Origin of the sequence: Chryseobacterium sp. Leaf394, assembly GCF_001424105.1 — a bacterium.
In the GTDB taxonomy this organism is placed as follows: Bacteria; Bacteroidota; Bacteroidia; order Flavobacteriales; family Weeksellaceae; genus Chryseobacterium.
In genome coordinates, this window is record NZ_LMQH01000014.1 from 53,021 (window position 1) to 106,146 (window position 53,126).

The following is a 53,126-nucleotide window of genomic DNA, read 5'->3' on the forward strand; positions in this document are numbered from 1 at the left end:
GCAGCCTGCATCGGATTTACTTTTCCGTTGCTTGCACCTCTCGTTGCTCCCTGCTGATTTTGTTTGAAGAGCTGGAATTTTGAAGCTTCTGCTGAACTGTTATCACTGCTCCAGAAATTATTCTCAGTATCAATGTCTGCAGTTTCTCTCAAAGGATCCAGTTGAATGGATTTCAATTTTTTACTGAAATAATAGGTTCTGGAAACCTTCTGCTCATTCTGTCTCCAGATTTGAGCCGAAGCTTTGTCTTTTAATTTGGAACCGTCTTCAAAAGTGAATTCTAAAATCAATGGCATTACCAGTCCACCCTTGTTGGCGAAATCGATTTGGTAGGCGGTGATATTCTTCAGTCTTTCTTTATCAGATTTATCCAGCGCAGATGTACCTTCAGATTTAAATGTATATTCTTTGTCAGTATTTACTTTTTCCTGTCCACGGTCGTATCTGTAATAGAAATCCTGAAGGTCTTTATCTTTTTCAACTTCAAAAGTGATAGATTTATCTTCGCGGTTACGGATTTTTGAGATGTCATCATACTTATTCTGCACCGGTGCATCTGTTTTGTATTTTGTTTCCGAAGAAGTTCTTGGCGGAGTGTCAAAATCAGGTGTTGCAACAGTCACTTTTTCGATAGAAATGTCTACAGGATCTGTTCCGTAGAACCATCCTCTCCAGAACCAGTCGAGATCTTCGCCGCTAGCATCTTCCATTGTTCTGAAGAAATCTGCAGGCTCAGGATGTTTGAAAGCCCATCTTTTTGCATACGTTTTAAAAGCTTTGTCAAAAAGATCTCTTCCCATAATGGTTTCACGGAGAATATTCAGTCCTGTAGCCGGTTTTGCATAAGCATTCGGGCCAAACTGAATGATGTTTTCAGAGTTGCTCATGATAGGTTCCAGCTGGTCTTTCGGAAGCTTCATATAATCCACAATCGTCCACGCCGGACCTCTTCTTGAAGGGAATTTATTATCCCATTTTTCTTCGGTAAGATATTCTGTGAAAGTATTTAAACCTTCATCCATCCAGCTCCACTGTCTTTCGTCTGAATTGATGATCATCGGGAAAAAATTGTGCCCGACTTCATGAATAATTACACCAATCATTCCGTTTTTTATCGCTTCAGAGTAAGTTCCGTCTTTTTCTGTTCTTCCGTAATTGAAGCAGATCATCGGATATTCCATTCCGTTGGACGCCTCGATAGACTGTGCTACAGGATAGGGGTAGGGAATGGTAAATTCTGAATAGGTTTTGATCGTATGTGCAACGGCTTTGGTAGAAAATTTTCTGTACAATCCGTAAGCTTCCTTTGGATAAAAGCTCATTGCCATTACTTTGTTATTGTTTTCAGGAATCGTCACACGCATTCCGTCCCAGACAAATTTTCTGGATGAGGTCCATGCGAAATCTCTCACATCCTTAGCTTCAAAAACCCATGTTTTTCTCTGCTTAGAATGGTTTTTCTCTGCTTTCCTAGCTTCATCCAGAGTTGCAATTTCTACAGGCTCAGAAGCTGTTTCCGCCTTCTGATATCTTGAATACTGTGCTGCAGTAAGTACTTCGCTGTAGTTTTTACATTCTCCTGTTCCACCGATCAGGTGATCAGCAGGAACATTCATTTTCACTTTAAAATCTCCGAAAACCAATGCAAATTCTCCACGTCCTGTGAATTGATGATTTTGCCATCCCTGAAAGTCGCTGTAAACACACATTCTCGGATACCATTGTGTAATGGTATACAGATCATTTCCGTCTTCAGCGAAGTTTTCGTAACCGCCTCTGCCGCCCATTTGCATACGGTTCGGGATATTGTAATTCCAGTCTATTTTAAATATGAATTTTTCACCCTTCTTTAAAATTTTTGGCAAATCAATACGCATCATGGTTCTGTTAACCGTGTATTTTAAAGGATTTCCTGATGAGTCTGTTACTTTCTCCAAATTCACTCCGTAGCCGTTATCTTTTGCAGGAAGTTCAGTTGCTTTCAGTTGCTGGTCAGTAGTTGCTTTAGGTAAAGTTGAGGAAGACTGGTAATCCGCTTTTTTAACCGTCGACTGCTGGTTTTCATCGAGCTGAAGCCAGATGTAATCAAGATCATCCGGTGAATTATTGTAATAAGTTACTGTTTCAGAACCTTTCAGATTTCTTTTATCTTCATCCAGATACGCAGTGATGTCGTAATCTGCTCTGTTTTGCCAGTATCCGTGTCCCGGAGCTCCGGAGGCAGCTCTGTACATATTGGGAGTCGCCAGAATTCCGCCCAGCTGTTCAAATTTATTTCCATGATTGCTTCCCGGATTATTGAGGATATTCTGCCCCTGAGCAACAGAAAAGCTGAGAAGGACAAATGCGGTTATTTTGAATTTCATTATCAACAGTTTAAGAATTTGTAAATATAATGATAAGTAATTGTAAATTAAATAAAATCGGTCAGAAAGGAAGTCTTTCCAAAGTCATTTTCAGCGAAAGCGCAAAAACGCCTGATGAAATAAAGAGAATCCAGTCTTTCTTGTTGACTTTAAATAAGTTTAAAAGAATAAACATGATCACCAGAATTGCAGCGACGATCACGATTTGACCTAATTCCAGTCCAACATTGAAACCGAAAAGCGGTACTGCGATACTCTGACTCTTCGCAATCATCAAACGGGCAGTATTTGCAAATCCCAAACCGTGTATCAGACCGAAAAATAAGGCTAAATAATAATTGGTTTTGTTGCCTGACTGCTTTTTGTTTTTCATTAAAATATTCCCCAAAGCCGTCAGAACGATGGTTAATGGAATAAGAAATTCCACCCAATCAGATGGTAAACGTACAATATCCAAAATGCTGAGTGCCAAAGTAACGGAATGTCCGATGGTAAAGGCAGTGATAAGTACAAGAATTTTTTTCCAGTCGGAATAAGAATAGATGGCGATTAAAGCCAGTACAAACAGTTGATGATCAATTGCATCCAGAGAAATAATATGTTCCCAGCCCAGATTGAGATAGAATAAAAAATCCTGCATTTCAGTTTCGTTTTTTAGAAAAGCGATTATACGGAAATTATTTTAACTTTGTTCAGATTCTATTCCTTTTAACAGTTATCTGTGAATGTATTAATCTGTCCTAATTATTAGATAATTTAATGATGAAATCTTACATACTGATTTTTCTAACCCTAATTTTTTTTACAACTTCTTTTACAGAAAAACACCCTTATCACGTAGGTTCTGTAGAAATAAATCACAATAAAACTTCAAAGACATTCGAAATTACAGGAAGGTTTTTTATGGATGATCTGGAGAATGCTTTGGGCAAAAAATATGGAAAGCCTTTTCATTTTAATGATCCTAAATATAAAGCTCAACTGAATGAAGCCGTGAAAAACTACAGTGCTGAGTATTTTAAACTGAAATCTGACGGAAAGTTTTTAAAAGTAAATTTTGTTGGCTACGAAGAAGATCACGAATCTGTTAATGTTTATCTGGAAACAGAATCTGTCAGTCAGCCAAAAAAAGTGGAAGCTGCTGTAAGCTTTTTATACAATTACTTTGATGATCAGCTCAACATTGTGCATCTCATCGTCAACGGAAACAGAAAGAGCGAAAAACTGAGTTACCCGAACCGGTATACGTACGGAAATTTCTGACGTATCGTACAACATAAAAAAAGCGGCGCAACCTTACAAGTTGCGCCGTTTATTTTTAGGGATAAACCTCTTTGAATTTCTCTATCAGATGATCAAGATTGTGACGCTGTACGTACACCGTTTTTACCTCCTCATATCTTGGAGATCTGTAAAAAACTTCATGGAAATCCATGCTGCCGTTTCCTACTTTTACAATTTTTTCTACATCAATGTTTAATTTCTTTAGCTCTTCTTTTAAGACTTGAAATTCGTCTTGGATATTGTTCATCTTTATATTTTGTATTAAGTTGAAAATTTGTCAGTTATTTTGGCTTGTGCCCCTGTTAAATTCAATATATTGTTAAATTTTTAATAAATATAGCAATTTATTTTCGTTTAACCATAGGGTTTGCCTCAAAATTTTAGTTTTAACAGAATTACAAAAACTATACCTAAATGAATAGGTATTAATGAAAAGTGAATTTAATATGAACGGAATGTTAACAAATGTCGGTTTAATCGTATTTTACATAAATGATTCTAAGTGAATCATTTAGCAGAAATTGATGATGGCAAAGCAGAAGAATGTTAATTTTTTGGTGAATTTTATTTTAACTTCTATCAATATAGTGCATCAAAGCTGGAAATTAATAACATGAATTTATCTAAAACAGTCATTTTAATCACGTTTTCTGCATTATCAACATCGGTTTTCGCACAGGAAAGAGAGCCGGTCATCCTTGAAGTCAAAAAAAAGACAGACCGTGAGGCTGGATCAGATAAAAAAGAAAACGTAAAATATTTTCGCCAGTTCGGTCTGATGTCACGCAATCACGATGATTTTAAAGCGAAATACGGAGTGACAATTTTTTACGAAAACTGCGTTGCTACTCCGCTGCTTTCTGACAGAGCAAAGAAGCACAATCTTGAGGTTGCGCAATATCTTACGCAAAAATATGGTGAAATCTGGAAGGAAGATTTAGGATTTTTACCTTACGGATTATAGTTTTTCGTCAACTTCCAGCTCATGTCTCAGCTGAGCTTTGTACAAAGTAGAGTAATAGCCGTTTTTGTCGAGGAGTTCAAGATGTGTTCCTTCTTCAACGATTTTACCCTGATCCATCACAATAATTTTATCGGCCTTTTCTATGGTTGAAAGTCTGTGTGCAATAATAATAGATGTTCTGTTTTTGGTAATTTTTTCCGTCGCTCTCTGAATCAGTTTTTCACTTTCATGATCGATGGATGATGTGGCTTCATCTAAAATTAAAATTTTCGGATCTGATAAATACGCTCGTAAGAAAGATAAGAGCTGACGTTGTCCTAATGAAATTGACGAACCCCTTTCGCTCACCACATATTCGTAGCCGCCAGGAAGACTTTCTATGAAGTCATCCACTTCAATCTCTTTTGCTCCGGCTTTTATTTTTTCTAAAGTGACGGTTTCATCTCCAAAAGCAAGATTCTCGAAAATACTTCCGTGGAAGAGAAAAACATCCTGCAGAACAACACCGATGTGACTTCTCAGATTGTAGAGCTCGTAATCTTTCAGTTCAACATCATCAATGAAAATTTCACCTGAATTAATGTCATATAATCTTGTAATCAGACTGATAATCGTGGATTTGCCTGCGCCTGTTGCTCCGACAATCGCTACAGTTTCTCCTGGATTTACCTTAAAATCAATTCCTTTTAAAACTTCCTGTTTGTCATCGTATGCAAAACGTACATCTTTAAATTCAATTTTTCCTTCAAAATGATCTTTGGAAACTTTACCGTCATTCGGCATCGCATAATCTTCATCCATAATTCCCAAAACCCTTTCAGCACCTACAATTCCCCGCTGTATATTGTTGAAACGGTCTGCAATCTGTCTCAAAGGACGGATCAACATTGAAATAAACTGGATGAATGCGATTACTACACCCGCACTGATGGTGATGTAGCCTCCGTAAAAAAGCACGAAACCAATAAAAAGTGAAGAAATCAATTCCACCACAGGGAAAAAGAGGGAGAATATGAAAACTGTTCTCAGTAAAGCACTTTTCAGGGTTATATTAATATCATCAAACTTTTTAAACTCAGCCTGCTGTCTGTTGAAAACCTGAATGATAGGCATTCCCGCAAGTCTTTCCTGAACAAATGAGTTTTGAGTTGAAGTCCATGATCTTTCATCCCCAAAAGCTTTTTTCAGTTTTTTCTGGAAAAATCTCGTGATCACCACCATTAAAGGTAAAATTGCAAGAGAAATGTAACTCAGATGCACATCCACCTGAAACATCATAAAGAGGACGAAAATAATTCTCAGAACATCACCGAAAACCATCAGAAAACCATCTGTATACACTGTGGCAATCGTTTCAACATCACCAACGGCGCGTGTTACCAGCTGACCAATCGGAGTTTTATCAAAGAAAGCTGTTCTGAAATAAATCAGTTTATTGTAAAGCCTTTCACGGATATCTCTGATGACATTTTGAGAAATATAATTGGAAAAATAAACGAGAAAGAAATTTAAAATTGTTTCGGCAAAAACCAATCCCACCAATCCATAGATGTGCTTCATCATCAAAGCTTTATCTTTCAATTTCGTGATGTCATTATCCACGATCTGCATCGTAAGATAAGGTCTGTAAGTAGAAACAATGGAAAGTATGATGGAAATAATCAGGGTAAAAATAAACCAGGTGCGGAACTTCATACCAATGAAGAAAAGCCTTTTTACAATTGCCCAGGTATCTTGTTTTTTCATTTATAGAATTGACGTAAAGAATTGTTTTGAAAAATTCTCTGCAAATTTACGGCTTTAAAATTTTACAGTCTTTATCCAATCATTATTATTCAATAGAATATTTCTAATTGTAAAGTAGGAGAAAAAACAGTTCGACACTTTAACTTCTTTAAAAAAGGCAGCAAATTTTTAAAAAAACCTCACCACAACATCTTTAAGTCCAGCAAAATTCTAAACCACTCAATCACTCAAACTCATATCCAACATCAACCAGATACAACCCGTGCGCCGGTGCAGAAGTTCCTGCAGAATTTCGGTTTTTGTTTTCGATAACTTTCCGTACATCTGCAGGCTGTATTTTTCCTGCACCGACTTCAATCATTGTTCCTACAATGGCTCTGACCATATTTCTGAGAAAACGGTTGGCAGAAACAGTGAATTTCAGTTCCGTTCCGTTCTGTTCCCATTCCGCTTTGTACATTTTGCAGAGATTGGTTTTGTTGTCGGTGTGGAGTTTCGCAAAACTTGTAAAATCTTCGTATTCAAACAGAATTTTACAGGCTTCATTCATTTTATTTACATCAATATTTCTTCTCCAGAGTTGCCACGCAGAATCCTGCGTAAAAGGATTTTTCTCCAGAGAAATATAATATTCATAGGTTCTGAAAGTTGCATCAAAACGGGCATGGAAATCATCTTTAACTTTAAAAATTCTCTTAACTGAAATATCTGCAGGCAAAAAACTGTTGAGTTTGTGTGAAAGCTGATCGCTTAAAATCTGTTCAGTTTCAAAATGAGCAAACATCTTTTTTGCGTGGACACCTGTGTCGGTGCGGCCGGCTCCGGTTGTTTTAATTTCTTCCCTCAAAATAGTGGAAAGTGCTTTTTCCAGTTCTTCCTGCACGGAAATTTCATTGGGCTGAATCTGGTAGCCAAAATAATTTTTACCGTTGTATGAAAATTCTATAAAATATCTCAAGGCAATTTTAAATTTAATTTTAAAACAAATTCAAGCTAAAGTGAAGATTTAATCTAAATAATCTGCGTTTATCTTCCTGCTGAAACGTTCCTGCAAAAATACTCTAATTTGATGATAAAATTTTACAGAATATTTTGAAAACTGACTAAAAACATCCTTTGAAAAGGTTTTAAATTCTTATTTTTGCCAACGTATGAAAAGATGGTATCTCTATCCTTTTTCTTTGGGTTATAAGGCGGTAACCGGTTTGCGGAACACCTTCTATGATCTGGGGATTTTAAAATCCACGAAATTCCGTACGCCGGTGATCAACGTCGGCAATCTTGCTGTGGGCGGAAGCGGAAAATCTCCGATGGTGATGTATCTTGCCAAAAGTCTTTCCAAACAGTACCGAACAGGTGTGCTGTCAAGAGGTTACGGGAGAATGACTAAAGGATATGGCATTACAAATTATGAGAGCAATTACAAAACGGTAGGCGACGAGGCGATGCAGCTTTTTGAAAGGTTCAAAAACAGATTCGTTATTGCTGTTTCGGAAGAACGGGTTCCCGGCGCACAGAAAGTGATTGAAGATATGGATCTTGATGTTTTGATTCTTGATGATGCGCTTCAGCACAGAGCAATCAAGGCCGGATTTAATATTCTGATGACTGATTTTAATGATCCTTACTTTAAAGATCATCTTCTTCCTGCAGGGGATTTGAGAGAATCGAGAGCCGGAGCAAAACGTGCAGATATCATCATGGTAAGCAAATGTCCGGATGAACTTACCGAGGAAACCAAGCAGTATTACATCTCAAGAATAAGACCTGAGCGCGGACAGAAGGTGTTTTTCTCCTCAATCGGTTACGATGAAAATGTTTACGGACGTGAAAAAATGCTTCCCGACAACAATTTGAATTACTATGATATTCTTCTGATCACAGGAATTGCCAATCCGAAACCATTGCTGAATCATCTGGCTAAATTTTCCCAGCGTGTGAAGCATTTGAAATTCAGAGATCATCACAATTTCACAGATGCCGACATTAAAAATATTGTCGCTGAATATAAAAAACTGGGCGAGTACAAACTGATTTTAACGACAGAAAAAGACTATGTTCGACTTAAAACTTTTGATTATTTGAGAGATTTGGTTTATTACTGGCCAATTAATGTTGTCATCGATAAAAAAGAAGAGTTCAATCAGGAAATAATGAATTTTGTCAATAAAAAATAAAACTAATCCGCAGCAACCGTTGCGGATTTTATTTTTGCTAAATAGAAATCTTCAATCTTTCAAATTATGTTAAATCATCCATTTTCATTATTTAAATTATTTTTCAATGTTTAGATTTGTAAAAAAAAATTAAGATGAAGCAGTTACTGTCTTTTATAATGTTGAGTATTTTCACTTTGGGATGTTCTCAGAAAGCGCCGGACACTTTTAAAACGAAATTTTCTAAAGAGGCTTTAAATCAGAAACTGGAAGATGAAGATGGTAGAAGCATCACAATTCAGGAAATTTTAAATCAGCATAAAGGGAAGGTTTTGGTGATAGATTTTTGGGCAGGATGGTGCAGAGACTGTCTGAAAGCAATGCCAAAAGCAAAGGAACTTGAAGAAAGCAATCCCAATATTGATTTTGTATTTTTCTCACTCGAGAGATCAAAAGAAGGATTTGATAAGAGTCTCGAAAAACATGCAATGAAAGACAAAGAAAACTACTGGTTTTCCACAGGCTGGAAAAATAATTTCAACAATTACATCGAGCTGAACTGGATTCCGAGATACATGGTCATTGATCAGAAATCTGCAATTGCAAAATACTATTCTATTTCTCCTGAAGATCCGGAAATTCAGAAAACAATTGATATGCTTTCAAAATAAAGTTGAGGCTGAGGCAAAGGTTATTAGTGATATTTAGTCATCTCTGTTAGAGATGATTTTTTTTGTAGAATTATTTAAAGTATTCGGTATGATATATCTTTGGGCGCCTTTTTCCGCACGTAATTTATCCTGAGCCTGCCGAAGGGTTCCCGCTTTTTTGTGCCTCTGCTTTCCCCTCGCTTACAAAAAGAGCTCCACTCAGATCGGGGCGCGTGCAATTCGCCGTTATAAAAATGAAATCAGAATTCAAATAATTGTCAGTAATTTTGCAGTGATGAGCTTTCCCAACCGCAAAATTATTCATGTCGATATGGATGCATTTTATGCTTCCGTGGAGCAGCATGACAATCCTGCACTGAGAGGTCAGCCGGTTGCTGTGGGTGGCGGTCATCGCGGTGTCGTTTCAGCGGCGAGTTATGAAGCCAGAAAATATGGCGTTCGTTCTGCAATGCCCAGTAAAACTGCGAAAGAAAAATGTCCGCATTTAATCTTTGTTCCGCCACGATTTGCACGCTACAAAGAAATTTCGAAAAAAATCCGTGAGATCTTTTATGAGTACACCGATTTGGTTGAACCGCTTTCTCTGGATGAAGCCTATCTCGATGTCACAGAAAACAAAAAAGAAATAGAATCTGCCAATCAGATTGCAAAAGAGATTCGTCAGAAAATATTTGAACAGACAGGTTTAACTGCTTCCGCAGGAATTTCTATCAATAAATTTTTAGCCAAAGTCGCTTCAGATATCAATAAACCCAACGGACAAAAAACCATTCATCCCGATAAAGTTGAAAAATTTCTCGAAGAATTGCCTGTAGAAAAATTTTATGGTGTAGGAAAAGTTACTGCCAATAAAATGTACAGTCTGGCGATTTATAAAGGGAAAGATTTGAAGAAAAGATCGCTTGAAGACTTAACGAGACTTTTCGGTAAATCCGGTAAGTACTACTACGACGTCGTTCGGGGAATTCATCATTCCGAAGTGAAGCCGCACAGAATTCAGAAGAGTGTTGCAGTGGAGCGCACATTCCTTGAAGACCTTTTTGATCAGCAGCAGATTGACGAAAAACTGCAGAATCTGAGCGAAGAACTGCACAGCAGACTGCAGAAAAACAATATTATGGGAAGATCTCTGACTTTAAAAATCAAGTACAAAGATTTCTCATTATTTACAAGAAGTTTTACGAAGGAAGAATATTATTCATCTCCTGAAGAATATTTTACCACCGGAAAAAAGCTTTGGGAACTGCGTCCGTACGATAAAGCGGTACGATTATTGGGTTTGTCTGTGTCACAACTTAACACCGAAGAAAAAAAGCAGATTTCTGTTCAGCTTAAAATCCCGTTTGAGGAATTTCAAGATGGAATAAACTAGTTCTTTTTCGAAGTGTTGGAAAATCTTATTGACTCAGGAGATCGAAGCGTTAAGAAATCAATAAAAAATTCCGTTAAAAAATTTCCACTGTCTGAGTGGCGGCAAATATTTTCTTTAAAAGAGATAACTTGTCTTTCCGCCCGAGTTTTGGAAATTTTAGGAAGTTTTTAATGATTTTAGCTGAGAGATCCAGTCTTGAATTTTTGGTTCTTTTGCTTCAAGGCAAAAGAACAATTTTTAAAACCATAATTAACAAACTATTTATTGATCAAAATCAACTTCAGATGACAAACCCTACAATGATTCAATACTTCCATTGGTATTCCGAAGGTAACGGAAAGCTGTGGAATGAAGCCCATAAAAACGCAGAATATCTTTCAGAATTAGGAATTACTTCAGTCTGGTTTCCTCCGGCATACAAAAGTACCAACGGTGGAAATTCCGTTGGCTACGATGCTTACGACCTTTTCGATTTAGGAGAATTTGACCAGAAAAATTCCATTCCCACAAAATACGGAACCAAAGATGAATATATTAAAGCCATTAAAGCTTTAAAAGAAAAAAATATTCAGGTGATTGTCGATATTGTTTTAGGACACAAAGCCGGTGGTGATGAGCTGGAAAAATTCAAAGTGGTAAAAGTGGATGAAAATAACCGTGAAAAGGTAATTTCGTCTGAAATCGATATTGAATCCTACACCAAATTTACCTTTCCCGGACGCGGAAAAAAATACTCAGATTTTGAGTGGAACTTCACCTGTTTCAGTGGTGTGGATTATGCAGAAGGTAAGGATTCCCACATCTACAAAATAAAATCAGAATACGGCGACGACTGGGAAGAGATGATCGACGATGAGAAAGGCAATTACGATTACCTGATGTACAACGATGTAGAACACCGAAATCCTCACGTACGTGAAGAACTCAACAAATGGGCAAATTGGTATTTTGAGCAGACCGATTTTGACGGCGTAAGACTGGATGCCTTAAAGCATATTTCTTTTGACTTTTATAAAGAATGGCTGACGATGCTCCGCTCCAATTCCGGAAAAAATATCTTCGCTGTCGGTGAATATTGGGCGCCGGGACAACTCAATTTGTTACAGCGATATATTGAAGCAACTGAAGGCTGCATGAGTCTTTTCGACAGTTCGCTTCACAACAATTTTCATACAGCTTCTCAGGAAGGTGATTCCTATGACTTAAGACAGATTTTTGAGCATACACTTACGCAGGCTGATCCTTTACACTCAGTGAGTTTAGTTGATAATCACGATACTCAGCCGCTTCAGGATCTGGAAGCACCGGTCGAAGAGTGGTTCAAACCTTTGGCTTATGCATTGATTCTGCTTCGTGTTGATGGTTATCCGTGTATTTTTTATCCGGATCTGTTTGGAGCAAGCTATAAGGACATGGGTAATGACGGAAATGAATATGAAATTTTCCTGAATAAAGTAGATGGAATTGAAGAACTTTTAAAGGCCAGAAAAAATCATGCGTTCGGTGAGCAGAGAGATTATTTTGAAGATGCAAACTGTGTCGGCTGGGTGCGTGCTGGTGACGATGATCACGATGGCTGCGCTGTAGTTTTAAGCAACAAAGATCAGTATGAAAAACCTATGGAAATGGGCGAAAAATACATTGGCAAAACATTCTGTGATGTTTTGGGAAGATTTGAAGATAAAGTGACCATCGATGAAAACGGATGGGGGAATTTTCCTGCACCGGCCGGCAACGTCAGCGTCTGGCTCGTGGAGAATGGCCAGTAAGGTTATCAGAAAAAATTTATTACAGAAATATTATACTCATCCCTGTCTCAACCGAGACGGGGATTGGTTTTTTTACACTTTAACAAAAAAATATTTACAATTCATTTAAATAATTATCTTTACGGCCTATAATTTATCAATTTTATGAGAAAAATTTTACTGTCTATAGCAATTGTTTCAGCAATTGGTATGCAGGCGCAGAGCATCAATTCAGAAAATGTTGATTTCCGTGTATTAAAAGCGCCACAGACTTCCATTAAGGAAACTGAAAGAACCTACAATATAAAGGTGAATTCGCCTTACAATCTGAGCAAAGAAGATGTTTTGAAACAGGCAAAAAAAGATCACCAGGACGCTGTTGCCAATTTCAGCAACACAATTAAGGAAAGTCAGGATGCTTATCAGCAGTCATTAAGAGATTATAATGATGAGGTGATCAATGCCAAGGAAACTTTTGCACTGGAATCTGCAGAATTTAAAAAAATGAGTCTTCTGGAACGTCTGAATATGCAGGAAAAAGGAATGAAACCTACACTCAGACTTCCTTCAAAACCTGTTTATGTAAAACCTTCGCCGCCAGTTTACAGAGATCCGGATCTTAACGATTATTTTATTGTAGATAACAATGTTCTGGCATCCCAGATTTCTATCGACGGATACAAAAAAGGCAATCCGAATGTTGATGTTTATATAGATATGTCAACCGTCAATTTTCAGGATAACGCCGGGCAGACATTTGCAAATCAGCCGACAAAAATCACGGTAAAAGAAAACGGAACCGAGAAAATCAATACAAGTATCGGACAGGATTTTGTTTTTGTTTCTTCACAGCCTTCCAACAATATCAATAAGCCGGCTGAAGAGAAGAAGTATCTGGGAAATACCATCAAATCGATCAACACTTTCCTGAATGAAACTTACGGTTACAAAACCTTAAACAAACAGGTAAAACTGGAATTTGTGAAAAATAAAGGTGAATACAACGATCTTGAAAAAGCGCAGATTTATGTGATTACAAACCTCAGAAAACTTCAGGCAAACTCAGATCCTACCTCAAATAATGTGGCTTTTGAAAATATGAAGAAAGGAACTGACATTTGGGAGCAGGTTTTAGCTAAAGTAAATTATACCGATAAAAAAGCAGTGTACAATGCTAAAATCGGGAAATATTTATTTTTAAATTTAATCAGACTGAATGTTGCTTTGGAAAACAAGAAAGTTGCTGAAAAATATCTGAACCAAATGCAGGAAAAAATGGTAGAATTAGATTTGTCATACAACGAAAAAGCAGAGTTGAAAACTTTGGAAAATCAAATCTACAAATCTTAAAAGCATGAAATTCAAAATATTTACAGCACTTACGCTGTGCTTTGCCATCAACGCTTTTTCGCAGTCAAAATACAACCACGGAAACAAATTTGATTTTGATAAAACCATCGAAAAGGATGTGGAAATGGTTGCCGGAGATGCCAACAGTTTCTACATGAGCAGCATCACCAACGAAAATACATTTGAAAGCAAGAGTCAGATTTTCGTAAGGAAGTTTGACAATACCAATAATCTGAAGCAGACTTTTACATACAACATTCCGCAGATGGAAAAGTTCGCCTACATTAATTATCTTGGAAGCTTTGATGCCGGAAACAATATTGTTTTTATTACAGAAACCTACGCCGGGAAACTGAAGAAAAAAAATATTTACAAAATTATTTTTGATAAAACTGCAGGAACTTTCAGAGAAGATCTGATGGCGACTTTTCCTATCGAATCTGTCATGAAATCCGGAACTTCCTATTTTGAGAAATCTGAAAACGGAAGATATGGCGCTGTGGTTTTTTATGAGCACTCTCCAAGAAAAGAACCTGTAAAAATCAACATTAATGTCTTTGAAACTTCTAACCTTAAGACAGTTTGGGAAAAACAGATTACAGGTGAAGCAGGAAGTTCAGATTCCGATTTCTTCGTTTCCAATTCGGGAAATGTGGGTCTTATCAGAAATGCAAAGCAAAATGCTTCTTTACTGTATGTGACGGCTCAGGGTCAGGAAGAGAAATTCTTCACAGAAAAAATGAAAATTGTAAGTGAAACAGCTGTTTCTATAGGCTCAAAAGATTATCTTATCGCTTTTAACAACACTCCGAAATCGTTCAAGGTAAATGCTTCAGATTTTGAAAATTTAATGCTTTACGATATTGCGGAAGGCAAAATTATTTCAAATGAAGTCGCTTCCCAGTACAATGACGGAAGTAAGATTGTTGATATTAACATACCTTATTCTACAGTGAGCGGAGATAATATTTACCTTTTTACGGAAAGCCGGCTTAATGCAGGAACCAAAAAAGTGAAATCACCTATGGGTACCATGATGATCGATGAAACGTATTACCTTGCAGGAGATCCGAGAATGGTAATCATCAATTCAACAACAGGGAAAATAGACAATGTGGTTGCCCTGAATGGAAAAGGACGCAAAAATGCAGAACTTGATTTGCACGCTTTGGGAATTGTCAATGTAAAAGGAAATTACTTCATGAAGAAAGGTGAAAACTATGATTTATCGGCAGTTAATCTGGACAGTAAGTCGGTGGTCGAACTTAAAAACATGCCTCCTTACAAAGAAACTCAGGCAGCTCAGTTTCAGGGATCAGGCGATGCTTACAGTCAGGCATTGCTGTACAGACCCGATGTGAAAGGAATTTATTATCCAAGAACTTATGACGGAAGCAAAAGTGCGGCAATTGTTGCGATAGAAAATTTCGACGGTAAGTAGATTTTTAAAATTTAAATAAATTAAAAAACGGTTCTGTGAAAGCAGAGCCTTTTTTTTAAACTAAAATTTTTCGTATTTCAAGAATATCAGGTCTATCCTCAACCTGCAGAATTTTTCCGGTTCTGGCAAATGCTGCCCAGACAGCCCGAAGTTTTTTTCCGTTCTCAAAAATATAATCCCAGGGAACATCTTTCAGAAGTTCAGCATCTTTCCATGCATCTTTGTTGGCAAAAATTAAAGGAAGATCAAAACAGTGTGAAGCACCGATAAAGTGGCTTTTTAAAGTCGATTTGATTTTAAACAAATGAATATTTCCACCACCGGAAGCGTAATTTCCGGCAAAAACTTCAGCCGGTTTTCCGTAGATTGATTTTGTGGTAATCTTTACAATCCGGTTTAAAACAGAATTGTGAAGGTAAGTGTAGATGCCTTCCTGAGCGGTTTTTACATAAAAGGAAGTTTCATCTTCATTATAACCAATGAGAACGTCAATTTTTGAAGCGTTTTCTTTCCATTTTTTTAGAGTCTCATTTTCCTGTGGAAGTGGTTCGTGACCGTATTTTAGACAGAAAGGCATGGCCGCTTTTAAACCGTATTTAAAACCTGAAGGAAGAAAGTTCTGATACGAGTCCACCATTTTCAAAACGTCGGTGTCATCTTTAAGAAAATCGGTCTGACTAAAAAGTTCGGTGTACATTTTCTCTCTTTTCAGTCTGAAACCTAGTGGTGCACTTTGAATAATTACTCTTTTAAATAAATCTTCCACATCTTCTAAAATCAAAAGATGTGCAATGGCATCGCCACCCGAAGATTGCCCGAAAAGTGTGACGTTATCAGGATTGCCTCCAAAATCTTTAATGTATTTTTTAATCCATTTCAAAGCTTCGATAATATCAAACAGACCAAGATTGGCAGGTCTTTCGTCATTGCCTCCCAAAAATCCAAACAGTCCTAAACGGTAAGAAACAGAAACAACAATAATATTCTGTTCCTTTACCCAAACTGATGGATCGGAAGTAGGCAAATCTCCACAACCGATTTCATAAGAACCGCCATGAATCCAGACGATGACAGGCAGGTTTTCTTCAACTAAATTTTCAGGTCTTGTGATGGTTAAGAATTGAGTTGATTCTTCCGGCTGAAATTTTTCGAGGTCAGTTTTACCAATAAGTCTTTCCAAAAGCGGACTGATTTTCTGCGGACAGACCGGCGTTTTATCTGAAATGAAATTTTCTGCAGATTTTAAGGGAATTGGTTTTTTGAATCTTTCAGATTGAGCATAGCGAATGCTTTTAGCCTTAATGACTCCATTTTCTTTAAAAGCTAAAATTTTCCCGAACGAAGTTTCAAAAGTGTGGTTGTGCAATGGATGGTTTGTGCTCATCTTCCTATTTCAAAACTGAAAATTAAGAAATAAAACAGTAATCAGGGTAAATAAATCTGTAAAAAAGGTAAGGGCTTTTCCGAAAAAAGGTCGGAAATTTGTAAGGTAAAAGATTACATTTAAAATTATCAATACATTATGAACACATTTTCTGTAAAAGCTTTTGGAGCAGAATCCAAAGAAGCTGATCTTAAAGAAATGAATATCGAAAGAAGAGAAATTGCCGCCAATGATGTGGAAATTGAAATTCTTTACTGCGGAGTTTGCCACTCTGATTTACACACTGCAAGAAACGACTGGGGCGGAACAAAATATCCGTCTGTTCCGGGACACGAGATTGTAGGAAAAATTACAAAAGTAGGGTCTGACATTACTAAATTTCAGGTAGGTGATCTTGCCGGAGTTGGATGTATCGTAGATTCATGCGGACATTGCGACAGCTGCAAACAGGATCTTGAGCAATATTGTGAAAACGGATTTACCGGAACCTACAACGGAAAAGATACGCATTTGGGAGGTCACACTTTTGGTGGCTATTCACAAAAAGTAGTTGTAGATGCTGGTCACGTTTTGAAAGTACCTGCCAATCTTGATCTGGCTGCAGTTGCACCGCTTCTTTGCGCAGGGATCACAACATGGTCGCCACTTAAGCACTGGAATGTTAGCGCAGGATCTAAAGTTGCCGTAATCGGTTTGGGAGGATTAGGCCACATGGCAATTAAACTTGCAAAAGGTTTGGGTGCTGAGGTGACTTTATTCTCAAGAACGCCGGGTAAAATGGAAGATGCGAAAAAATTAGGTGCAGACCACGTGGTTATTTCTACTGATGATTCACAAATGGCAACTGTACAGAGAAAATTTGATTTGATTATTGACACAGTTCCTTACGATCATGATGTCAATCCTTACATCACGACTTTGAATATCAACGGAACTTTGGTTTTGGTAGGATTTATCGGGAAAATGGAAGAGGCATTAGCTACACCACCAATGATTATGGGAAGAAGAGCAGTTGCAGGCTCAGTAATCGGTGGAATTGCCGAAACTCAGGAAATGCTTGACTTCTGTGGCGAACACAATATCGTTTCTGAAATTGAAATGATCAAAATGCAGGACATCAACGAAGCATACGAAAGAATGCTGAAAAGCGACGTGAGATACCGTTTTGTGATTGATATGCAGTCTTTGTCTTAGAACTTATTCTGAATAGAATAAAAATTTCGGCGGACCAAAAGGTTCGCCGAACTTGTTTTTAGTGGCTACGTCAAAAAATATCTTTATTCTTACGACTTTTCATTATTTTCGTAAAAAAAAATTAAACTATTCATGAAAAAACTGATTGTATTATTATTTGTACTATTTTCTATCTCTGCTTTCTCTCAGGAAGACGTTTACTTTGGAAAAAAGAAACTGGTAGCTGCAGAAGTCATTTTAGAAAATGGAGATATTAAAACCGGATATCTTCAGGATTTCCAAAGCAACCGTTTCTATAATGGGGATGTGGGATCCTTCAGCGGAATTGAGAAAAATTTTAAATTTGAGGTAAAAGAATTTAAATTCAAAGAAGAATCAGGTTCTGCAATTCAGCTGATTAATATTTCTGATGTCAAAAGAATTGTACTTCTGAATAATGACGGTTCCGAAAGACTGGTTTATGACAAAATGAAACTGAAAACCATCAATTCCAACAATGAAGTTGTTGACCTCAAAAAAACAGTCATTCTCCCGCTGGAGCAGGAGGGAAAACTAAATCTTTACGGAATTACAGTTGTAGCTTACGGTCAGGCAAGTCCTTATTCCAGAGGTCCGGCGAACCAATATCTGACAACGTTATTTATTCCTTATCTTAAAAGTTCCAACAGTGAATATGCTTATTTGCCTTTCGATATCAACAGAATGAATATTTTTAATTTAGGAAAGCTGGAAGGTAAATTTAAGAAAGCTTTAGAAGAAGCAACGAAAGAGTGTCCGGAGTTTCAGGAGAATATCGATGAAACAATGAAGGTTTTTGAAAAAAGTCAGAAAAAAGATCTGAAGCAGATGTATTATGACAAAGAAGCAAAGAAGAAGCAGATCCGAAAAGACGTTAAAAATAAAGCAGAAGAAAATTTTCTGCAAATGAAAATTGATGCAGAATACGGAATGAAACCTTACCTGCAGCTGGTAGACGATTACAATAAGAAATGCAGTAAATAAACTGCGGTACAGCCTTTGAAAATTTCAGAGGTTTTTTTCTGCCAAAATTTCCACTCTTACTTAAAAATCTGCCAAAATATTTAAATCTGTCTCTTGGCATACAATTAGACAATTTCAACACAGAATTAATTAAAAAATCAAATATATTATGTCAGTAAACTTTAAACCCTTAGCAGACAGAGTGCTTATCGAGCCTATCGCTGCAGAAACCAAAACAGCTTCAGGTATTATTATCCCGGATACGGCTAAAGAAAAACCACAGGAAGGTACAGTAGTAGCAGTGGGTCCAGGTAAAGTAGACGAGCCTACAACTGTAAAAGTAGGAGACAAAGTTCTTTATGGAAAATATTCAGGTTCTGAATTAAAATTGGAGGGAAAAGATTTCATCATCGCTAAGGAGTCTGATTTATTAGGAGTAATAGGTTAAGCTAATAGCTATTGGCTTATGGCAGATGGCCTTCCAGCGTTGAAAATAGACAATGAGAGATTTTAAAAAATTTGAAGTTTGGCAACTGAGCCATAAATTAACTTTAAAAGTTTATAAGTCAAGCCAAGGCTTTCCTAAAGAAGAAATTTTTGGTGTAACTTCTCAAATCAGAAGATCTTTTGCTTCCATAGGATACAACATTTCGGAAGGAAGCGGTAGATATTCAGATAAAGAATTTGCAAATTTCATTAACATCGCACTAGGATCATCCAACGAAGCCGAAAACCAACTAATACTTTCTAAAGATCTGGAATATCTTTCAGAAGAAGATTTCCAAAACCTTTCAGAAGAATTAACTATACTTTAAAAGAAGCTTGTCGCCCTTTGGAACAGGCTCAACGGAAATTAGCTTTTAGCAGATGGCTAATTGCTGATAGCTAAAAAATAAAATTAAGCAGCATAGAAGCTGTAATAAAATTAAAAATTAAATCAAAACTTGCGAATTGCTAAAAGCCAAAAGCTGACAGCCATTCGCCAAAAGCAAAAAATATGGCAAAAGAAATAAAATTCGATATCGAGTCAAGAGACGCTCTGAAAAGAGGAGTTGATGCATTGGCTAATGCAGTAAAAGTAACTTTAGGACCAAAAGGTAGAAACGTAGTAATCGAAAAATCTTTTGGTGCACCTCACGTTACTAAAGATGGTGTTTCTGTAGCAAAAGAAATCGAACTTGAAGACAGAGTAGAAAATATGGGAGCGCAAATGGTAAAAGAAGTTGCTTCCAAAACAAATGATATCGCAGGAGACGGTACTACTACCGCTACTGTTTTAGCACAGGCTATCGTCAGAGAAGGTCTTAAAAACGTAGCTGCAGGAGCTAACCCAATGGACTTGAAAAGAGGAATCGACAAAGCTGTAACGGCTGTTGTTGCGAACCTTAAAGAGCAGTCTAAAGAAGTAGGTGATTCTACAGAAATGGTGAAGCAGGTAGCTTCAGTTTCTGCAAACAACGACGAAACGATCGGTTCATTAATCGCTGAAGCTTTCGGAAAAGTAGGTAAAGAAGGTGTAATTACTGTAGAAGAAGCTAAAGGTATCGATACAACAGTAGACGTTGTGGAAGGTATGCAGTTCGACAGAGGATACCAGTCGCCTTACTTCGTGACAAATCCTGAGAAAATGTTAACTGAGCTTGAAAATCCTTACATTCTTTTAGTTGAGAAAAAAATCTCTTCAATGAAAGAATTGCTTCCGGTTCTTGAGCCAATCGCACAAAGCGGAAAATCTTTACTGATCATCTCTGAAGAAGTTGAAGGTGAAGCTTTGGCAACTTTGGTGGTAAACAAATTAAGAGGTTCTCTTAAAATTGCTGCTGTAAAAGCTCCGGGATTCGGTGACAGAAGAAAAGCAATGTTGGAAGACATCGCTATCTTAACTGGCGGACAGGTAATTTCTGAAGAGCAAGGTTTCACAATGGAAAATATCTCTTTGGATATGTTGGGAACTGCTGAAAAAGTATCTATCGACAAAGACAACACAACGGTTGTAAATGGTGGTGGTGAAGAAAGCAAGATCAAAGGAAGAGTAAACCAGATCAAAGCTCAGATGGAAACAACTACTTCTGACTACGACAGAGAAAAACTACAGGAGAGACTGGCTAAATTAGCTGGTGGTGTTGCCGTACTTTATGTAGGTGCAGCTTCTGAAGTTGAAATGAAAGAGAAAAAAGACAGAGTTGATGATGCATTGAATGCTACAAGAGCAGCTGTTGAAGAAGGTATCGTTGCCGGTGGTGGTGTTGCTTTGGTGAGAGCTATTGAAGCTTTGGCTAACCTTTCAGGAATCAATGCTGACGAAACTACAGGTATTAAAATCGTTAAAAGAGCGATCGAAGAGCCATTGAGACAAATCGTTGCCAACGCAGGAGGTGAAGGTTCTGTAATCGTTGCTAAAGTTGCAGAAGGAACTGCAGATTTCGGTTACAACGCAAAAACTGACGAGTATGTAAATATGCTTGAAGCAGGAATCATCGACCCTACGAAAGTAACAAGAGTTGCCCTTGAAAACGCAGCTTCAGTTTCTGGAATGCTGTTAACAACTGAGTGTGTTATCACTGAGATCAAGAGCGCAGAACCTGCTATGCCAATGGGAGGTGGAATGCCAGGAATGATGTAGTCATCACCGATGCTTTAAATATATAAACCGTTCAGATTTTTTCTGGACGGTTTTTTACGCACATAAATCAAAGTAAATAAAATTAATTTATAACTATAAAATTTAATCAAAACAATGGGAATTGAAATTATATCTGCACTATTAGCTTCTTTTCTTGGAGCTTTATTTCCTATTTTAAAAAAGATCATAGAAAAATATTTAAAAACATTAAATGAGAATGAAAAAAAGTATTCCCTTAATAAATTTCTATCAAAGTTTTTTGAAGTTGAAATAAATGAAAAATCGTATAAACAGAGGTTCAGTGAAACTATCTCAACTTTAGATAAAGCATTTTTGGAGGTAGAAAAAGCAACAAATGAGTTTAATGAATTAATGAAAGAAAAGCAAAGAGGAATAGAATTTTTAGAACAAAGGCTCGAAACTCTTTCTGGAGAAGAACAACAATTAAAAGAAAAAGTAGAAACGCTTCAAAAAGTTCCAATTGAAGCAGTTCCATATTTTGAAGAGATGATGTCGAGAGGTGAAAAAAGAAGCGAATACAGAGACTATATTCTATTTGTATCAGGAATCACAGTCTCAATAATTATAACCCTAATATTAAAATTTTATTTCCACATTTAAATGATTACTAAATAAGATTTTTTAGGAATATGGTACAATGATAATCATAAATTGACAATTACAAACGACAATGTTCAATTAGATACAAATATTGAAACCGAGCATAAGCCATTCTATACACATTGCATATTACATGAAAAAAATGAATTTACGATTATAGAAAAAAACAATATCCAACTTTCTGCAAGTATCGTTATAATGAACACATCGGATATGAGTAAAAAGATAACAATAATTTTAAATTTCAGTGGAATCATATTCATTAAACTGACAAAATATAAATAATAGAATATCTCCCAACGCCGATGTAATTGTCACGCTTGTACTCACAAATGTAAAACCGTTCAGATTTTCTGGGCGGTTTTTTTGTGAAATCTTATTATAAAATAGAAAGTATTTTTAATGATTAAATATAATATCTTTGAGAAAAATAAAGCGAAACAAACATTTGCCAATCTCCCTAATTTCAGGTGGATATGCGAAGGTGTGATTTGCGTATATACAAGTTAGAAAAAATTTAGATAAATTAAATACCGTAATACATGTGGACAATAATTATAATATTAGTAGCAATTTTTATTATATGGGTTTTCATAAGTAATAATAATGACAATGAAAAGATTCGTAATTTAAACAATAATAATGGCGGTCTAAGAAAGCAATTTCCAAATTTTACTAAATTTATTGAAGAAGATTTAAACATGATTATTAAGTATGACGATGGAAGAAATATTTGTTATAAAAAATCAGAAATTTTGGGAGAATTAAATATTGGATTGAAACTTGAATTTGATAATACAAAAGTGATTTATTCTAAATTTATTAGAAACGATGGTACAACTCAAATTGGAAAAAATGTAACATATCCTTTTACTAACGAAATGAGTCTCATTGAAAAATGTATCAACACCAGTATACAAGATTTAAATATTATAGCTGAAAAACAAACTAGTTATGATAATGTGAAGGATAATGTTACAGATTCTCAGAAAGAAAAATATTTAAAACATTGGTTAGAAGTAATTTGTAATACGGATAAAGAAGATGGATTGCACTATCATGCTTTATATCTTTATAAATTAGACGATATTAATCCAATTATTATGGAAGCAAACCTTATCTATAAAAGGAGAGGTAATCATCCGAATAACCTAGAGTCTCCCTCAATGAATAAAATTTCCAAAGTAAGTTTTATTTATGATGATTTTTTTATTTCAGCTTACCCTGATGTTTATTTATGGTCACAGAATAAAAAAAATTCGGTAAGAGCATTTAGTTTAAAAAAAACTAATGGAGTTTATCTTGAGAACACACTTAGTTTAATGGAATTTTATAGAGATCTTATTGACCAATACAAAGAAGAAGGTAACTCTCTTGAATGTAGTAAATAAAAAAACTTCGGCTAACATTGTATTGGCACTTTTCCGCTGCTCAATGTCTCCCGACTTTGAGCAATAAAACACAAAAAAACCGATGTCGCGGATTTGTAATCCGCCACTTTTCCCTATATTTAAAATATTTCTCTACACAGAAAATCAATTAAAGCAAACCTCAACGTCATTGAAAACAAAATTATTCCTCCTTTCACTTTTCGGTTTGTGTTTAGCCAATGCACAGACCTTAAATTTTAAACATCTCGCGGATATGTCTATGCGCAGAGGAGCTGTAACCAGTGCCATTGCAGGTAACAACATCTATGTGAGCAATGGGTATAAAGATGTGGATGGCAATGCTACTATTATTGAGAAATACAGTATTAAAAATAACCGTTGGAGTATAATCAACTCTAGTCTGATTCCTAAAAGATTTGCCAATTCGGAGACTTACGGTAATAAAATTTATATTTTTAACGGTTGGGGAAACAGTCATCTTGAAATTATAGACCTTGAAACTCATCAAAAAACGAAAGGAGCTGTTAACCGTGCCTACACCGGAAATGCTGGTTCTGCCATCTATAATGGAAAAATATACACGTTCGGAGGAAGTGGGCTAAACAATGCCGCCACCACAGTATTTTCTGACAGGTTTCAGTATTATGACATTGCTTCAGACACATGGCACACTTTACCGAATATGCCGACCGCCAGAGAAGCAAGGGGCAAAATTGTGAATGATAAGCTCTATGTTATCGGTGGTTTTAACGGTACATCATCACGCTTGGTCAATGTGTATGACCTCAAAAAAAATCTTTGGACTGATCAATATACGATGCCTGCTGCGATATCTGGTCATTCATTAGCGGTATCCGGTAATAAGATTTTTATTGCCGGCGGTTATAATAATCAAAATTTCCTGGCCTATTTTGATACAGAAACCAATAAGTTGCATAGGTTATCATCCAATGATATGATTCCCAGACGACATGCTGCTGCTGAGATATATAATGATAAATTATACATCATCGGCGGAAGTACAGCCTCCTCAACCAAATCAGCTATTAAAAGCATTCAGGTTGCGGATCTTAGTGATGAAGTGCTTTCTGGTAAATAAATCAATGATGATGTATTGAAATTTGGAATGCGAGGAATGCAATTGTAACGTCATTGCGAGGTACGAAGCAATCTTATCTTAATAACAAACCACGATGTCGCGGATTTGCAATCCGTGACTTTTTATCGCTCACATTCATAGCAACTTCATACTATTTAAATTATAAACGAAAAAAACAAAATCCCATTCCAATTATGATTAAATTTGAAATGCACTAAATTAATAATCATCAAAATATGAAAGCAAAAACCCATACAATTTTCGCTGCATTGCTTGCTTTGGTGACGTGGTTTTGCGTCATTCTTCAGTTTTATATTTCGACAGATACTTTCGCCAATGTCATCAGCTATTTTACGATTTTGTGTAATTCTTTAATAGCGGTAAGCCTTACGTTTTCTGCTTTCTTCCCGAAAACTCAGTTAGGTCAATTTTTTTCAAGGCTGTCTGTAAAAACGGCGGTTGCACTGTACATATTCATTGTGTTTATTGTTTACAACACGGTTTTGAGAGGGATCTGGAAACCTACAGGATGGCAGTTGTTTTTAGATAATATGCTTCATGTTGCGATTCCGGTTCTGTATATTCTGTACTGGCTCTTTCTGGTTACAAAAACTAAGCTGAGCTGGAAAAACGGATTGTACTGGTTGATCTTTCCTTTGTCATATCTGATTTATTCATTGGTTCGGGGCTCAGTAACCAATTGGTATCCATATCCATTCCTCAATGTTACAGAACTCGGTTTGGGGAAAGTGCTGGTGAACAGTTTAATAATGCTTTTAGTGTTTTTAGCAAGCGGATCTGTATTGATTGCAGTTAATAATAAGTTTGAAAAGGAAGTAGACTGAAAAATAGGTTTAATTAAAAATAATCAGAATGCCCAAAAAAGATTTAGAAAAATACATCAGAGACACCGCAACTCCGAAAGATTATTCGGACAGCAAATATCTGGTTTATGTGGAATTGTATAAAAGGGATAAAAAAGTAAAGAAAATCATTTCAGAACACTGTAAAGTTATCAGGAAACTTAATTCCGGTTATCTATGTGAAGCTCATATGCAGGCAGTACCGGAAATTGTAAGATCTTTAGCATTAGAAAATCATGCGGTTTATCAGGTGGTGAGGTTGGCGAAAAGTGCTTAGAAAACAGCGGAGCACATTTCTTAAATTTATTTATTTTTACAATAAGGAATTGATTTACAGTCGAACCAAAAATGAGTATTTAAATTTAAACTTAGGCTTTATTTAATTTACATTTAAATCTTTAAAAATGAATACATTGTCAGAGTCTCCAGTATACTACCACGGCACAAAAGCTAATCTAAAAACAGGCGACCTCATTGAAGTCGGCTTTGTTTCCAATTACGGTTCAAAAAGAAAATCAAAATACATCTATCTTTCTGAAACACTGGATGCAGCAACCTGGGGAGCAGAACTGGCATTCGGTGAAGAAAAAGAAAGAATTTACATCGTAGAACCCACCGGAGCAATTGAAGACGATCCCAATGTTACAGACAAAAAGTTTCCGGGAAATCCCACAAAATCGTACCGTTCACAACATCCTTTTAAAGTCGTCGGAGAAGTTAAAGATTGGCAAGGCCACTCACCGGAACAGCTGAAGATGATGAAAGATCATCTGGAAAAACTTAGAGAACAGGGGATTGAAGCGATTGAAGATTAATCACTGCTATGAAATATTTAATTACTTTAATTCTGAGTGTCTTTTGGATATTTTCATTTTCACAGGAGAAAGTGCTGGCTTCTGATTATAAAAATATGTATTCTTCAAATCACTGTCTGTATACAAAGCATGATATGAAACCGTTTAATGGTTATATAAAACTAAAGGACGACAATCCTGATAATTTTCAATATGTAAAAATAGAGAATGGATGTAACCAAACTCTATTAGAAGTATTTAATTTAAAAAATGAACTCTTATTCAGAGGAAGATACACCTTTGACAAAAGTAATAATCAAATAATAACATACGAAAATGATTCTGTGAACCTTGGCAGAAGTGAGTTACTTGATAAAAAACTGACAGATTCTGCAACGCTGGTCAGAAAACGGATCATGAATTATTATCATTCCGACGTAGAAAATGGAATTCAAAATGTCACACCGATAACAGGAATTATCTATTATGCTGATAATCCTGATGAAATTTATTCAGTACAATATAAAAATGGTACAGCAATAAAGCTGCTTACCTATTATGACAATAAAGAGTTTAGAGATAACAGTCAAAACATCACAACATTAAGAAAGAAGGAAAGTTACGGGCTACTCTTCAATGAAAACGGAAATATTTATGACTCCGGTTTAGGTGATAAAATATATCCATTTATTTTTAGCGGAGAGTACATCAGATGGGACCAAAAGGGTAAAGTGACAGCCAGGAAGAATTTGAATAAATAAAAAATACTGAATTAAATCTCTGTGATTTTACCATTTAGTACTTTTTACATTTTTATTATTTTTAAAGAAATTTTTATACGATGGCTAAACCCAACAAAACCACAGAAACCCAAGTCAGCGTCACAGACTTCATCAATTCCTACGTAGAAAATGAACAGAAAAAGACGGACAGTTTTGAACTCATCAGACTCATGAGCGAATGGTCTGGTTTTGAACCGAAAATGTGGGGTCCTACCATCATCGGATTTGGCAGTTATCATTACAAATACGACAGCGGGCACGAAGGCGATATGCCGCTCATCGGATTCTCGCCACGAAAAGCAGAATTTTCACTTTACATCTATTCGCCCACCGAAGATAATCAACATCTGCTGGATGATTTTGGAAAATATAAGATGGGAAAAGCATGTATTTACGTCAAAAAACTGGCTGATATCAATGTTGATTCTCTCGAAAAAATCTGTAAAGCAACCATTAAATATCTGCATAAACATCACGAATGTGCGTGCAGGGAAAAATAACCTTTTAAAGTTTCAATTTAAAGAGTTAATCGCCACAAAGTAAATCGCTTTGCGATTTAGTCAGTTTATTACATTGAAAGCTAGATTCAAAAACTAAAGTTTTTTAGAACGAAGCTTTTTTGTTTTAATAATTTTTTTAAAGATTAAAAAAATCGGCAAATCAGAACATTTTTGCAAAATCAGGTAACTTACAATAAACAAAATTACTTGTTTAAGCTAAATTTAAAGGTTGTTAAGGAAATCTTAAAGAAAATCGGATTATGGTAAGTTTTTTGCGTAATTTTAGATAAAATTTTACACTATGCAAAAATATTTACTTTCGTTAACATTGTGTGTTTCACTATGTAACGCCCAGACTACGGTTACCAAAGCATTTCACGATCCGGTTGTGGGTGATATCAACAATTACGTGAGCTTAAACGGAACGCCAGATCATTCTTCAGCAGGTGCGAATACAGTTTTTAATAATTCCACACTTACTCAGGGAGGCGTAAGTCCTGGGACATATTCTGCACCAACTGCTGCCGAAATCGGCTTATACCCCGGATCTACATTGAAATATGTGAACAGCGGAACCACCGTTTTTTACAAACAGACTGCAGCGAAACTTGAAATTACAGCATTGGTAACTGCAGATGCAACTATAAATCTCAGCGCAAACAATGGTACTTTTATCAGTTATCCTACCAATTATGGACTCAACGAAAATGATACGGCGTCAGGTACTTTTTCAGCACAGGGTTTCAACGGTAATGTAAGCGGTAATATTAATATCTCTGCTGATGCATGGGGAACACTGCTTATAGGATCTAAAACTTATAATAATGTGCTGAGGGTGAAATCTGTGCAGAATTTTGCTATGACAGTTTTTGGTTTTCCTGCCGGAACAGTAGTTAATACTTCCTACGCATATTACGACAGCGCACATAAAGCACCGTTGTTTACTACCACAAATGCAGTAATTACCATAGGAACAAATGCTCCGCAAAACAGTAATGTAGCACAGGGATTAAATGAGATTTATCTTGCCGTGAAAGATATTCAACTGAAAAGCAAATTTGAGTTTTATCCAAATCCTGCAACAGATGTTGTGCATTTCAGAAATTCTGAAGATGCCAATGTTGTGATTTACAATGCAGAGGGAAAAGTTTTAAAACAAAGCAGAAAAGCAGACGAAATTCAGGTATCTGATCTTCCTTCAGGAGTTTACTTTATCACTGCTGACAAGAATAGTACTTTATCTGAAACAAAAAAGCTGATCAAAAAATAAATATATTTTGCCTGCTTTTTGATATAAATTTTTCACACCAAAATCACCAGCTATGACTAAAAAAATTATCTCGCTTATTGCCTTAAGCGCTATGCCATTCGTGCAGGCACAGATCGAAAGTCCAATTCCGCCGGCTCCTGAGGTTCCGGAAAAGATGAATATCGTTAAAACCAATGTCACGGCGTATGCCTTCAGGAATTTTAACCTCACCTATGAAAGATCGCTGAATCAATGGTTTTCTCTGACGATAGGATTTGGGACAATGCCCGAAGGAAAAGTTCCCTTCATCAATTCTTTTTTGAATGATGAGGACGAAAAACAGTTCCAGAATCTGGAAATTAAAGCGACCAATTTTACATTAGAACCAAGATTCTATATCGGTCATGGCTATGGAAAAGGATTTTATTTTGCTCCGTATTACCGTTATTCCAGCGTAGAATCCAATGATTTTGATTTTTACTACAATTTTCAGCCTGTAAATGGCATTGTCTATCCGATTCCTTTGATGGGAAAAGGGGAAGCGGGCGGCCACAGCGGAGGTTTGATGGTTGGAGCTCAGTTTTTTCTAAATAAAGCCCAAAGTTTAGTCCTTGATTTTTGGATTGCCGGAGCCCATTACGGAACCGGAAAAGGTGACTTTGCCCTTACCAGCGACATTTTCCTGACTCCTGAAATGCAGGCTCAACTTAAAAAAGAAATCGAAGATCTCGACGTACCTTTTGTAGATTACACTGTGGAGACCAATACCGAAGGTGCAAGAATAAAAGTTGACGGCCCGTGGGCTGGCTTCAGAAGCGGCTTGTCAATTGGGTATAGATTTTAAGATATTTTCGGACATGTCATCCTGAGCCCGTCGAAGGATATGTTGTATATTGAAAATGTTTTGAAAAATTGACTGAAATTTCGATTTAAATCTAAAACTGAGTCATCACATCATTGGTGTGTTTCGCATGTAAGTATAGTTCCTGAAAGAAGTGGTCATAACATTCTTTCAGGAATTTTTTGTTATCTGAAAACGCTTCAAAAACGGGAATATCCTTATCTAAATATTTCGCTTTGTGTAAAACATTTTTCATACTGAAGCCGATGCTGCGGTCTGTACGGTAATTGTACAGCCAGTCTTCACTTTCCATTCTTGAAAGCATCGTTTTAAAATTTTCAGGAAATAAATGGAGGTGCCGGTTTAAAACTTTGTAAACATTTTGCGAGTGTGATTTCCAGCCTTGTAATGAATTAACTGTTAAATCATTAGCTAAAAAATAATCCATCGAAACATCCACAAAGGCACCCGAATATAATCTCACCAGCGGACTGAAAACTTTCTTGGCTTCATGAATGGCAGGATGAGAATCTGTAAAAGTATCGATGGCGCGGTGCATCGTAATTCCGTTTTGGATGTCTTTCGGGAAAGAAAAACGGTCTTTATTCCGGATGTAGTCTTCCAGGAACTGCCCGACAATCTGTCCGTCGGAAAATGATAGAAAAGAGTGGGCGAGGAAGTTCATACTTTTTATTTTTGTTTATTTATTTAAAGCTAAAAATCTAAACTGCGGTTAAAATATTAAAAAAGTCTTTCATGAAAATCTTCAACTTTGCTCACTTCCTCAATTTTAATCCCGAATTTCTTCTTTGGAAGTTTATTTAAATTTGAAATAAAAATCTTTTCGTAACCCAGTTTTTCGGCTTCTGTAATTCTCTGTTCCGCCTGAGCAATCGGACGGATTTCTCCGCTAAGACCAATCTCTCCCGCAAAACAGTAATGTTCTGAAATGGCAATATCTTCATTGGATGAAAGAATGGAAGCGACAACCGCTAAATCCAAAGCCGGATCGTCTGTTTTTATTCCGCCGGTGATGTTCAGAAAGACGTCTTTTGCACCCAACTGAAAACCTGCTCTTTTTTCCAGAACTGCCAGAAGCATATTTAATCTTTTAGAATCAAAACCAGTGCAGCTTCTTTGTGGAGTTCCGTAGACAGCCGTACTTACCAGCGCCTGAATTTCCAGAAGCATCGGTCGGTTTCCTTCCAGAGTTACGGCCACTGAATTTCCGGAAAGTTCTTCAGATTTTTTGGTAATTAAGATTTCAGAAGGATTTTTAATCTCTTTTAAACCTTGTGAAACCATTTCATAAATACCAATTTCTGCCGTCGATCCAAAACGGTTTTTGTTGGCTCTCAAAAGTCTGAAAAGATGATTTCTGTCGCCATCGAAATTTAAAACCACGTCAACCATGTGCTCCAGAACTTTTGGTCCGGCAATCTGTCCGTCTTTTGTGATGTGACCGACTAAAAATACCGGAACATTGTTTTCTTTGGCGTATTTTATAATTTCATTGGAGCATTCTCTGATTTGTGAAACGGTTCCCGGCGAACTTTCAATCAGCTGAGACTGTAATGTCTGAATGGAATCAATAATTACAAAATCAGGCTCCAGCTTTTTGGCTTCATGAAGAATTTTTTCCAATGAAGTTTCCGTGTACAGAAAGCAGTTCGGGTTTTTGATTTCAGCCAAACGGTCGGCTCTCATCTTGATCTGGGACGCACTCTCTTCACCGGAAACGTAGAAAATTTTCTTTTTCATCTTCAGGGCAAGTTGTAAAAGAAGAGTAGACTTACCGATTCCGGGTTCTCCACCTATCAAAGTGACTGAGCCTAAAACAATTCCTCCTCCCAAAACGCGGTTAAGCTCATCAGATGGTGTTTTTATCCTCGGTTCTTCCACGGCTTCAACTTCGATGATGTTGATGACGTGCTGTTTTGATTTCGAAAACGGTGGAGTTTTAGATGAGTTTTTTTCTACAATTTCTTCTACCAGAGTGTTCCATTCAAGACAGTTTTTACATTGCCCTGTCCACTGTGGATATTGTGAACCGCAGTTCTGACAGAAATATGCTGTTTTAAGTTTTGCCATACTGCGAAGTTGAAGATTTTTTTTGAAATTTTCTTAATTTTAGGAGATGAAAAATGTTTTGCTTAAAAGTGCCCAGGTTTTTGTCTCGATGTCAATTCTGAATTTTTTACTGAGCATCGTTACATTATCGGTTTTAGATTTGCCCGGCGGAAGTTTCGGAATGTTCCCTTTTTTAATATTGGCAGAATGCTGTATTACAGCCATTATTGCATGGATTACAGTTTTAATTTTTAAAAGAAACTATAATTCAGTGGAGAAAATGGCAGTTTTATTTGAAATTATTTACCTCACAAGTCTGATCATTTCCGGTTTCTATCCTTTTGGCAGGAGTGACGATTCTCAGGTCAGCTTACTTATCTATTTAAATTCTGTCATTGTATTGATTATGATTTATTTCGGAAACCGATTAATTTCATCAAATAAAAAATCTTAACATAGGTCAATGATTCGTACTGAAACTTAATACTACATTTGTCAGTATAAATTTTTTAAAAATGAAAAGAATACTGTTAGGTTTTGCTTTCGCTTTGGTCAGCATCTTCACTTTTGCTCAGACAGGATGGACCGTAGATCCAATGCATTCATCTGTGAATTTTAATATCAAGCACATGGGAATCAGTTTTGTACAGGGCCGGTTTGATAAGTTTGACGGAAAAGTGACAACTGAAGGAAACAATTTGGATAATGCTCAGTTTAGCTTCACAGTGCATACAGCATCTGTGAATACCGGAGTAGAGCCGAGAGACAAGCATTTAAGAACTGCAGATTTTTTTGATGCAGACAAATTTCCGGAAATGACTTTTGAAAGTGCTTCGGTTACAAAAGGAAAAGATAATTCCTACACACTGAAAGGTAAATTAACTATCAAAGACGTTATAAAAGAAGTGAGTATTCCTGTAACTTTTGGAGGAATTACAAAAAATCAGCAGGGAAAAGAAGTTGCAGGTATTCAGGCAAAATTTAAAGTAAACCGTTTGGATTACAACATTAAATATGATCCTACCGGAGCCGGTGTTGCAAAAGAAGTTGAAGTAAATGCATACTTCGAATTAGTAAAAAAATAATAGTTTTCATATTATATAATTTGGTTTGGGTAAAGGTTTTCAATAGCAGTATTGGAAACCTTTTTTGTTTCATTTCGTATTTTAAAGTGTAACAAAATTGCTTTGCTTTTCTTTTTGTCCTAACTTTGCACAAACCTAATCTAATGAGTAAAAAGAATACAAAGTACATCTTTGTGACAGGAGGTGTAACTTCATCTTTGGGAAAGGGAATCGTTTCAGCTTCTCTTGGTCTACTGCTAAAATCACGCGGCTTCAATGTAACAATTCAAAAGCTTGATCCTTATATCAATATCGATCCGGGTACTTTGAATCCTTATGAGCACGGAGAATGTTACGTGACCGAAGATGGTGCAGAGACGGATCTGGATTTAGGTCACTACGAGCGTTATCTTGACTCGCCGACTTCTCAGAACAACAACGTTACCACAGGGAAAATTTACCAGACTGTAATTGAAAAAGAAAGAAAAGGAGACTTCCTTGGGAAAACAGTTCAGGTAATTCCTCATATTACGAACGAAATCAAACGCAGAATTAAAATTCTTTCCAAGCAGAACTACGATATCATCATTACTGAAATCGGCGGAACTGTTGGAGATATAGAGTCTTTGCCTTACATTGAAACTGTACGTCAGCTGAAATGGGAATTAGGTGAGAAAAATTCTATGGTGATTCACCTGACTTTGCTGCCTTATCTGGCTTCAAGCGGAGAATTGAAAACAAAACCTTCTCAGCACTCGGTTCGTCAGCTGATGGAAAGCGGAATTATGGCTGACGTACTGGTTTGCCGTACCGAGCATAAAATCCCGAAAGATCAGAGAGCAAAACTGGCTCAGTTCTGTAACGTACCTTTGGATAATGTGATCGAATGTAAAGATTTGGAAACGATTTACGAAGTTCCGATGTACCTTCAGAAACAGAACTTTGACGATGTTGTTCTTAAAGAATTAGATTTAAAAAGCGATAAAGAAGCAGATTTAAAAGACTGGAAAACGTTCCTTAAAAAATTCCAGAATCCTAAGAAAACTGTTGAGATTGCTTTGGTTGGAAAATATATTTCACTTCAGGATTCTTATATTTCAATTGCAGAAGCTTTCAAGCATGCAGGTGCTGATCTTGAAACAGAAGTGAAAATAAGATGGGTTTACAGTGGTGATTTGACTAAAGAAAACATCAAAGACAGTTTAGATGGTGTATGCGGAATCCTTGTTGCACCTGGATTTGGTGACAGAGGTATTGAAGGTAAAATTCTTACCGCTCAGTATGCAAGAGAAAACAAAGTTCCGATGTTGGGAATTTGTCTTGGAATGCAGATTATGACCGTTGAGTTTGCAAGAAATGTTTTAGGTTATACAAAAGCCAATTCAATGGAATTTGATACATCTACAGAACACCCTGTAATTTCTCTGATGGAAGAACAGAAAAATGTTGTAGACAAAGGAGGTACAATGCGTCTAGGAGCATGGAAATGTTCATTGAAGAACGGTTCAAAATTAAATGAAATCTACGGAAGCAAGCATATTTCAGAGAGACACCGCCACAGATATGAATTCAACAGTGATTATATCGCAGAATTTGAAGATAATGGTTTTGCAGCAACAGGTACAAACCCTGAAACAGGTCTGGTAGAAGCACTGGAAATGACTGATCACCCATTCTATGTTGGGGTACAGTATCACCCGGAATACAAGAGTACGGTGGCAAGTCCGCATCCTTTATTCAGAGCATTCATCAAAGCATGTGCGGCAAAATAAAGTAATTCTGAAATTACAGACGTCATAGATAAACTCAGACTGATTATTCTCAGCCTGAGTTTATTATATAGTAACATATTATAGTATAGAGTTTTGATAAAAAAAGAGTATTTTTGTCGACTCTAAAAAGGGGCACATTTGCTTCTTCATTAAATTTAAAAATTTTAATCAATATAAAATGCAACAGAACAAAGGACTCGATAAAAGTCAGATGATTAGTTTTTCTGTTTTATGTTTAATTCTTTTCGGTTTTATGTTTTATTTTCAAGACAAACAGCAGAAAGAAGAAACCGTAAAAGCTGAGCAGCAAAAAACCCAACAGGTAAAAAGCGCTGTGAAGCAGACTCAGGCAGCTCAAATTAATTCTAATGTAACTCCGGGAGCAATTCAAAGTGCAAATCTTGCCAATGATGAGCTTAAAATTGAATTCTCAAGTCTGGGAGGTCAGGTTTCTAAAGTGGAGCTTGCAAAATTCAAGGCTTACAACCAAAAGACTGACGTTGCAGATCTTCCGCTTTATCTGATTACAAAAAACAATTCAAACTATGGTTTTCAGTTTAAAGACAAAACAGGGAAATTAATCAATACTAAAGATTTAGTTTTTACTCCTTCAGTTGCTGGCAATGTAGCAACGATGACCGCCAATCTAAACGGAGCCATTGTTCAGTTCGTCTATACGCTGTTGCCTAAATATACAGTAGATTTTAAAGTTAGAACTCAGGGTTTATCTAAAATTTCTTCTGAGAACAAAGCAGATTTTATCTGGGACTACAATGTAAGAAATCTTGAAAAGGGTAGAGCACAGGAGCAGTCTCATTCAGAGTTTTCATACGCGTTTAATAATTACAAGGATTATGACTATGACGGGAGAACAGATATGTCTGAAGATGAAGAAACCCTTAACTGGATTGGTGTAAAGCAGCAGTTTTTCTCTTCCGTAATTGAATCTAAAACAGGTTTCACCAACAGCAAAGGAAATCAGGAAACCATCGACGAAGGAGAATATCTTAAAAAGCTGAATTTTGAAGGTTTTGTAGCAATGAACGGAGGTGAATTGAATCAGGATTTTACCTGGTATTTTATGCCGTTGGATTTACCATTATTAAAGTCTTACGACAAAAATTTTGATGAAATTTTACCTTTAGGATGGTCGTTTATCGGAGCGATGAACCGTTATTTCTTCATGCCGATGTACAATTTCATCGCAGAGTGGGGATTGTCTGCAGGCTGGGTGATTTTCCTGATGACCATTATCGTTAAACTGATCCTTTCACCAATCATGTACAAACAACATAAGTTGAGTGCGATGATGAGAGTGATCCGTCCGGAAATCGACGAGGCAACTGCCAAACTGAAAGACGCAGATCCAATGAAAAAGCAGCAGGCGACAATGGAAATTTACAGAAAGGCAGGTGTAAATCAAATGGCGGGATGTCTTCCGGCGTTGGTACAGATCCCGATTTTCTACGCATTATTCCGTTTCTTCCCCAACTTTATTGATTTGAGAGGCGAAGGTTTTTGGTTTGCAAAAGACTTAACGGCTTATGACGATTTGATTAAATTGCCATTCAATGTGCCATTATTAGGAGAACATATAAGTGTATTTGCGATCGCGTGTACAGTTGTGATATTAATTTATACTGTAATGACTTCAGGTAACATGCAGCAGCCACAGCAGGAAGGTATGCCGAATATGAAAGTATTGATGTACATCTTCCCAATTACATTCCTGTTCTTCCTTAACACATCTGCTTCAGGTTTATCGTGGTACTATTTCGTATCCAATGCAATTAACATTTTAATTATTTTGGTGATTAAATACCTGATTTTAGATGAAAAGAAAATTCATGCACAGATTCAGGCTAACAAGGAAAAGCCGAAAACCGAAAGCAAGTTTCAGAAAAGAATGAGGGAAATGATGGAGAAGGCTCAGGAGCAGCAAAAAGCTCAGGGTCAACAGAAATCAAACAGAAAATAACAGTAATCTGGTACTGTAAAATATAAAGGGAAGCATAGTAAATGCTTCCCTTTTTTATTTAGATCTGTTTCAAATAATATTTTTTGGCTTAATAATTTGTTAATATTATGTTCATATTAAATTCAATCATACTTCAATCTGAAAGACTGTCTGTGATGTATCGTGGGGCCATGTAGTACGAGTGCCTGCTGATGATGTTTTGTGGCATATCCAAAGTTGGTGTTCCAGCCGTATTCCGGAAATTCATGATGTAGTTCCATCATCAGTCGGTCCCGGTAATTTTTTGCTAAAACAGATGCGGCAGCAATCGCCAGTATTTTGGAATCTCCTTTCACAATACATTCATGCGGAATAAAATTATAGGGATGAAATCTATTACCATCCACCAAAATAAACTCAGGTCTGATAGTTAATTTATCTAAAGCCCCATGCATGGCATGAATGCTGGAATTTAGAATGTTATATTCATCTATATGCGATGGAGGAAGTTCATGAATAGCGTAGCATTTCACATGATCCTTTATATAAGAATCAAGATCCAGCCTTGTTTTAAAATTCAGCTTTTTAGAATCATCAATTAAATTCTGCTCAAAAGTATCATCAATGATTACTGCTGCAGCCACTACCGGTCCGCACAGGCAGCCTCTCCCAACTTCATCGCAGCCGGCTTCCACATATTGAGAATACTTTTTAATCAATTGATTCATTTACACAACTTTATTGTATGTGCAAATATATAATCAATTTCTTTATTATTAAAATCATAAAAATGATAACACTTTGACAGTATATTTGTAAAAAATTTGTAATTATTATAATATCTGCACGTTGTGTTAAATATTTTTAACAAAACATTTGTTTAATTTAAGAAAGTTTCACATATTTGCATTTAGTAAAAAATAATCAATTTAAATATGAAGAAATTAACTACAAGTGTTTTAGCAGTAGTGCTTACTTCCTCTTTCGCGATGGTAAGTGCACAGGAAACACCAGGTGATTCTGTAAAGACTACTGACATCCGAGAGGTAGTAGTAACTGGAGCTTTAGGTTTAAAGAAAAGACAGGATGCGGTAACTACAACCAATCAGGTTGTTAACAATGCAGAAATTACTCAGGCAAATAACCCTAATGCTATTCAGGCCTTAACTGGTAAAGTTTCTGGTTTACAGATTAATACTACAAATAACTCGGTAAATTCTACTACCAGAGTTGTTTTGAGAGGTCCTAGATCAATCTCAGGTAATAACCAGGCGTTGGTTGTAATTGACGGTGTTATTTCAACTTTAGGAATCTTACAAAATATGCCGCCAGAAGTTATTGATAATATGAACGTTATCAAAGGTATGCAAGGTGCTGCACTTTATGGTGAGCAGGGAAGTAATGGTGTTATTATTGTAACCACTAAGAAAGGATCACGAAACGAAAGACTGGCATTTACTCTAACTAATTCTGTAGATTTCTCTTCTGTTTATAAGCTTCCTATATATCAAAAGGTATATGGACAAGGTTGGCCGGGTGATGCATTCGATACTACAGATTACGGCGGTGCAAACTGGGTACCTTATGAAAACTCAAACTGGGGGCCTTCATATAGTTCAGCTTTAGGTGGTCAAAATCTATTTCAAGGTTTGCCTCAGGCAAATGATCAGTTTCTTACAGGAACTTTCTCTCCAAGAGATAACCATATTAAAGATTTCTTCAAAACCGGAGTATTATGGCAAAATGGTCTTTCTGTTAATTCAGGAAGTTCAGATGCTTACGTTTTCTTGTCGGTTAACAGACAGGAGAATGATTTCGTTGTAGAGAAAGATAATTTAAGAAGAAATAACTTCCTATTAAAAGCGGGTAGACAACTTGGTAAATTCAGAATTGATGCCAGCGTTAATTATTTAGATCTGCGCACTACTCAGACGAATTCTAATCTATATGGTCAGTTAATCCAAACTCCAACCAACCTTAATATCCGACAATTTAGAAATTCATTGCCAGATGCCGGAGCTTCAATGTATACTACAAACCCATATTGGACGATAGATCACAACAGATTTGACGATAAAAGCAGAATTATGTCTGCTACTATGAATCTAGAGTACAAGGTGAATAATAATATCTCATTTACCTACGCAGGTACCGGAATATTAAATTCGTTTATCTCGGAAAGTCATCAGGATGCTTTCGCTTATGATAGGATTTATGCCAATACAGGAACTTATTTAGATGGTCATTCTCCACTTGAATTCGGACCGGAGCCTATCGTTTCGAGCTATTATAAAACTGTTGGTTCATCGTTCAGATATTATGGCGATTTGATGGCTAATTTTGATTATGATCTTACCGATGATATCAATATGAAATTGAATGTTGGTCACAATATTCAGGATAACTCTAGCTCTCAGACTCAGGTTGGTGGTAAAAATCTTCAGATTGGAGGTTGGTATAACATCAGAAACGTTATTAATCCAGATCAGCCATCAACTTTGGACAGTGGTGAGAATAGAAGAAGATCATTTGCATGGTTTGCCAACTTAGATTTAGGATACAAAGATTATTTGTTCGTGAATGGAACTTTTAGATACGAAAAGAGTTCTGCATTAAGTTTAAATGCTGTGGATATTAATGGTAATGTCTCACCATTGACCAACCAGGGATATCCTTATTACTCTTTTGGAGCATCATTTATCCCAACAAAAGCATTTCCAAGTCTGAAGGGTGATGTCCTTAACTATGCTAAAGTAAGTGCGTCTTTCAGTAGAGTTGGTAACTCAGCTACTGTATCTACATATGGTTTAGATAGAATAGGAAATTTCCCAACAGGATTCCCTTTTGGAACATTATCTTCGTACCTGCCTACAACATCTCTGTTTTCTCAGGATGTAGAACCAGAATTTTTGGCATCTAAAGAAGCAAACATTCAGTTAGGATTCTTTAAAGACAGAATTACTTTGGAAGGTTCGGTATTTAGAAATGATACTGATAATTTAATATCTTCTGTTACTACTTCTTCACCTTCTGGTATCACAAGTATAGTTGATAATATTGGGGATAGCAGAAACCAAGGTTTCGAAGTTGATTTGGGGCTTACTGCAATAAAAACTAAAGATTTCGAATGGAAACTTAGAGGATCTTACTCTACGTACCAAACCAAAATCCTTTCACTGGCGGATGATTCTACAGAAACACCGCTTGCAGTTTACAGCGGAAATGGAACTCCATCAGTTGGTATTTATGCAATCAAAGGAGAAGATTTCCCAATGATCAAAGGAACAAAATATCAGAGAGATCCAAATGGAAATATTATCGTAAATGCTAATGGAAATCCTCTTGCAACTTCTACATTAGAAATTTTAGGAAAAGTAAATCCAGATTATATCTTAGCATTTAATACTTCTTTTAAATTTAAAGGAATCACTTTAAGTGCAACTGCGGATTATAGAACCGGAAATAGCTTTGTTGCTTTCTCCAAAGGAACTATGGGGTTCACAGGATCTTTGGAAAAAACTGCTGAATTTGACAGATCACAAGGTTATGTAGTTCCAAACTCTGTTCAGTTAGTTGGAGGTCAATATGTTGCTAATACCACTCCTGTTGGTAATGACAGATCTTATGGCGGGGTTACAAACTACTTTGCCTTTGGTAACTTCCAGACAGTTGGAGAAGAACATGTAATCGACGGAACGGCTCTTAAGGTTAGAGAAATTGCTTTAAGCTATGACCTTCCTAAATCGATTCTTAGAAATACATTTGTTAATTCATTAACATTGGGTGTATATGCGAGAAATCCTTTCTTTATTTATGCTAAAGATAATAGAAATTTTGCAGATCCTGAAACAGCTTCTACGAATGGAAATGCCGGTGGTATTGCTTTCGTAGGACAATATCCTAGTATTAGAAACTACGGATTCAATCTAAATGTAACTTTTTAATTCGACGACAAAATGAAAAATAATAAATTTTTAACAGCCATATTGGCAGGAGCATTAAGCCTTACAGCGGCTTCGTGTTCTAATGAATATCTGGATGTAAATGAAAATCCAAATTCAGTGCAAGCTGAAAAAATTACTCCAGATCTTATCATTCCTGGGGCGATTTCTCAGGCACACAGAACTCAGGCAGGCACAATGATGCAGTTTGGTAATCTAATGATGAACAGCTGGGCGGGAAACTCGTATAGTTTCGGTGGTCCTTTTGCAAGAGAATTCAACTTAGCCACAGTAGATAATACATTCTATACTGGTATTTGGGGTCTTTATCCAAGAATTGCAAATTTTGCTCAGGTGGAGGCTTATCCTAATCCAATTAATCAGTATGATCAATACATTGCTATAGCAAAAATTATGAAGGCTTACTATATGCAGTATATAGTAGACTTATATGGTGATGTGCCTTATTCAGAAGCATTTAGAGGGCAGGAAAATCTTACACCAAAATACGATAATGATTCTGATATCTATAGAAATCTTATTCAGAATTTGGAGGACGCAAATGCACTAATTGCTGCAGGTAAGGGTGATATACCTGGTGCACAGGATGTAGTTTTCGGAGGCGATATGGATCTTTGGACGAAGTTCTCAAATACTCTTAAATTGAGAATGTTAATCAGAATGTCTAAAGTAACTGGTGATCTAGCTACGTATAGAAATACCAAATTACAGTCATTAAGTTCTGCTAATTTTATTAACGAGCTTGATGGTGATGTTACTGTAAACCCTGGGTACAACGGAAGTAATGATGATTCACTGAATCCTTTTCTTCTTAACAATCTAATGAATGCTTCACAGACTACAGTTCAAAACTATTCTTTAGTAATTGTTTCTGAGCACTTTGCTAACGCAATGCAGGGAAATCTTATTTTGAACGATCCGAATATGACCAAATTTAATAATTTGGGGGATCCTCGTAGAGCTAGATTGTTTACAAACGTTGCCGGAGGTACTTATTACAACGGTGCAGCTTATACAGGACTTAAAGGTATTAGACAAGGTGCAGTTCCTGGACAACCTGGAGTACCAGCGAATACTAATACCTCTAAGATTGCTTTAGGTAATTTTGTAGGAGCTAATGTTCCGGGAAGTAATGCAGATATTATTGACTTCGCTAATGCAAGAGGTGGTGTACTGATGTCTTTGGCTGAGAGTCAATTGCTTCAGGCTGAAGCAGCATTAAGATATCCAACTATTTTCACATACTCTGCACAGACTAAATTTAACACTGGTGTAATTGCTAGCGGTGTATGGATAGGAGTTCCTGCTGCTACAATGAATTCTTATGTTGCTGCAATAGTTACTAGACCAGGTCTTGGATGGACTGGAACTGATGCTCAGAAAATTGAAGCGATTATGACGCAGAAGTGGATTGCATTAACGAATGTTAACCCTACAGAAATGTTCATCGAGTATAACAGAACTGGACTTCCATATACTCCTATGGCTACTACTTCACAGCAGGCAAACAAGCCGTATAGACTGGTATATCCTTTCTCTGAATACGCTGCAAACGCTGCAAACGTTCCAAATATCACAAGTGCACAGGTATTTACAAAAAATCAGTACACTCCTTTCTGGAACCAAAACTAATTTTAGCAAAGCTTAAATTATACTGTAAACCGCCTTCGGGCGGTTTTTTTATTTCCGTATATTTGTATTTCAAACGATAAATAATGAATATTAAAAATATCATAGAACAAAAGCTGGAAGAGGTAATTCTTAATATCTATCAGCTAAAAGATATAAAACTTGAAATTCAGGAGAATAAAACTGAGTTTGAAGGTGATTTTACCATCGTTACATTTCCTCTAGTGAAGCAACTGAAGAAAAGTCCGGAAGGTATTGGCGTTGAATTGGGTCAGGCATTAACGGAGCAGACTGAATTATTGGAAAGCTTCAATGTGGTGAAAGGATTTCTAAATGTAAAAGTTAAAAATCAGTTTTTCGTTGATCAGTTTAAAACAGTTTCAGAACAGTTTTCGAATATTGAAAAGAAAAATGAAACTGTAATGGTTGAATATTCATCACCAAATACCAACAAGCCGCTTCACTTAGGGCATATCAGAAATAATCTGTTAGGTTTTTCTGTGGCTCAGATTCTTGAGGAAGCCGGTTATGATGTGATCAAAAGTCAGATTATCAATGACAGAGGAATTCATATCTGTAAATCGATGTTGGCTTGGGAGAAATTTGGTAAAGGCGAAACTCCGGAAACTGATCATGTGAAAGGGGATAAGTTTGTAGGAAACTATTATGTGAAATTTGATCAGGAATATAAAAAAGAGATTGCAGCTTTAGCTGAGCAGGGAGTTTCCGAAGAGCAGGCTAAGAAAGATGCTCCTTTGATGAAAGAAGCCCAACAAATGCTTCTCGACTGGGAAAACGGCGAAGAAAAAGTAAGAAATCTGTGGAATGAAATGAACTCCTGGGTTTACAAAGGTTTTGGTGAAACTTATAAAAGACTGGGAGTAAATTTTGATCAGGTTCAGTACGAAAGCAATACTTATATTTTAGGAAAAGATCTTATTCAGGAAGGTTTGGATAAAGGTGTTTTGTATCAGAAAGAAGATGGTTCGGTTTGGTGTGATCTGACGGATGAAGGTTTAGATCAGAAATTGTTGCTTCGTTCAGACGGAACTTCTGTGTACATGACTCAGGATTTGGGAACTGCGGTTGAGCGTTTTAAAGAAAATAATCTTCAGAAATTAATTTATACGGTAGGAAACGAGCAGGATTATCATTTCCAGGTTTTATTTAAAGTTTTAAAAAAGCTTGGATATGAATGGGCAGATCAGTTGTATCACTTATCTTATGGGATGGTCGAACTTCCGAACGGGAAAATGAAGTCGCGTGAAGGAACTGTAGTTGATGCAGATGAATTGATGCAGGATATGTTTAATATTGCAAAATCTAAATCTGAAGAGTTAGGAAAACTTGAAAACTTTACAGAAGAGGAAAAGAATATCAATTACGAAAATATCGGGATGGGAGCACTGAAGTATTTCATGCTGAAAGTTGATCCAAAGAAAAAAATGCTTTTCAATCCTGAAGAAAGTATTGATTTTAACGGAAATACAGGACCATTTATTCTGTACACCTATGCCCGTATTCATTCTTTACTGATGAAAGCCAATTATATGAACAAACCAGTTACTGAGGTAGATTTAAATCAGCACGAGAAAGAATTAATTATGCAGTTGGCAAATTATAAATCCGTTGTTGAAAGAGCAGCTGAATTATTGAGCCCGGCGCTAGTTGCAAATTATCTTTATGACTTGGTGAAAACGTATAATTCATTTTATCAGAGCAATATTATCGTAAAACTTGAAGATGAAAATCTGAAACAGTTCCGTTTGAATTTATCCAATCTCACAGCATTGACTATAAAAAAATCTCTGTCACTTCTAGGAATAGAAACCGTCAACAGAATGTAAAACAAAAGCCTCTCAGAATTTCTGAGAGGCTTTATTATGATTAAACAGCGGGAGTTTCATTTTTGACTTGGCTGTCTTTATATAATTTTGCGCTGCTCCATTTGGCGTGTTTTGATGGAGCTATTCTGTAACCTTTTTTGTAGGTATACACTTTTGTAAATTCAGCGCCGAAGAAAATCATAAGACATGAATAATTGATCCAAAGCATTACCAAAATGACGGTTCCAGCGGTACCAAATGCTGAAGTTGGTTTAAATTCGCTGAAGTATAGACTCAGTAGGAATTTCCCTAAAGTAAACAAAACAGAAGTCAACATAGCTCCTTTCCAAACTGATTTCCAGCTGATTTCTACGTCAGGTAGAACTTTGTACATCAATGCAAACAACAATGTCGTAACTCCAAAGCCTACTGTGAAGTTAATAATTTCAATAATATAGTACGTTTCCAAACCAATTGTTCTGGCAATAAAGTCATTTAAGATACTGATTACTAAAGTAAGAACCATAGTTATCACAAGCAAAAACCCTAAAATCAGAATCATTCCTAAAGAGTTCGCTCTGTCCAATAAAAATTTCACCAAGGCCTTTTTAGGCGCAGCTTCTACATCCCAAAGATTATTTAATGATCTCTGTAACTGAAAAAATAATGTTGTTGCACCAAAAATCAACGATCCGATACCGACAATTTTCATGAAGATATTTTCTTTATCAATGAGCGCTCCGGCAATCATTTCTTCTACGCTTTTTGCAGCGTCTGCACCCATCATTCCACTGATTTGAGTACTTATCTGCCCACGAATTGCATCTTCACCAAAGAAATATCCTGCAAGCCAAATGATAATAATCAACAATCCGGGAATTGAAAAAATAGCATAATAAGCCAAACTCGCTGAATCATTGGAAGCAGATGAACTATTGTACTCAGTAAATGTTTCTTTGACGGTTTCCCAGAAAAATTTTAGTTCTTTTAGCATAATTTGAGTGTTTAAAAGTGTGATTTGGTTTAGAATCAATATTTTCAGAATGAAAAATTGATCAGTATGATTAAGGCAAAGACTATTCCTTAAAGGAAATTCTTATTTTTTTCAGTGAAAATATTTTATGTAAATAAAGTTTCAGCTCAGTTCATTCTTTTTCAACTTCAAGATTGAATAGTTACTAAAATCTGATAAGATGAACAAAATAATTTGTTCACTATGACTCAATTTTAAACATTATCTAAGTTAGTTTTGGTCAAAGCGTCCCAAATTCTAAATAAAAAAAACGGGCTAAAGCCCGTTCCTACTGATATTTTTAACATATTGACTTATATACAATCAAAAGACAATAGCCAATTGCCATCAGCCAAAAGCCACTTAAAATGGATATCCGATCGCAATATTTAAAATTAAATTGTCTCTTCTCCAGCTTCCCTCGCCAAATTTCACTCTGTCTAAAACCCATCGGTCGCCTTTTTTGTAATAAGGAACTCTCAATGGCATTGCCAGGTCGAGTCTTAAAATTAATATTGAAAAGTCTAATCTCAAACCGACTCCGGCTCCAACTGCAACTTCGCTGAGAAAATCCTTTGAGAATTTTCCACCTGGTCTTATGTTTTCTCCTGCTTCATTGAATTCATCGTTGATCAACCAGATATTTCCAGCATCCACAAATGCTGCAACATTTAAAAATTTATATAAATTGGCTCTGTATTCTGCATTCATCTCCAATTTTATATCACCTGCCTGATCAAAAACTGCTCTGGTATTATTAGCACCTCTCGGATCGAAACTTCCAGGACCTAAAGTTCTTGCTCGGAAAGCTCTGATGCTGTTACTTCCGCCCACAAAAAACTGTCTTGAAAAAGGGATGTATTTTGAATTTCCGTAAGGAAGGGCAACTCCGGCAATAAGTCTTGTTGCCAGTGATGTTTTCTCAGTAAATTTATGATAAAAACGGACATCGTTTTCAATTTTTGCGTACTGACTGAAAGGAACTCCAAAAATATTTTTCTGTTTTCCTTCTTTCTCGTTTGCTCCCGTAATAAGACCTGTAATATTCCCAGCCAAATCAAGCATTCCTTTGTAATAGAAAGTGTTTTTTTGCGGAAGCATCGTGGTGGAATAGGTGTAGGAATACGTTGGTCCGAAAATAAGTTGTTGATCGGTAATTCTTTGAAGATAGGGATTATTCGCTTTAAGTGCCAAAAATTTCGGTGTTTCATTTGCAGGGTCGATGTATGAAATATCAATCACATTAAGTTCGTGCTCTTTTCTTACATTTTCTTTCCACTGATATCCAAACGTTGCATTGAATGTGTTCAAAGTGTATAAAGTCGTTCGGTTTTGAAACTCATATCCCAGTTTAATATTGGTTCTCGGAACAAAGGCACTCGAAGAATTAAATCTAAATGGCGCCACAATTCTCGGAATCGAAAGCTGTGCATTAGCTCCCGCTCTGAAAATGTTTTCAGCCTCCGCAGGTCCGCCGATCTGTACATCAAAAGCACCATAAACAGAAGCTTTAAATTGTTCTGCTCCACGGAAAAAGTTTCTCTGAGTCCAGTTTAAATTCAGTTCACTACCTGCATAATTGGCCGAGTTGGTTCTTCCCAGAGCTTCAAGACGTAAAGACTGAAGTTCTCTCGGTGTTAAAACATAATATGCATCAAACTTATGATTTAAAGAATCTGAAACGACAAATTCATTTTTCACAAATTTAAAAACACCCAAACTGATCAGTCGGTTAAGCGATAGATTGTGATCTTTTCTGTTGTAAATATCACCCTTGTCAAAATACAGGGCACGGTCAAACATTCTCGGTTTGAATTTCTTTTTAGGATCAACAACATAAATATCATTGTACTCGTATCCTTTTAAAGAATCTTCGCTCATCGGAATATTGTACAATCCTCTTTTCGCGTCACGAAGATTATAATTCGGGAAAACCACCACTTTATCAATGGTAAACTGCTCGGTCGCGAGTTTTGGAGTGTTGTCTTTTAACTTGACAATCATCTCCACTTTATGATTTTTGCTGACTGTACTGTCGGCCTGAACTATAATGTTGTCAGGATTGAAGTAATAGAAACCTTTGTCTTTCAAACCATCATCAATTCTCTGTCTTTCCGCTTTTATAACATCAAGGTCAAAAGGATTTCCGGCTTTCAGTAATGTTTTTTCCTTTAAAATCTGAATTTCGCTATTAATTAGACTTGAATCGGCCGGGAATTTTACATTGCTGATTAAATATCTTCCACCAGGATTTAACGTGTAAATCACCTGCGCTTTCTTATTTTTTGAAACAGTATCGTACTTCGCTTTAGCATTAAAATAGCCCTTGTTCTCGGAATAATTAACGATAATGTCTTTATTAAATTCACGGTCAACATCGCCCAATAAAACAGGTTCTTCTCCGAATTTATATTTCAGCCAGTATCTTAAACCTTTTTCCTTTTTGGGTTCTTTTGTAGCATTGTAAGCGTAAAGTTTTGGTCTTAAACCTAAAAATGAAGAGTTTGGTTTCGGAGTAAGATTTTCTTCTAAAGCAGATTCCAGCGCAGATTTTTCCTTCTTGGTCAGCGAGTCACTTTCTACTTTTACCTCCGCACCGGTGTACAGAAGCTGGCCGTCTTTTAGAAATTTGGTGTTGCTGCAGGAAACTATTGTCGCAGTCATTCCTGAAACCAAAAAATATTTACAGTATATATTGAGTTTGTTTTTCATGTTTTAATACTTGTCTTTTCAAAGGTCAATTTTTAAAAATTCTGTTTTGGATAAAATGTTTTTTAAACGTTTTCCAAGTTTAACAGTGAAAAATTATTTGAATTCTACGACCTCTTTATCCTTATTTCTTTTATTCTGAACACCTTCCCGGTTACGGTTATTTCTCGATTTTCTGAAAATATCTCTGAATTTATCATAGTCTAACGTTATCACAAAACCAAGTCCCGTTTCCACGATTTGTCCTTGCAATGCAACCTGATATTCATTTTTACGGTAAGCTCGCAGCGTATATCTTCCGTCTCTTGAAAGGGCGTAATCTATCTGTACATCTCCGGCGATATTCGTTGTGTTTTCATCCGGTCTTGCTTCACCTTCCACACCAAAATTACTTCCCACAGAAACTTTCAGTCGGTCGTTCAGTAATCTTTTGCTCAAACCAACATTCAGATCGGTTCTGGTATTCTGTGTACCAGTGGAATAGTCTTCAGTTGATTCCAGATCAAAATTCAGGTCAACTCCTTTGATTAAATCTCCGGCTAAATTATTCAGCTGCTGAGAAAGAATTTTACTCACACTCTGTCTTGCCATAGTCTCCGCAGAAACTCCCGAGTTGCTCTCGAAAGGGTTTTCGCCGATAAATCTGTTCAGTAAAAGCAAAGCAAAAACCTGCTTGTTCATCTCATTAGGATCCTGTCTCAATTGCGCCAGTTTCCCATCGATGGTTTGGGTTACTTCAGAAGAAACAGCATTATTCTTTTCATCTGTTGTAATATCGAATGAAATTTCAGGCTTCAACAATTCCCCTTTCAAAATCAATAAAGTATTAAAAGGAATTCTCTGTTTATACTGGTTCAGATTAGCCTGATCGACCTGTTGTTCCACCAGATCAATCGGTGCGGTCTGCGTTTTATAAATTGCCGTAATATCAAGATCGGCTGTGGTCGGTTCGCCGGTCCATGTAATTGTACTTCCTTTTTGGATGTCAAATTTTCTCTTCAAAACACTTACCGACATTTCATAACTTCCCTGCTCAACTGCATAAACGCCAACCAAAGTAACCTTTCCTGATGGATCAATACCACCTGTCAAATCAGCTTCTCCCTGAAGTTTTACAAAATCTCCGGCCGCTTTGTCAATTACAATCGACATTTTTGCTTCTTTGCTCAGCTCAATATTTACGTTAACGTCCAAACCTTTGATCGGACTTTCAGCTTTTACAGAATCTGCAGTAATTGTTTTATTTAAAGCAATCTGATCCTGATCTATAAATTCTACAATTCCGTCTCTTTCCTGCAAAGATGGGCTTGATTGTGGAAGTACAAATGTGAAATCTGTTGTTTCTGAAACTGCCAGTCTTCCGTCAACTTTTGGTAAATCTAAATTTCCTCTCACCTTCAATGCCGCATCAATTGCTAAAATTCCATACATCATCGCATCATTGGATTTCTCTGAATTCACTACTTTAAAATCTTTAGCATCCAAATCAAGATTGAAAGCAAAATCTCTGTAGGTCTGTGTAAGAACCTGTCCGTCGATATTTAAAGAATTTCCGTCTTTGTCTTTAATTTTGAAATCATCAAACTCAATGCCTCGGTTGGTAAAACCAATTTTATCATTAATTCCTCTGAAATCACTTCCGGTTTGAGCAATCATCAATCCGACATTATTCATTTTCACATCACCCAAAATCTTTGGTGCAGTGCTCGTTCCGGTAATTTTTAAATCTCCCGAAAGATAACCTTCAGTATTTGTGATAGCATTTGCCGTGAAACCCTGTAGTGTTTTCATCTGAAGCTGATTCATATTTAAATTCAAATCAAAACTGCTGGAAGAAGTGTTGTAATTTCCTAAGATTTTCACATCATTATTGTTCCCGGACAGCGCAATATCAGCATTCAAAAGATTTGCAGACTGGTTATTGACTTTAATATCTAAATTTCCGACAGGACTTCCGAATACAAACAGATCTGTTACATCAATATCTGAGGTGAAGGTCATATTTTTGGTTAAATCTCTCAGCTGAGCGGTTCCGTTAATAGTTCCTTTGGCTAAAAGTGAATCTTTTTTAATGATTTCCGTGATTGTTTCGATTTTAAAATCTTTTAAAGAAACATTCAGCGGACTGCTTGGTGAACTGCTTTCAGACTGTAAAGAAATTTCTGCTCCCGAATTGGATAGGGTGAAGTTATCCGCCACAATTCCCTGACTGAAAATGGAAATTTTGTTGTTTTCAGCGACTGTCCAATCCATATAATTCAGTTTTAAACCATTTGGATTTAAGGAAATTTCAGTGATGTCGTTCATCGATTTCGCATTTCCGGCAATCAGGAACTGCGTTTCATCTTTATCATCTTTCGTCGTAATGTTATAATTGATCAAATTATCAGCAACATCACCGTTGATATTGACTTTTTTCAAAGCAAAACTTTCGCTGGCAAGTGACGCCACACTTAAATTGTATTGTAATGCCTGATTTTCGTTGGTGATTTTTAAGCTTGTATTTTCTAAAGTATTGGTTCCATATAAAACCTGCGGAATCTGTGCGTCAAAAAGGATTTGCTGAGAATCGGCATTGTAGTTACCGTTGATATTTATGGTTTCAAAACTTTTCAGTTCAGGAACAAATTTTCTGATCAGATCATCATTTTTAATTTTAGCACTAAAAGTGAAAAACTGTCCGGCATCAACTTTCTGTGCAGCCGACGGCTTTTGAAACTGATAATACTGATTAATAGTCTGCGTTAATGCTCCAAAGATCTGTGTCAGTTTATATTTTCCGTTCAGTTCAACATCAGCAATCTGAGAATTAAATTTAATTTGCGTAGAATCTGCAGTAGAAACTGCCAGTAAATTCACTTCCTGAATTGGGTAAACTTCCTTCGTATCGGAGATTGCAAAATCTTTTAAATTTAAATATCCATTCAGATTATCAGGATCTAAAGTTTTAAAATCACCGTCAATCGCTCCTGCAATAATCATTGGCGAGCTGTAGAATCCGAGTTTGTTTAAATCTAATTTGTTGATATTTCCATTAACTTTCACCGACGGATTGTCGTTGAAAACTCCTGAAGCCGCAAGATGCAAATTGGCATTCGGATCTTTTGAGTTCAGGTCAATATCATAAACGCCACGGTTGATTTTTCCTTTCAGATTCATATTCTGGTAGGTGTAACCGTTGTAGGTCGCGGATCTTACATCGCCTGACAGAACCGCAGACATCGTTTTAGGATCAAAACCTTGTCCTTTCGCATTAATTTGCGCAGTGATGCTTCCCAAATCTTTATTTTGAATCAGCTTCCCAATCTGCATACTTTGTAGATTTGCCTTTACATCAAAAGTTTCTCGGTTTTTTCTGCGTAAATCTGCTTTGGCGATAATTGCTGCATTTCCTAAAGTGGAAGTCAGGCGTAGATTGGTATCCACCAGTTGAGTTGTTCCTTTTGCCGTCCCACGAACCGTGAAGAAAGATGGCAGCGTAATATTATTAGGAATCGTATTCTTCGGAACTAAATTATAGATTGTTTTTGATGAAGAAGACAGTTCTGCAACATTCAGATCATAATACAGCTGATCCGGATTCATCGCATTTTTAATTTTCCCGGAAGCTAAAACTTTCAGCTGATCCAAACCTGAGACTTTCAGATTCTGAATCGCAAGATCGTTCACCGTTCCTCTGATAAACGCGTTGACATTTAAAGTTGCATTCGGATATTTATTGAATGGCGCTGTATTTCTTAACGTCGGAACCAAATTTAAGATATCAGAAAAACCAATTTTAGAATCACGGATATCGGCTGAAATCTGTACTGCTCCCAAATTGGAAGATAACTGCTCAATTGAACTATAATTTAAAACAACTTCATCCCTTAAAATCGTTTTCGGAGTCTGTAAATAAAGGTTTTTCAGATAAGCCTGTTTTTCATCATATACAAAATCGGTATTGAATTTCTGTACATTCAAGCCTCGAGCTTCCTGTATTTCCGCTGATTTCACAGATCCTGCAAAACCGTTGTTTTCCATTTTAAAATTGCGGACGTCAAGATTTAATTTAGCAAAATTTAAGTGATTGAAATCCATACCTGATCGGGTAGGAGCGACTGCGGTGTTGTTGTATGCCACTTTCACATCATCCAAAAGCAGTTTTCCTAAAATCACTTTCATCGCTTTTTCTTTCGCGGAAACTTTAGAAACTTCAGGCTGAGCATCCTTTTTCGGATTGGCATTTTCTGTTGGCAGGAATAGATTGGCATTAATGTTCGCCTGTCTCAGATAAACATTTCCAACATTGTAATCGTTATTTTCAAGGTCGATACTGTTTACTTTTGTGCTTAATTCTTTAAACAAAACTTTAGCAAAAGTCTTTGAATTATCATCACCATAATCGATATCGAAATTGGTCAGTTTAATTCCGTTCAAGCCCAGTTTCATCGGCTTTTTCTGATTCAGAGAATCTACTTTTTCTTCAACATTCTTGGCCACTTCTTCTACCAGATCCTGTTTCAGTTTTAATTTTAAACCATCAAGATTGATGTCGTTAACGGCATAATTGTTATTCTGAAGATCAAATGTTTTTACTCTTGTATCGAATGAATTAAAATAGACCTTGATATCATTTCGGGACTGCTGATCGTTAAATGTAATCCCAATATCTTTTAATTTAATTTTATCTAATGAAATAATGAATGGCTTCGAAGGCTTCTGTTCCTGTTCTTTATCAGAAGTTGCAAACGCATCAATAATATAATCAAAATTAAATTTTCCCTTTGGATCTCTCACGACATTTGCGCGGACACCTTCGAGATCAACCGATGTGATATCTGCTTTAGATTTAATCAGTTTCCACATATCTAAACCTACATCAAATTTTCTTACAGCCAGAAGAGTATCAATGTTTTGTCCCTTTAAATAAAGGTTTTCAATGACCAAACTGTTGGGAAAACCGACATAGACTCTGTCTAAGCTTACTTTGGTCTTTATCTTCTTCTCGAGATAAACGATTAGTTTGTCTTTTATATAGTTTTGAACAGCCGGTAGTCTTAAACTCAACAGAAGTATTGTAATAAGTAAAATAATCGAAATAATGAATATTCCGATACGTTTGAAGAGTTTTCGGTAGTTTAATTTTAGTTTCAAAGGCGTGGGTTTAGGAGATTTAACACTCAAAAATGTTATAGTTAATTCCTACTGCAATGATTACGCCATTTTAAATGAAAAAACCCTGAATTAACGATGGTTTAATCATAAAAAATTAGGTGAAAATGAAATGTGGTACTTCAAAATTAGCTTGAAGTTAATCAAAGATTTAGTGTTGGAGGACTTGGAAATTCTTTAAATACTTCCAAAAATACTGCCCAAGGATAATCCATTAACAGAAAAGCAAACACAAGGCCGTAAAATGAAGTTGTAAGAATTAATTTTAATTTTGAAGATGACTTAAAAAGAAAACTGTAACTGCACTTTCGCAAAAATCGTGTCAATAATCCTCCTTTTTTCTTAGGTTAAATAAAACAAAAACCACTCTTTCAGAAAGAGTGGTTTGTAGTCAACGAAGAACAAATTTCGAATCATCTTATTGTTGATTTACGTAAAGTATGTTCCATCAGACAATAATAAAATTTGTGATATACTATTTAAAATATAATAGAATTAATGAATTTGTCTTGTTCTTGGTCAAACAGGGTTACATTAATGTCAAAAAAAAA

42 protein-coding genes are annotated in these 53,126 nt (G+C 36.3%); 30 read left to right on the plus strand and 12 right to left on the minus strand.

The genetic code is table 11. The features are described 5' to 3' along the window. Together ASG21_RS18135 and ASG21_RS18140 are read right to left on the minus strand one after the other, a co-directional pair. Positions 1-2,366 (minus strand): M1 family metallopeptidase (locus ASG21_RS18135; RefSeq protein WP_056084772.1); only part of this gene is annotated, 2,366 nt, incomplete at its 3' end. Positions 2,367-2,427: 61 nt separating this feature from the next. Then, the gene (locus ASG21_RS18140; RefSeq protein ID WP_056084067.1) at positions 2,428-3,006 is read right to left on the minus strand and encodes a HupE/UreJ family protein; all 579 of its coding nucleotides are present in this window, start codon (positions 3,004-3,006) and stop codon (positions 2,428-2,430) included. Positions 3,007-3,125: 119 nt separating this feature from the next. On the opposite strand from ASG21_RS18140, the gene ASG21_RS18145 reads away from it, so the two are divergent. Next, the gene (locus ASG21_RS18145) at positions 3,126-3,629 is read left to right on the plus strand and encodes a DUF6702 family protein (RefSeq protein ID WP_241773532.1); all 504 of its coding nucleotides are present in this window, start codon (positions 3,126-3,128) and stop codon (positions 3,627-3,629) included. Between the two features lie 55 nt (positions 3,630-3,684). On the opposite strand, the gene ASG21_RS18150 is transcribed toward ASG21_RS18145, so the two are convergent. After that, the gene (locus tag ASG21_RS18150) at positions 3,685-3,897 is read right to left on the minus strand and encodes a hypothetical protein (protein WP_056084070.1); all 213 of its coding nucleotides are present in this window, start codon (positions 3,895-3,897) and stop codon (positions 3,685-3,687) included. A 366-nt stretch (positions 3,898-4,263) separates the two neighbouring features. On the opposite strand from ASG21_RS18150, the gene ASG21_RS18155 reads away from it, so the two are divergent. Then, entirely contained in the window at positions 4,264-4,614 is a 351-nt protein-coding gene (locus ASG21_RS18155; protein ID WP_056084072.1) for a hypothetical protein, read from the plus strand. Here ASG21_RS18155 and ASG21_RS18160 read toward each other — a convergent pair. Beyond that, positions 4,609-6,360 carry an ABC transporter ATP-binding protein gene (locus ASG21_RS18160; protein WP_056084075.1) on the minus strand — a complete coding sequence of 584 codons (1,752 nt, stop codon included), beginning with the start codon at positions 6,358-6,360 and terminating at the stop codon, positions 4,609-4,611. The genes ASG21_RS18155 and ASG21_RS18160 overlap by 6 nt on opposite strands. A gap of 223 nt (positions 6,361-6,583) precedes the next feature. Beyond that, positions 6,584-7,318, minus strand: a complete 735-nt coding sequence (gene truA / locus ASG21_RS18165; RefSeq protein ID WP_056084078.1) for a tRNA pseudouridine(38-40) synthase TruA — start codon at positions 7,316-7,318, stop codon at positions 6,584-6,586. Positions 7,319-7,511: 193 nt separating this feature from the next. On the opposite strand from truA, the gene lpxK reads away from it, so the two are divergent. The 6 genes from lpxK (at position 7,512) to ASG21_RS18195 (ending at position 15,098) form a co-directional block, all read left to right on the plus strand. Further along, on the plus strand, positions 7,512-8,537 hold the full coding sequence (gene lpxK, locus ASG21_RS18170; protein WP_056084081.1) for a tetraacyldisaccharide 4'-kinase: 1,026 nt from the start codon (positions 7,512-7,514) through the stop codon (positions 8,535-8,537). Positions 8,538-8,671: 134 nt separating this feature from the next. Continuing rightward, on the plus strand, positions 8,672-9,187 hold the full coding sequence (locus ASG21_RS18175; protein ID WP_056084084.1) for a thioredoxin-like domain-containing protein: 516 nt from the start codon (positions 8,672-8,674) through the stop codon (positions 9,185-9,187). A gap of 274 nt (positions 9,188-9,461) precedes the next feature. Beyond that, positions 9,462-10,559 (plus strand): DNA polymerase IV, encoded by a 1,098-nt coding sequence (gene dinB / locus ASG21_RS18180; protein ID WP_056084087.1) that lies wholly within the window; start codon positions 9,462-9,464, stop codon positions 10,557-10,559. A 284-nt stretch (positions 10,560-10,843) separates the two neighbouring features. Next, positions 10,844-12,328, plus strand: a complete 1,485-nt coding sequence (locus tag ASG21_RS18185; protein ID WP_056084778.1) for an alpha-amylase — start codon at positions 10,844-10,846, stop codon at positions 12,326-12,328. A 144-nt stretch (positions 12,329-12,472) separates the two neighbouring features. Continuing rightward, complete coding sequence (locus tag ASG21_RS18190; RefSeq protein WP_056084089.1) at positions 12,473-13,657, plus strand: hypothetical protein; 1,185 nt, start codon at positions 12,473-12,475, stop codon at positions 13,655-13,657. A gap of 4 nt (positions 13,658-13,661) precedes the next feature. Further along, positions 13,662-15,098, plus strand: coding sequence for a hypothetical protein (locus tag ASG21_RS18195; RefSeq protein ID WP_056084092.1), 1,437 nt, complete (start codon positions 13,662-13,664; stop codon positions 15,096-15,098). Positions 15,099-15,153: 55 nt separating this feature from the next. Here ASG21_RS18195 and ASG21_RS18200 read toward each other — a convergent pair whose 3' ends face one another. Then, on the minus strand, positions 15,154-16,482 hold the full coding sequence (locus ASG21_RS18200) for a carboxylesterase family protein (protein ID WP_056084095.1): 1,329 nt from the start codon (positions 16,480-16,482) through the stop codon (positions 15,154-15,156). A gap of 138 nt (positions 16,483-16,620) precedes the next feature. Between ASG21_RS18200 and ASG21_RS18205 the strand changes: the two genes are divergently transcribed. The 15 genes from ASG21_RS18205 to ASG21_RS18280 all read left to right on the plus strand — a co-directional run bounded on the left by ASG21_RS18205 (position 16,621) and on the right by ASG21_RS18280 (position 29,423). After that, positions 16,621-17,676, plus strand: a complete 1,056-nt coding sequence (locus ASG21_RS18205) for an NAD(P)-dependent alcohol dehydrogenase (protein ID WP_082482471.1) — start codon at positions 16,621-16,623, stop codon at positions 17,674-17,676. 132 nt (positions 17,677-17,808) lie between these two features. Then, entirely contained in the window at positions 17,809-18,678 is an 870-nt protein-coding gene (locus ASG21_RS18210; protein WP_056084098.1) for a hypothetical protein, read from the plus strand. Between the two features lie 148 nt (positions 18,679-18,826). After that, on the plus strand, positions 18,827-19,105 hold the full coding sequence (locus ASG21_RS18215) for a co-chaperone GroES (protein ID WP_056084102.1): 279 nt from the start codon (positions 18,827-18,829) through the stop codon (positions 19,103-19,105). 52 nt (positions 19,106-19,157) lie between these two features. Then, complete coding sequence (locus tag ASG21_RS18220; RefSeq protein ID WP_056084105.1) at positions 19,158-19,472, plus strand: four helix bundle protein; 315 nt, start codon at positions 19,158-19,160, stop codon at positions 19,470-19,472. A 182-nt stretch (positions 19,473-19,654) separates the two neighbouring features. Then, the gene (groL, locus tag ASG21_RS18225; RefSeq protein ID WP_056084108.1) at positions 19,655-21,280 is read left to right on the plus strand and encodes a chaperonin GroEL; all 1,626 of its coding nucleotides are present in this window, start codon (positions 19,655-19,657) and stop codon (positions 21,278-21,280) included. 114 nt (positions 21,281-21,394) lie between these two features. Beyond that, positions 21,395-21,901, plus strand: coding sequence for a hypothetical protein (locus ASG21_RS18230; RefSeq protein ID WP_056084111.1), 507 nt, complete (start codon positions 21,395-21,397; stop codon positions 21,899-21,901). 542 nt (positions 21,902-22,443) lie between these two features. Beyond that, on the plus strand, positions 22,444-23,292 hold the full coding sequence (locus ASG21_RS18240) for a hypothetical protein (RefSeq protein ID WP_056084116.1): 849 nt from the start codon (positions 22,444-22,446) through the stop codon (positions 23,290-23,292). A gap of 82 nt (positions 23,293-23,374) precedes the next feature. Further along, positions 23,375-24,391: a kelch repeat-containing protein gene (locus tag ASG21_RS18245; protein WP_082482472.1), complete on the plus strand. Its 1,017-nt coding sequence runs from the start codon at positions 23,375-23,377 to the stop codon at positions 24,389-24,391. 236 nt (positions 24,392-24,627) lie between these two features. After that, complete coding sequence (locus ASG21_RS18250; RefSeq protein WP_056084119.1) at positions 24,628-25,236, plus strand: Pr6Pr family membrane protein; 609 nt, start codon at positions 24,628-24,630, stop codon at positions 25,234-25,236. Positions 25,237-25,264: 28 nt separating this feature from the next. Continuing rightward, the gene (locus tag ASG21_RS18255; RefSeq protein WP_056084123.1) at positions 25,265-25,531 is read left to right on the plus strand and encodes a hypothetical protein; all 267 of its coding nucleotides are present in this window, start codon (positions 25,265-25,267) and stop codon (positions 25,529-25,531) included. Between the two features lie 127 nt (positions 25,532-25,658). Next, complete coding sequence (arr, locus tag ASG21_RS18260) at positions 25,659-26,069, plus strand: NAD(+)--rifampin ADP-ribosyltransferase (protein WP_056084125.1); 411 nt, start codon at positions 25,659-25,661, stop codon at positions 26,067-26,069. A gap of 8 nt (positions 26,070-26,077) precedes the next feature. Further along, positions 26,078-26,809 carry a hypothetical protein gene (locus ASG21_RS18265; protein ID WP_056084128.1) on the plus strand — a complete coding sequence of 244 codons (732 nt, stop codon included), beginning with the start codon at positions 26,078-26,080 and terminating at the stop codon, positions 26,807-26,809. Between the two features lie 80 nt (positions 26,810-26,889). After that, the gene (locus ASG21_RS18270; RefSeq protein ID WP_056084132.1) at positions 26,890-27,330 is read left to right on the plus strand and encodes a DUF1801 domain-containing protein; all 441 of its coding nucleotides are present in this window, start codon (positions 26,890-26,892) and stop codon (positions 27,328-27,330) included. Positions 27,331-27,631: 301 nt separating this feature from the next. Beyond that, the gene (locus ASG21_RS18275; RefSeq protein WP_056084135.1) at positions 27,632-28,600 is read left to right on the plus strand and encodes a T9SS type A sorting domain-containing protein; all 969 of its coding nucleotides are present in this window, start codon (positions 27,632-27,634) and stop codon (positions 28,598-28,600) included. A gap of 52 nt (positions 28,601-28,652) precedes the next feature. Continuing rightward, positions 28,653-29,423, plus strand: a complete 771-nt coding sequence (locus ASG21_RS18280; RefSeq protein WP_056084137.1) for a hypothetical protein — start codon at positions 28,653-28,655, stop codon at positions 29,421-29,423. Positions 29,424-29,514: 91 nt separating this feature from the next. Here ASG21_RS18280 and ASG21_RS18285 read toward each other — a convergent pair whose 3' ends face one another. Together ASG21_RS18285 and radA are read right to left on the minus strand one after the other, a co-directional pair. Next, complete coding sequence (locus ASG21_RS18285; RefSeq protein ID WP_056084140.1) at positions 29,515-30,105, minus strand: ACP phosphodiesterase; 591 nt, start codon at positions 30,103-30,105, stop codon at positions 29,515-29,517. Positions 30,106-30,161: 56 nt separating this feature from the next. Continuing rightward, positions 30,162-31,511: a DNA repair protein RadA gene (radA, locus tag ASG21_RS18290; RefSeq protein ID WP_056084143.1), complete on the minus strand. Its 1,350-nt coding sequence runs from the start codon at positions 31,509-31,511 to the stop codon at positions 30,162-30,164. Between the two features lie 46 nt (positions 31,512-31,557). Between radA and ASG21_RS18295 the strand changes: the two genes are divergently transcribed. The 4 genes from ASG21_RS18295 (at position 31,558) to yidC (ending at position 36,304) form a co-directional block, all read left to right on the plus strand. Beyond that, complete coding sequence (locus tag ASG21_RS18295) at positions 31,558-31,944, plus strand: hypothetical protein (RefSeq protein WP_056084147.1); 387 nt, start codon at positions 31,558-31,560, stop codon at positions 31,942-31,944. Between the two features lie 61 nt (positions 31,945-32,005). Beyond that, complete coding sequence (locus ASG21_RS18300) at positions 32,006-32,575, plus strand: YceI family protein (protein ID WP_056084150.1); 570 nt, start codon at positions 32,006-32,008, stop codon at positions 32,573-32,575. Positions 32,576-32,718: 143 nt separating this feature from the next. Then, entirely contained in the window at positions 32,719-34,326 is a 1,608-nt protein-coding gene (locus tag ASG21_RS18305; RefSeq protein ID WP_056084152.1) for a CTP synthase, read from the plus strand. 178 nt (positions 34,327-34,504) lie between these two features. After that, positions 34,505-36,304 (plus strand): membrane protein insertase YidC, encoded by a 1,800-nt coding sequence (gene yidC, locus ASG21_RS18310; RefSeq protein ID WP_056084155.1) that lies wholly within the window; start codon positions 34,505-34,507, stop codon positions 36,302-36,304. A 122-nt stretch (positions 36,305-36,426) separates the two neighbouring features. Here yidC and ASG21_RS18315 read toward each other — a convergent pair whose 3' ends face one another. Then, entirely contained in the window at positions 36,427-37,011 is a 585-nt protein-coding gene (locus ASG21_RS18315) for a ribonuclease HII (RefSeq protein WP_056084159.1), read from the minus strand. Positions 37,012-37,218: 207 nt separating this feature from the next. On the opposite strand from ASG21_RS18315, the gene ASG21_RS18320 reads away from it, so the two are divergent. The 3 genes from ASG21_RS18320 to argS all read left to right on the plus strand — a co-directional run bounded on the left by ASG21_RS18320 (position 37,219) and on the right by argS (position 43,721). Then, positions 37,219-40,227, plus strand: a complete 3,009-nt coding sequence (locus ASG21_RS18320) for a SusC/RagA family TonB-linked outer membrane protein (RefSeq protein WP_056084162.1) — start codon at positions 37,219-37,221, stop codon at positions 40,225-40,227. Between the two features lie 12 nt (positions 40,228-40,239). Continuing rightward, entirely contained in the window at positions 40,240-41,877 is a 1,638-nt protein-coding gene (locus ASG21_RS18325) for a SusD/RagB family nutrient-binding outer membrane lipoprotein (protein WP_056084165.1), read from the plus strand. Between the two features lie 83 nt (positions 41,878-41,960). Beyond that, positions 41,961-43,721, plus strand: a complete 1,761-nt coding sequence (gene argS / locus ASG21_RS18330; RefSeq protein ID WP_056084168.1) for an arginine--tRNA ligase — start codon at positions 41,961-41,963, stop codon at positions 43,719-43,721. A gap of 40 nt (positions 43,722-43,761) precedes the next feature. Here the strand turns inward: argS and ASG21_RS18335 are convergent, their stop codons facing one another. From ASG21_RS18335 to ASG21_RS18345, 3 genes are all read right to left on the minus strand, one after another. Next, complete coding sequence (locus tag ASG21_RS18335; RefSeq protein ID WP_056084172.1) at positions 43,762-44,694, minus strand: YihY/virulence factor BrkB family protein; 933 nt, start codon at positions 44,692-44,694, stop codon at positions 43,762-43,764. A gap of 381 nt (positions 44,695-45,075) precedes the next feature. Further along, positions 45,076-47,424, minus strand: coding sequence for a BamA/TamA family outer membrane protein (locus tag ASG21_RS18340; RefSeq protein ID WP_056084174.1), 2,349 nt, complete (start codon positions 47,422-47,424; stop codon positions 45,076-45,078). A gap of 93 nt (positions 47,425-47,517) precedes the next feature. Then, positions 47,518-52,557, minus strand: a complete 5,040-nt coding sequence (locus tag ASG21_RS18345; protein WP_056084179.1) for a translocation/assembly module TamB domain-containing protein — start codon at positions 52,555-52,557, stop codon at positions 47,518-47,520. Positions 52,558-53,126: the final 569 nt, after the last annotated feature.

Coding starts and splice junctions, on each gene's coding strand:
- ASG21_RS18230 (WP_056084111.1), top strand. CDS start 21,395: ATGGGAATTGAAATTATATCTGCACTATTAGCTTCTTTTCTTGGAGCT.
- ASG21_RS18295 (WP_056084147.1), top strand. CDS start 31,558: ATGAAAAATGTTTTGCTTAAAAGTGCCCAGGTTTTTGTCTCGATGTCA.
- ASG21_RS18150 (WP_056084070.1), bottom strand. CDS start 3,897: ATGAACAATATCCAAGACGAATTTCAAGTCTTAAAAGAAGAGCTAAAG.
- ASG21_RS18275 (WP_056084135.1), top strand. CDS start 27,632: ATGCAAAAATATTTACTTTCGTTAACATTGTGTGTTTCACTATGTAAC.
- ASG21_RS18305 (WP_056084152.1), top strand. CDS start 32,719: ATGAGTAAAAAGAATACAAAGTACATCTTTGTGACAGGAGGTGTAACT.
- ASG21_RS18335 (WP_056084172.1), bottom strand. CDS start 44,694: ATGCTAAAAGAACTAAAATTTTTCTGGGAAACCGTCAAAGAAACATTT.
- lpxK (WP_056084081.1), top strand. CDS start 7,512: ATGAAAAGATGGTATCTCTATCCTTTTTCTTTGGGTTATAAGGCGGTA.
- ASG21_RS18285 (WP_056084140.1), bottom strand. CDS start 30,105: ATGAACTTCCTCGCCCACTCTTTTCTATCATTTTCCGACGGACAGATT.
- yidC (WP_056084155.1), top strand. CDS start 34,505: ATGCAACAGAACAAAGGACTCGATAAAAGTCAGATGATTAGTTTTTCT.
- ASG21_RS18325 (WP_056084165.1), top strand. CDS start 40,240: ATGAAAAATAATAAATTTTTAACAGCCATATTGGCAGGAGCATTAAGC.
- ASG21_RS18245 (WP_082482472.1), top strand. CDS start 23,375: ATGTCGCGGATTTGTAATCCGCCACTTTTCCCTATATTTAAAATATTT.
- ASG21_RS18265 (WP_056084128.1), top strand. CDS start 26,078: ATGAAATATTTAATTACTTTAATTCTGAGTGTCTTTTGGATATTTTCA.
- ASG21_RS18140 (WP_056084067.1), bottom strand. CDS start 3,006: ATGCAGGATTTTTTATTCTATCTCAATCTGGGCTGGGAACATATTATT.
- radA (WP_056084143.1), bottom strand. CDS start 31,511: ATGGCAAAACTTAAAACAGCATATTTCTGTCAGAACTGCGGTTCACAA.
- ASG21_RS18155 (WP_056084072.1), top strand. CDS start 4,264: ATGAATTTATCTAAAACAGTCATTTTAATCACGTTTTCTGCATTATCA.
- ASG21_RS18175 (WP_056084084.1), top strand. CDS start 8,672: ATGAAGCAGTTACTGTCTTTTATAATGTTGAGTATTTTCACTTTGGGA.
- ASG21_RS18315 (WP_056084159.1), bottom strand. CDS start 37,011: ATGAATCAATTGATTAAAAAGTATTCTCAATATGTGGAAGCCGGCTGC.
- arr (WP_056084125.1), top strand. CDS start 25,659: ATGAATACATTGTCAGAGTCTCCAGTATACTACCACGGCACAAAAGCT.
- dinB (WP_056084087.1), top strand. CDS start 9,462: ATGAGCTTTCCCAACCGCAAAATTATTCATGTCGATATGGATGCATTT.
- ASG21_RS18185 (WP_056084778.1), top strand. CDS start 10,844: ATGACAAACCCTACAATGATTCAATACTTCCATTGGTATTCCGAAGGT.
- ASG21_RS18145 (WP_241773532.1), top strand. CDS start 3,126: ATGATGAAATCTTACATACTGATTTTTCTAACCCTAATTTTTTTTACA.
- ASG21_RS18205 (WP_082482471.1), top strand. CDS start 16,621: ATGAACACATTTTCTGTAAAAGCTTTTGGAGCAGAATCCAAAGAAGCT.
- ASG21_RS18210 (WP_056084098.1), top strand. CDS start 17,809: ATGAAAAAACTGATTGTATTATTATTTGTACTATTTTCTATCTCTGCT.
- ASG21_RS18340 (WP_056084174.1), bottom strand. CDS start 47,424: ATGAAAAACAAACTCAATATATACTGTAAATATTTTTTGGTTTCAGGA.
- ASG21_RS18240 (WP_056084116.1), top strand. CDS start 22,444: ATGTGGACAATAATTATAATATTAGTAGCAATTTTTATTATATGGGTT.
- argS (WP_056084168.1), top strand. CDS start 41,961: ATGAATATTAAAAATATCATAGAACAAAAGCTGGAAGAGGTAATTCTT.
- ASG21_RS18280 (WP_056084137.1), top strand. CDS start 28,653: ATGACTAAAAAAATTATCTCGCTTATTGCCTTAAGCGCTATGCCATTC.
- ASG21_RS18270 (WP_056084132.1), top strand. CDS start 26,890: ATGGCTAAACCCAACAAAACCACAGAAACCCAAGTCAGCGTCACAGAC.
- ASG21_RS18300 (WP_056084150.1), top strand. CDS start 32,006: ATGAAAAGAATACTGTTAGGTTTTGCTTTCGCTTTGGTCAGCATCTTC.
- ASG21_RS18220 (WP_056084105.1), top strand. CDS start 19,158: ATGAGAGATTTTAAAAAATTTGAAGTTTGGCAACTGAGCCATAAATTA.
- ASG21_RS18250 (WP_056084119.1), top strand. CDS start 24,628: ATGAAAGCAAAAACCCATACAATTTTCGCTGCATTGCTTGCTTTGGTG.
- ASG21_RS18160 (WP_056084075.1), bottom strand. CDS start 6,360: ATGAAAAAACAAGATACCTGGGCAATTGTAAAAAGGCTTTTCTTCATT.
- ASG21_RS18200 (WP_056084095.1), bottom strand. CDS start 16,482: ATGAGCACAAACCATCCATTGCACAACCACACTTTTGAAACTTCGTTC.
- ASG21_RS18190 (WP_056084089.1), top strand. CDS start 12,473: ATGAGAAAAATTTTACTGTCTATAGCAATTGTTTCAGCAATTGGTATG.
- ASG21_RS18255 (WP_056084123.1), top strand. CDS start 25,265: ATGCCCAAAAAAGATTTAGAAAAATACATCAGAGACACCGCAACTCCG.
- ASG21_RS18215 (WP_056084102.1), top strand. CDS start 18,827: ATGTCAGTAAACTTTAAACCCTTAGCAGACAGAGTGCTTATCGAGCCT.
- groL (WP_056084108.1), top strand. CDS start 19,655: ATGGCAAAAGAAATAAAATTCGATATCGAGTCAAGAGACGCTCTGAAA.
- ASG21_RS18320 (WP_056084162.1), top strand. CDS start 37,219: ATGAAGAAATTAACTACAAGTGTTTTAGCAGTAGTGCTTACTTCCTCT.
- ASG21_RS18195 (WP_056084092.1), top strand. CDS start 13,662: ATGAAATTCAAAATATTTACAGCACTTACGCTGTGCTTTGCCATCAAC.